Source organism: Pedobacter sp. D749 (genome assembly GCF_019317285.1).
Taxonomy (GTDB): domain Bacteria; phylum Bacteroidota; class Bacteroidia; order Sphingobacteriales; family Sphingobacteriaceae; genus Pedobacter.
Genome location: NZ_CP079218.1, coordinates 2,595,209 through 2,652,879 on the forward strand (window position 1 = coordinate 2,595,209; position 57,671 = coordinate 2,652,879).

Genomic DNA, 57,671 nt, shown 5'->3' on the forward strand with positions numbered 1-57,671 from the left:
AATTTTCGGAAACTTATCTCCCCAATCAAACTATCCGATATTCAGAATCGCAGAACAATGCCATTAATCCACAAAAATTAAGGGCACAATTTAACCTGAACGGAAATGCAGAAAAATACTATCTGAACAATAATTTTGTACTCGATTATGCGCCTTTTAAAACATCTTCGGCTTTTGTAATCAATAATGTAGCGGCCAATCAGGTATTGCGGCAGGAAACACTCGATATTTCAAACGAGTTCAATTACCGTAAAAAGTTAAAGTCAGAAGATGTAATTAACCTGTACTCCTATTTAAACCGTACTACACAACCTGAAAACTTAAACATAAACCCCGGACTTAATGCTGATATTTTAAACAATGGGAACAGTTATCTTGGTTTAAGCCAGTATATCAAAATACCAACCTGGTACACTAATAACTATGCTTCTTTTGCTTTTGTAAACAATCATTTCGTTCAAACGTATAAGGCAGGTTTTAATGTGCAGCAACAAAAGCTCAATTCGGAACTTTACCGCACACAAAATAATCAGCAGACCGAACTTGTATCTGGCAATACCGTAAATGACCTTGATTGGCTAAAAACCAAGATATATACCGATGCCACATACGAATTTACCAACGATAAATTAAAGGCTGGATTGAGCTTGCCTTTAAGTTATAACCTGATTAAATACAGTGATGACATCAATCAGTTGGACAAGAGTCTGAATAAATTGTTTCTAAACCCTTCTCTGAATATAAAGTACCAAACCAGCGTTGAAAATTATGTGACAGCAAATTATAATTTCCGGAACGATTTAGGAGGAATAGATGATGTTTACCGGGGCACAGTATTAAAAAACTACCGCTCTCTTTTTGCCAATAATACCCCCATTTCGGAATCGAAAACCCATAATGTTGGTGCAGGGTTTAATTTCAGAAAAGCCATGCAGATGTTATTTATAAATTTGACCGCCAATTACAATGATGCCGAACTGAACACCATTTCTTCATACAGTTTAAGTAATAACATCCAGCAAAGGGTGGTATTGCCATTAAGCAATCATATCCGTACCCTATTTTTTAATGCAAACGCCAGCAAATACCTTTTTGCGCTGAAAAGCACAGTAAGTGGAGGTATTAGTTTTTCGCACAGCCAATATGATCAGTTGCAGAACAACGAACTTTTTGCATTTAATGCACAAACTATTTCTTACAAACTAGGAATAGAAGCAAAACTCACCAACTTTATTAATTGGTCTTACCTGGCAAATTTTTCGGTTACCGATAATAAAGCTAAAGTGGCCGACGCCATCAAAACGAATTTTCAGCAGCTCAGGCAGCAGTCTACCCTGGCTATTACCACTTTTAGAAATGTATATATAAACTTATCGGCCGAACATTTATTTACACATCAATCTACACAACCCAATTTAAAATATCTTTTTGCGGATATGAATCTCAAATACAAATATCTGAAAATGAAAACAGATTTTGAATTTGGCATCACCAACCTGGCGAATATCAAAAGTTTTGATGCGGTTTACCTTTCAGCCAATTCTCTTACCACCGGAACCTATTATATTCCGGGAAGAGTGGCGATGTTGAAAGCGACTTTTAGTTTTTAAGAACACAGGTCGTCATCTCGACTGGAACGCAGTGGAATGGAGAAATCTTTTAAAGATTCTTTAAACCAAGCCCAAAGATTTCTCCACTGCGGTCGAAATGACGATCTTACTAAATTCAAATCGGCTAATCATCATCTCCTGGAACGAAGAGATCTACAGTAGATTTCTCTACGCTACCTTCGACGACAGTTGTGCGAAATTAGGGTTTTGTAGTAATCTGGATAGCCTGATTATTTCTATCAATTTTCATATCAGAAACTTTATTGAGGTTCAGCTTATCAAGTTCTTCTTTTGTGATCTTATTTCCATTCAGGAAATAAGAGGTGGTTTCTGCAACCATTATTCCATTAGCATTTTGATGTTGACTTCCATCCTTTGCATTAGAGTTAGTGGTGGTTGATTTTATGAAATACATAAATCCAACTCCCTTTTTCCTGGGCATAGGCAGTTCTTCCAGATCTCCACCATTTTTAGTTAAAACTTTTACATCGATATTTTTATGATCCGATTTTACCGTATCTGTAAAGCTAAAGTGCTGTACAAAAGTTTTGCCTTTAAAATCACCGTCCGTTTTAAAGCTCATGATCTTCACTTTCTTGCCTAAGCCCTTTAACATATCCTCAACCGATCTCCGCGAAGAATCTACCCCATTGGTAATGCTTTTGATAATGAAAGTCATTTTATTAACCGTAGCAGGTTCTTTGAGCGTATTAATCAGGATTTTCTTTTTTGCTTTTGGTTTTAAAACTGTTTTTGATTTTGGCTGTAACTCAGTCACCTTTTTAGGCAAAACATCATTCACCATGTTGGTTAAAGGTGCTAAACTTTTCTTTACATCCTTTTTATCGATAGTAAAAGCGAGTGTGACGCAGAGCAATACCGGCAGTACAAATAAATACCGTGTTAAATTCACTTTCGATGAACGTTTGGCATTCATCATTTTAATCCGTTTCTTAAGATCAGACAGGTTAAAATTATTCACAATAGCTACTGATGGTTGTAAAGCACCTACATCCAACAAACTATATTGATAGGCTTTTTTATCGATTCCTTTTTTTAAGATCTTGGCATCCGTAATAAACTCAATATTTTCCCTTACCGCTTTTTTCATTAACCAAACGCCTGGATTAAACCAATAAAAAACCACGCAGATTTCAGCCAGAATAATATCTAAAGTATGCCATTCTTCTACATGTACGCGTTCATGCTCGAGGATATTGCTTAAATCTTGTTTTTTATGCAAACGCGGATTGATATAGATAGTCTGCCAAAAGCTAAATGGGCTTACTTCATCATTTAAAATCCGCACTTTATAATCGTTTAACTGATCTGGCGAAGATTTTTTATGCATCCTGTAAAGTGAAACAAACTGTATCAGTAACCTCATGCCCATTAATACAACACCAGCATAAAAGAATATGGTTAATGCTTGCCAAAATATCGAAACGGCATCCTGTTGTACCAATTGACTAACTTGTTGATTGAATTGAGGCACAAAGGCAGGTATAGCTTTCTGATCAGCAAAAAATTCGGTGAGGTTAATAAACGGGTAAGCCGAAGAAAAAATGATCCCAAACAGCAGAAATACCCTGTTGATGGAATAGAAAGTTAACTTTCGCAATACCACGTAGTAACTGGCCGAAAATAAGAGCAGTACCAGGTTAATTTTTAATAAAATGAGAAAGAAATGTGGCATGGCCTTTTACTTTTCAGGGTTCTCGATTAAATTTATAATCTCTTTAAGTTCTTCGGCACTGATCTTCTTATCCTTAGCGAAAAAGGCAACCAATTCTTTATAGGAACTTTGAAAGTAATTATTAACAAAACCGCTCATAAAGCGCTTTTTGTATTCTACTTCTTTAACCTTTGCACTGTAGCGGTTGGCATTGGCAAAACGCTCACTTACCAGAAAGCCTTTACGTTCCAGATTTTTAACCGTTGAGGCCAGTGTAGTGTATGGTGGTTTCGGCTCGGGCAGCACATCCATAAAATCTTTGATAAAACCTTTTCCAATCTGCCAAACAGCCAGCATCGCTTCTTCTTCCTGTAATGTTAACTTTTCCATTATTACGAATATATCGTAAATATACGAAAACATCCCAAAAGAAAAAAACTTTAATAAAAGGCTAACATTTAGCACTTTATTAAAGTCTTTTATTGTTTACTAGTTTATTGGCTATTAGATCATTAGTCAATAATTAACTGGTAATTGTTCAAATCGGTTAATCGACTCTAAATGCCCGGCTCCAAACTCCACCTAAGTAACTTTCAACACCATTAACATTGCCAGTCAATAGAAAGGTCGTCCTCTCGATCCGATAGCTATCGAATGGAACGTAGTGAAATAGAGAGATTTATCTGGATAGATTTAGCTTCGCTGAGCACTCTGTGGTTCTCGACTGCGCTGCGCTCCGCTCGAAATGACGACCTTATGTATTGTAATTTCCTTCCTCGACTTCCGACTCCGTTCCAAACTACAACACCCTTCGACTCCGCTCAGGGTGACAAATCGAGGGGAACCGATTGATTGACTCCAAACGCGAAACTCTTCACTCCAAACTCACTTATTTTCCGCTTCTTCTCTCTGCCTGATTTAAGGTTTCAATGATCACTTTTCTCATTTCTACCGCGGCATCCAGTAATTTAGGATTACCGTCGAAATCACCGTAGATTACAACATGTTTAGATTTTTCTTTGTATTTGAAAAGCAGGTCGTAGCGTGGTACGGCCATTGATTTTGCACTTTTTTTTCCAATGGTATCCGGAAAATTCCAAAGTCCGATTTCGTTGGCTTTACCATGCATATATAGGATATCATCGCTTTTTAAAAAAACTTTCTTGCGAACGATAGAATCTGCACTGGTAACATACTGGTACTCGCCAGTTGCAGAATTGTAACTATTTTCTAAGCTATCTTTTACACCCCATTTGTATTCCATTGATACAAAATCATTTTTTCTAAAGGGGGCATTCTGAATGATTGGTTTGTAATAGATGTAACAATAAATGATCATCGGCACGATGATGGTAATGGCTAAAAATATTTTTTTTCCTCTGCTTGACACTTTTTGTATTATTTATTGAATGAATGAATTTTGAATGATTGAATTAAAGAGCGTTAATAAGACTCAGGACTGAAGACTTTATACTTCGGACTCCTTAAGCTCCCCTTCCCACTTACTTACCACAGCGGTTGCAATACTATTACCCACCACATTGGTTGCCGAACGGCCCATATCCAGCAAAGGATCGATACCGATTAATAAGGCTAAACCTGCCTCGGGAATATTGAAACTGGCAATAGTACCGGCAATAACCACCAACGATGCTCTTGGCACACCAGCAATACCTTTACTGGTTAACATCAGGATTAACAACATCGAAATTTGCTGCTCAAAACCTAAATGAATACCATAAGCCTGCGCAATAAACAGCGAAGCAAAGGTCATGTACATCATCGATCCATCTAAATTGAACGAATAACCCAATGGAAGAACGAAACTTACAATTTTATCTTTACAGCCAAAACGCTCTAAAAGCATCATGGTTTTAGGATAAGCTGCTTCACTGCTTGCTGTACTGAAGGCCAGGAGTGCAGGCTCTTTCATATCGTTTACCAAACGGAAAATACGTTTCTTCAGTACTAAAAATCCTAAGAAAATTAAAACTGCCCAAAGTATGCCTAAACCCAGATAGAATTCGCCTATAAATATGGCATAGGTATTCAATACATTTAAGCCTTGTTTAGCCACTATAGCAGTCATAGCTCCGAAAACAGCCAATGGAGCAAAGTTCATTACATAACCGGTCATTTTTAAGATTACATGGGCAATAGCATCGAATGCTTTAATCACAACCTGTCCTAAATCGCCAATGGCAGCTGTGGCTACACCAAAGAATAGTGAAAATACAACAATCTGCAAAATTTCGTTGGTCGCCATTGATTCGGCAATACTTTTTGGAAAAACGTGTGCAATGAAATCTTTCACGCTCATTGCTGCTTTCTGGATACCCGTATTCACCAATTGATCTGGCAATGATAATTTCATATGTCTTCCCGGCTCAAATAAATTTACCAGAATCATACCCAATATCAGCGACATCAGCGACATGGCCAGGAACCAGCCTAATGTTTTGCCTCCAATTCTGCCTACAGCTTTAATATCACCTACTTTGGCTACGCCGACCACTAAGGTTGTAAACACCAATGGCGCAACAATCATCTTAATCAGCCGAAGAAAAATATCGCTCAGCAGGGTAAAATATTCTAGTTTTTTCTCCCTGATGTCTTCGTTCTCTTTTTTGATTTTGGCATTTGCTTTTCGCTCAGCCTTAAGCTGTGTATAACCTAGGCTGGTTGTATCAGTAGTTTTAGCAATACTAACCTCTATACTTTTAACTTTCGCATCGGCATTAAGGATCTTCTGGTTGTAAACATCAATTGAATTGACGTTTAGGATATAGCCGAGTATAATTCCAGCTATCAGTGCTAAGAAAATGAAAAGCGTGAGTTTGTTTTTCTTCATGAATATAAAAAGTTTGTGCCAACTTAATTTGGTAAAACTACGATATTTACGGCGTGTAACAAATTTTGATAATGGGTGACATTAAAAAACATATTAATGTTGTTGAGTTAAGCCACCCGACAAAGCGGAAAAAATTTAACTATGGATAGAAAGGATGCAGACAGATATGAAAATCTGTGTTTAGCTGTACACATCTATTGTTAAAACTTTTAACTCAATGACATTAAAAATATGCTATTTTTGATTTCTGCTGTAACAAAAAACGCACATCAACATCTAAAACGCAACTATAAACCCCTAAATGGAACAAAAAGACAAGTTATTTAAAGAGATCTTTGATTCGAATTCCAAAAAAATATTCCATTTATGTTATGGTTATAGTGGTGACACTGACGCCGCAAACGATCTTTTACAAGAGACTTTTTTAAAGGTCTGGCAAAACCTGGATAAATTCAGGAATAAATCTTTAATATCTACATGGATTTACAGAATTGCCGTAAATACCTGTCTAACCTATTTGAGATCTGAAAAAAGACAGGCAAAAGATGAATTAACAGATAATATCATTGAAAATAAGATAGAAGAATTTTCAGAGAAAAATGAACAGGTTGCCCTGCTTTACAAGTGTATATCGAAGCTTGAAGAGAATGACCGTTTGATTATTACGATGGTACTCGATGAGTTGCCATACCACGAAATTGCAGATATATCAGGGATAAGCGAAGGCAATTTAAGGGTAAAAATTCACCGAATTAAACAAAAATTAACAGAACTATATAACCAGTATGCAAGCGTTTGATCAAATACAGGAGTTGTGGCAAAAGCACGAGGTAGAAGTTAAAGTTTCTGCTGATGAGATGCTGCAACAAGCGAAGAAAGAAGTAAATGGATTAAAGCTGAAATCTGCTTTAAATATTTTTGGAATGCTGGCATCCTTTATTGCCATTGCCGCATTATGGGTATTTTTTCACTTCGAATCGTGGACTACACACGTAGGAATCAGCATTACCATTATTGCTATTGGTGTTTATACCTTAATTTTGTACCGCGATTACAGGTTAATTTCAAAAACAGACTTCACAGCTCACCCCAACGAATACTTAAACAACTTAAAAACCTATCAGTTAAACCGTTATAAACTTTATAACACTTTATATTGGTTTTATATGATTGCACTTTCATTGGGTCTCATATTTTACTTTGTAGAAATTCTTGCGCACTTTACAGTCGTTCAAAAAGTTTTAGCTGTTGGCTTAACTGCACTATGGATATTATTTTGCTCAACTATTTTAAGGAAAGCGGTAATCAACAGGGAAAAAGAACGAATAGCTTTATTGATCGAGAAATTTGAGCGCATTAGCGGACAGATTTCTACCCCCGAATAATTTTAGGCACGGTTTTTTCATTGTAAAAAACAACACATGAAAACATTATGATTTACCCCCCTTTTGGCAATAGAATGCGGTAAATCATGATTGGTTCAACACCGTTGGAACTAAAATTATACAAGTGAAAAAAATATTGATTGCATTTTTATTTTTGCTGGCATTACCCTGCACCTTTGCTTTTAAGCAGGATTTTTCTCAACCGGTACAACTGGATTGGGAAACTCACTTTAAAGGCAAAGCTGATATGCGTTCACCGTTTTTCGCTTTAACAGCCATGACATGGAAATACAGTTATGAGAGCACTGTTTACCGTAACCGTGTTGCCATTAAACTTCAAAATGATGTAAGTATAGATAAAAACAGATCGTGGGTAAAATGGGATAAGATTAAAGATCCCGAAATCAGGGCCAGTCTTTTACACCACGAACAAGGGCACGCTAATATTCAATATGTTTTACTTTTAGAAGCCGAAAGGGTATTGAAAAACAGAAACTATTCTGTAAACAACTATAAGGCTCAAATATCTGAACTCGCCAATCAGATCAGCAATTATTTTGATACCATGCAACGCAACTATGATGAAGAAACCGAGCATGGTAGCAACCATAAAATGCAGGCCCGATGGGATGACATTATCCAGGAGAAGATTGAAGAATCAAGGACTGCTATGGCTGAGCTACAAAAATAGTTTCGGAATAAAGACAAGAAGGCCTATAGCTACCGCAAGAAACGCAGCCACCAAAACCGCTGCAGCAGCCAAATCTTTTACCACTTTAATTTTTGGATGGTAATCTGGAGAAACCACATCTGCCAGTTTTTCGATAGCAGAGTTTAAAATTTCGGCTACAAAAACTGCTGAAATAACGGATAGAATGGCAATCCACTCCAGGATGGAGATTTTTAAGTAGAAAGATAAACCAATGGCAATTATTGCTGCAAACAGATGAACCCTGCCATTATAATCATTAACAAAAAAAAGCTTCAAGCCATTAAAGGCATATTTAAAGCTCTTAATACGATCTATAATTGAAAATTTTGGGTTGTTCATTTTTAATATATGGTTAATAGCATGAAAGATCCTTCGACTACACTACAATTGACAGACTCCAATAGAATAGTCGTCATCTCGACCGCAGCAAAGCGAAGTGGAGAGATCTTTGTAACAAGTTAATGAAATCAAATTTAAAAGATTTCTCCATTACGCTACCGATGAAAAATCTGTGAGCTTCATCCGATAGCTATCGGATCTAAAGGACGATTAACAGGTTAGAATTTGCCACCGCCATACGCATCACGCCAAGCGCCTTCCGCCTTCTACCCTACTTCACCTCACTGGTAGAAAAACTATTTCCGCTTAATTTATACTGATAGGTTTTGGTAACCGTTTTTGTGCTATCTGTACTATCCTTTACCGGGAAAGATCGAAACAGGTCTCCGTTTTTAATAAAAAAATTATCGTTGCCAGTATAACCTTTCTTTTGATTATTACTTAAAGAAGGGAAACCAATTTTCTTAAAATCGCCACCTGCGTATTCAAAAACATTGAGATCAGAAACATTTTTTTTGCTCAGCAACTGAATGTATAATTCAGGGTTTCCATCATTATCCAAGTCCATATTCCAGGCATCTGTGATGATTCCCTTGCGTTCTACCGCAGCAGATCTGTAATTATTGCGGATTGAATCGGACATTAAAATCTGGTATCCACCTATCGAATCCACCCCTTTTCCCCAACTTACAATTTCGAAATTTAATCCGGGTTTCACTTCTATATCTTTATAAAAACGGAAAGGATTTTTCTGCACTTTTACAGTTTCAGTTTTAATTTCTTTTGGTTTTTCTTCTGTACATGCAAAACAAAACAGCATCCCTGTTATAAATAAGAGATGCTGCCATGTAAATTTCTGTAGTTTCATTCTATTCGGGTTCATTTTGGTTGCCCCAAATTAAGTATTTTAGCCTATCAAAGCAATACCTTTTTATTTCTTTGCTTCGGTTTTAGCTTCTGGTGCTCCGTTATTTAAAACCGTTTCGGTAACTACACTTCTTCTACCACTTGGGGCAATTACGATGGTTTTTAATACCCTTTTCTCACCTTGCGGAACGGTAATTTTAATTGGTGATGTATACAAAAATGCATTTTCGGATGGGCGGGATAAATCAATCGAATAATAAATTTTAGCTCCTGCAACAGGTGCTTTTAAATCGATGGTAAAATCGCCACCTGTTAAAGTTTTATCACTTTGTCCGATTGGCGTAGGTACCCAAAAATTAATCCCCATTTTATCTAAACGCGCCAAATGTACCGGTAAACGCTGCTCAGAGAAGTTCTTTAAATCTTTACGTTCAACCGGCGACCAGGCAATCTCCGATAAAGCTAATATCCTGGGGAAAGCATGATTTTCTGCTTTCTCAGGGGTTTTAATATACTCTGTCCACATATTGGCCTGTACACCTTTGATATACTTTCGCTCATCAGCAGTTAAAACTTTCGGAATCGGATCGTAAGCATATATTTTTTGATAAGGTGCAAAGCCACCGATGGTAACCGGCTCATCAGGAGAATTAGATTGTTTATGATCAATATATAATCCCATCGATCCTGGGGTCATAATTACATCGTGTTTTTGCTGTGCAGCTGCAATTCCGCCGTCTTCTCCCCTCCAGCTCATTACTGTTGCATTTGGCGCCAAACCACCTTCTAAAATCTCATCCCAACCAATAATCGAGCGTCCTTTTCCGTTTACATGTTTTTCTATCGTCTGGATAAAATAGCTTTGTAATTCATGCTCATCTTTCAAACCTTTTTCTTTCATTAAAGCCTGGCAAAACGGCGATTCTTTCCAATAGGTTTTAGGTGCTTCATCACCTCCGATATGGATATATTTAGAAGGGAAAATGGCAATTACCTCATCCAGAATATTGTTCAGGAAAGTAAAAGTGTTTTCCGAGGGTACAAAAATGTCATCAAAAACACCCCAGGTTTGCTGTACCTGCTTTCCTTTTCTGCTGCCGGCCCACGGTGTTTTATCGCTGATAAAAGTATCCCGGTCAGGAAAACAGCTTAATTCAGGATAAGCAGCAATTGCAGCAGAAGCATGACCTGGCAATTCAATTTCCGGAATTACCGTAATGTATTTCTCTGCAGCATATCTTACAATTTCTTTAGCTTCTTCCTGGGTATAATAACCTTTAACAGGTGTTAGGTAATTGCCATTACCCGGGTAATTACCTATTATAGTACCGTTACGGGAAGAACCGATCTCGGTAAGTTTAGGGTATTTTTTTATTTCCAGTCTCCAGCCCTGATCATCAGTTAAATGCCAGTGGAAAGTATTGATTTTATAGTAAGCCAATTGATCGATGTACTTTTTGATAAAAGAAATCGGGAAGAAATGACGGCTTACATCCAACATCGTTCCACGGTAGGCAAAACGTGGGTAATCGTTAATATTAACGGCGGGGATGGTAATTTTATCAGCAACTTTATCTGGTATCATTTGCATAGCCGATTGTACGGCATAAAACAGACCTGCACCTTTTCCTGTTAAAACAATTTGTTTCGGTGTAACTTTAATGGTATAACCTTCAGCAGGTAATTGATCTGCTCCAACAGATGTTAAAATGACAGCCTTTTGGTTAGGTTGAGGAATTTTAGTTTCCCTTAAGGCAAAACCTGCCTTGGTAACGATAAAAGCATTTAATAAATCAGCCATCTTTGCGCCGTCGATGCTTTGATTGACTAAAACTGTGGTTTTATCTAATACGAAGTTTCCGTTGGCCCTGGTAATGGCCACCGGTGCAGGGATGATACCCATATTAGGATCACCTTGCGCAAATGCACCCGTACTGATTAATACTCCAATAAAAATCGATAATGCTTTGTTCATTTTTTGTGTAGGTTTTATAACTTAAACTAATATTTGACCCAAGATAGAGATTATGGAGATATTACAAATCCCACATTCTTGTTACAATAGAAATCAAACGTTTGACTGCACCGCATAATGCAGATAAATCTTAAGATTAAGAGATCGTCATCTCGAGCGGAGTGTAACGCAGTCGAGAAATCTACATTTCATAGCTTCTACAGCAGATTTCTCCATTTCACTACGTTTTAGTCGAAAGGATGATTACTTTTTGGAAATCAGGCGCAGAAGCGCTTAGGTTAGAACAGCCCCGCTCCCGCTTCTGCCAATTTGAAGGAAATTGGCATCCCGCTTCGATCGGGTTTAGGTGGCCAGACCGGTAAACTATTTGGGGTTGAAGTGTGCAGAAAAACATGAACACTATACCATTAGACCCCTAATAGTAGCAGAAACTGCGTATTTAAACCTGATTGCAATGAAAAGCACGCAAGCGAGGTACGAGTGCGGACTTGAAATGTAAAGCAGGACTAACAATAAAAAGAACTACTGCAATTGCTTTCCAAAAAATAGAGATTTTATAAAATAAGATTTGCTTTAATAGATCGGCGTGATTGAGAGGGCTACTCAATATAAAAAAGAGAAACCATTACTGATTTCTCTTTTTCTAAATAATAAAATTATTCTTAAGCTTCTACTGGATGTTCTTTAGCGGCCAGGTACCTCTCGGCATCAAGCGCAGCCATACAACCAGAACCTGCAGCTGTTACGGCCTGACGGTAGTACATATCCTGCACATCTCCACAGGCAAACACGCCTTCTATGTTGGTTAAAGTAGAACCTGGTTTAGTAGTTAAATAACCGGTTTCATCCATATCTAACTGGCCTTTAAAAATATCGGTGTTCGGTTTATGACCAATAGCCACGAAGAAACCTTCTACGGCGATATCAGATTCGACATCTGTTTTGTTATTTAAAACTTTAACTGCAGTTACATTTTTGCCGTTACCCAGAATCTCTTGCGTTTCAGTATTGTAATGAACCACAATATTTGGTGTTGCCAATACGCGGCTAACCATCGCTTTAGAAGCTCTGAATTCATCCCTACGCACCAGTAAATGCACAGTTTTACAAAGTTTTGCTAAATAAGTTGCTTCTTCAGCTGCCGTATCTCCGGCACCTACAATGGCAACATCCTGACCTTTAAAAAAGAAACCATCGCATACTGCACAGGCCGAAACACCAAAACCATTGTATTGTTGCTCACTTGGCAAACCTAACCATTTAGCAGTAGCCCCGGTAGCAATAATTACTGTATCAGCTGTTATGGTTTTAATTTCGTCAACCACTACTTTATGTGGTGTTGAAGAGAAATCTACCGAACTTACATAACCGAAACGGATATCGGTGCCAAAACGCTCTGCCTGCTTGCGGAAATCTTCCATCATTTCTGGCCCCATAATTCCTTGCGGGTAGCCTGGAAAATTTTCTACATCAGTAGTTTGCGTAAGCTGTCCGCCAGCTTGCATTCCGGTATACATTATTGGCTTTAAATCAGCTCTGGCAGCATAAATTGCAGCAGTATAACCTGCAGGACCCGAACCTATAATTAAACACTGAACGTGCTCGTTTTCTTGTGACATTATATAGTGTGTTTGAAATTCATTAATCGTAGCGCAAATTTAATGCTTTAAATAATTGTTAGCAAATGCGCTTTGTCAACATAGTTTACTTATTAACAGTTGAGGGTGGGGCGCATGGCGAAAAGCGCGAAGCTGATAGCGTTCGACACACGGCGTTAAGCTTAGGTGTATTCAGGTGGCTTAGGTGGTAAAAAAATCTTCGTGTGTCAGATATTTCTACCTGACACCCATTAATAAATCTGTCAAATGGTAACACCTGACAGCACTTATGAACCTAAGTTTGTATTACTCCTACATTAAACTTCTTCGTAATCGGAGATTGGTTAGCTGCCTCTATCCCCATCGAAATTACCTTCCTGGTTTCTAAAGGATCGATTATTCCATCAACCCAAAGCCGTGATGCCGCATAATAAGGAGTGGTTTGGCTGTCGTATTTATCGGTAATTTCTTTTAACAATTCGGCTTCTTTCTCTGGTGTAATTACCTCCCCTTTTGCTTTCAAAGAGGCTTGTTGAATCTGCAACAATGTTTTTGCCGCCTGTGAGCCACCCATTACGGCAATTTTTGCTGTTGGCCAGGCATAAATCAAACGTGGATCGTAAGCTTTACCGCACATTGCATAATTACCGGCACCATAAGAATTGCCCAGTACGATTGTGAATTTTGGCACCACAGAATTGGCAACCGCATTAACCATTTTAGCACCGTCTTTAATAATGCCACCATGCTCTGATCGGCTGCCTACCATAAAACCGGTCACATCCTGTAAAAAAACCAATGGAATTTTCTTCTGGTTACAATTCATAATAAAGCGGGTAGCTTTATCGGCACTGTCAGAATAAATTACGCCGCCAAATTGCATTTCACCCTTTTTCGACTTCACTACTTTACGCTGATTGGCTACGATCCCCACTGCCCATCCATCAATACGGCCTAAACCACAAACAATACTTTGTCCATAGCCTTTTTTATATTCTTCAAATTCGGATCCATCAACCAAACGGTTAATGATATCCATTATTTCGTAAGGTTTATCCCGGTTTTCAGGAAGGATACCATACAGTTCTTCTTCTTTCTCTTTGGGTTTTGCAGGCTTGATACGATCGAAACCTGCATGCTGAGGTGCGCCCAACATGCTCATGATGTTTCTAATGCTATCCAAGCAGGCCTGATCGTTAGGATGTTTATAATCGGTAACACCGGAGATTTCGCAATGTGTGGTGGCACCACCTAAAGTTTCGTTATCCACTTCTTCGCCGATGGCCGATTTTACCAGGTAAGAACCGGCTAAAAATACAGATCCGGTTTTATCCACAATCATTGCTTCATCGCTCATAATTGGCAAGTAGGCCCCTCCAGCAACACAAGCCCCCATAATGGCAGAAATCTGCACAATCCCTTCTGAAGACATCAAAGCATTATTACGAAACATCCGTCCAAAGTGTTCTTTATCGGGAAAAATTTCATCTTGCATGGGCAGATATACCCCTGCACTATCAACCAGGTAAATTACTGGTAAACGATTTTCCATGGCAATTTCCTGCGCGCGGAGGTTCTTTTTCGCAGTCATCGGGAACCAGGCCCCAGCTTTTACCGTGGCATCATTGGCAACAATCATACATTGCCTGCCACTTACATAACCTATACCACATACTACTCCTGCAGATGGACATCCACCCTGCTCGGCATACATGCCATCAGCGGTAAAGGCTCCGACTTCTAAAAAGTCAGAATCTTTATCAATTAAATAAGCAATCCGTTCACGGGCCAGCAGCTTACCTTTTTCTTTTTGTTTTGCAGCATTCTTTTCGCCACCTCCCAGGTATATTTTTTTGAGTCTGGTTTTCAGTTCGTAAACCAACTGTTTATTTACATCCTCGTTTTTATTGAATTCGATATTCATGGAGGCAATTTAAATTTAATTTTAGAAAAACAATATTGACCAAATCGGTTTCTGGTCTAAGGGAAGGTTTAACTGCAAAGTGCATTAAGTTTTTAATACCAAGAGTTGCTTAATCGCAAAGTATGCAAAGGATAGCCGCAAATAGCGCATTTTTTTTATACCACAAAGTTCACAGAGAAAAGACACAGAGGACACAGCGTTGAGATTAGATGAAAAATTTCCGTGTTTTTCGTGCGTCCCTGGCTTTTTTTACCGCAAAGTACGCAAAGGATAGCCACAAAGAGCCCTAAGTGTTTTTAACCACAGAGATCACAAGTAAAATGCACAGAGGACATGGGGTCTGGATTATGTGAAAAATCTTCGTGCCTTCCGGGCATTCATGGCATTTTTAACCGCAAAGGGTTCAAAGTCTTCATAATAGAGAATGTAAATAAAAATCACAGAAGACAAGAAAATTATTATGCCCTCGGTGTTTCTCTGTGAAAAACTCAGTGATCTCTGTGGTTAATTACTGCGGCAAATTTTGATAAACAACTCCGTCAATCTTTATTTTTTGATATTTCTCAGCCCAACCTTTGCCTTTAATATATTTTACTTCAGACGGATGCCCTTTTAAATTAGGATGGTAAATAGGATCGAATGAAAAGGTCATTTCCTGATCTGATTTTTGAACTACAGTTACTTCATTATCATTCTCATCCTTTTCGCCAGTGGTAAAAAACTTATCGCCTATTTTGGCATTAAAATCAGCACGGATATAGGTTTTAGTCGGGTTATCGGGGTAACTTTCTACCAATCTATTGCGTTCGTCGATCCGAAGATATACCGTACTGCTAGCATCGCCACCTACAAGGGAATAAAATTGGTAAAAAAGCTTCTTATTAATCCGAACAGTATCCTTAATTTCTGTATAGGATTGAGCATTCATATACCATAAATTGCCTATCTGCATAGGCAAAAATGAACCGGCTGCCGAATTTTGATCTTTACTCGTTTGGCATGACAGGATAAACAGACTGAATAAAATAAAAATTAAGGGGTTTCGGTTTTTGATCATGAGCGAATGTATTTTCTTATTTACGTTAAAGATAAACAATTCACTACATTGTAAGTCATTAATTCACAAAATGATACAAGAAAACTACCTCTCCGCTAAAGGCAGGCTTTTTCTGATCTTCAATTTCCATTTCAATGGCCATGTTTACCTTGGTTACGCCACGCAGATTGATAATAGAAGCAAGTTTAGCTTTTAACCTAACCTTACTGTTAACCGTTACGGCTTGCGCGAACCTTAAACTTTCTATCCCATAGTTGATCTCCATTTTTAGGTTCTGGATATCAACAATTTCTTTCCATAAATAAGGAATTAAAGATAAGGTTAAATAACCGTGTGCAATAGTTGCTTTAAACGGTCCTTCATTTTGTGCCCGCTCTTCATCAACATGGATCCATTGATGGTCTAATGTAGCGTCGGCAAATTTGTTGATCTGTTCTTGTGTAATGGTATGCCATGAAGAAATGCCTAATTCCTTGCCAAGGTATTGTTCAAATTCTGCGTGGGAGGTAATGATTTGCATTTTGGTTATATTTAAGCGCCGAGCGTTATGCGGCTGGCGGGTTGATAATTGATTTTAGAGTTGATTCTTGTTTTTTAGTTCCGTTTTAAATGAAGTTTTGATATAGACTTTTTTGGCTGATAGTCCAAGGTCTTATTGCTCAAAGTCTACAACCGGCCTATTAACTATTGACAATAAACTATTGACTATCAGCCATGAACCATTAAACTATTAACGATGATCCATGAGCAACTGGCTATCCTGCAGTTAACTCAAGTTCCTCTCCCTAAACCACACTTCATCAGGAATGGCAGAAAAATCATCCATCTTATTGATTAAAATTTCAGGATCTGCTTCATTAAAAACCAGGTCGCGGTTGGCAGGTTTTAAAAATTTGCTCTGCACCATCATTTCCATTTGGGCAAACAGCGGATCGTAAAAACCATTTACATTTAAAATGCCAATAGGTTTGTGATGCAGGCCTAACTGCAACCAGGTAAGCACTTCAAAAAATTCTTCAAGTGTACCAAAACCACCGGGTAAGATCACAAATCCATCACTTAAATCGGCCATTTTCTGTTTTCTCTGGTGCATATTTTCAGTCACGATCATTTCAGTTATTCCCTTATGTCCAACTTCCTTATCCATTAAAAACTGAGGGATGATACCAGTAACCGAACCGCCAAGCTCCAGTACATCGTTGGCTAGAACCCCCATCACCCCAACACTACCGCCACCGTAAACCAACTTAATCTGCTGTTTTACTAAAGTTTCTGCCAACTGTTTTATCGCATTGCGTAACTGTATATCTCCATTAAAGTTTGAGCCACAGTACACACAAACCGATTTAAGCTTATTCATTTTTTTAAAATTTACCGAAGTTAAGATTTTATAAGCTTTCTATAAATTTTAATTCTGCACAAAGCTGTTACAGGACTTATTTTAATTAAACCTCGCAGGTTTTGAAAACCTACGAGGTTTGATCGTACAATTCTTTTCCAAGAACCACCGACTTTGTTAAATAAACGTGATTGAAGAGAAAGCCCGCAGCGCAGCGAGGACTTGAAACGGAAAGCAGGACTGCAGCTCCCGATTTAGTACCGACCCCCTCATTTTCTAACTAATATTGACCACCTAAGCCACCTGAGAACAATAAGTATTTTTTAGCACAAAAAAGGAGCGGCATTACACCACTCCTTCTAACCAAATATAAAAGAGAAAAGATTAATTTTAAATATTAGAAAGCGTAACGGATAGTCGCGCCATAAGTCCTTGGGTCGCCCAGTACCCCCGCATACAAACCGGAGTTACCTGCAGCAGCCTGTAATTGCTCGTAATAGTTTTTATTTGCGATATTTCTGCTCCAAACAAATAAAGAAAACTTATCTGATTTGAAACCTAACCTTGCATTAAATAAAGCATAACCTTTAACATTTAGTACGCTTGATGGCGTAGGATTTGAAGAGTATTCTGAACGGTAACTGGCATCACCAGCAATAAAATACCTACCTTCTCTGGTAGCTAGCTTACCTGCAGTACTTAATTCTGTACCGCCAGAAATATTCCATTTTGATACACCTGGTAATCTTCCTCCGGAAGCATCTTTAAATGCCACTTGTGTAGCAACACCATTTACCAATTCGGTATGCCCGGTTTCTTCTAAAGGAAGAGGTGCATTTGTAAATTTTACATATTTGCCATCCAGATAGGCCAAGGCAGCATTTAAGGTTAAAAACCTTTCCAACTGGTAAGTTCCGTCTATTTCCAATCCTTTTACCCTTACTTTTTCAGCATTTGCCAGATAGCCTCTATTTACACCCAGTTGTGGAGATTGAACATTGGTCTGGTAATCTTTAATGTCAGTATTAAATAAACTAAGATTCACGATAGCACCTTTAAACGGCTTTGTTTTAGCACCTAACTCATAATGTTGAACATACTCCGGTTTAACAACAGCTACAGATAAATCGGCTGCACCGGTTGAAGTAGTTGGCAAACCACCTACGTTAACACCCACGGGTTTATAGGCAGTAGAGAAAGTTCCATAAACATTTAAGTTATGCGTTGGACGATACGATACGGTAAAGTTACCTGATAAATTGTTGTTGTCTACCTTGGTTTTAAACTGCTGATTGGCATATACCGCTGCTTTAAGCGCCAATAATGCTGCATCAGTAGTCTGCAAACCACCATAGGTAACCCTATCGTAATCAACATCTTTTTTATCATACGTATACCTTAAACCTGGCAATACGTGCAGTTTTTTGAAAACTTCCCAATCAACCTGTGCAAAAACAGCCGCACTTAACGATTTAATGGTTGAATTGGTTTTAATTCCAAAGCCATCTAACAAACTAGGGGTTGAATATAAAGCCTGACTGCCGGTATTACTCGTCTGTACAAATCTCCACTGATCTTTACCTACTTCTTCTGTTTGTGCCAAACCTTTTAAGTTCTGACCCAGGAAATAAACACCGACTACCCCACTTAATTTTTCGGTAATATTACCGGCATATCTTATTTCCTGTGAGTATTGATCGTGACGTGAGGTACCTTGCGATTTGGTTAGCGCTGCTAATTCTGAGAAATCCCTATCATTTGTAGGATCCCAGTTCCAGAATCGCCAGGCAGTGGTTGAAGTAAGCGTTCCATTGCCGATTTTATAATCTACGTTTAAAGAGATACCACCTATCGACTGGTTATGTCTCCAAGGCGTATTGGTATTGATCTCTCTGGCAAAAGGATCGATTTTAGGTTGTTGATAGCCTAAATCAGATACAATTCTGGCATACTGGCGGTAAGCACTTCTTTCAGTTGTAGTTACACCTGCAATTACCAAAGGATAACCTGCCGGATGCTGAATGCTTACATCTCCACTTAGTAATACCTGTAATTTCTCCGAAGGAGTATAATATAGCTGCCCTTTAAAGCCCAGATTATTCTGTCCGCTGTATCTTCGTTCTTCTCTGGTGTTCCAGATGGTACCATCGCGCTGTGTTCCGGAAATTGAAATTTTTGCAGCAAGATCTTTTGCAAGTGCGCCGGAAACTGATGTTTTAGCCTGAATAAAATTATAATTCCCTGCGCTCAATTCTATTTTTGCACTTGGTGTTAAAGTTGGTTTACTTGTAGTGATGTTAAACGCACCTGCTGTTGTATTTTTACCAAATAAGGTACCTTGTGGGCCACGTAAAATTTCGATCTGCTCAATATCAAGAAAATCAGTAGAGGTAGCAGCCGGACGTGCATGGTAAACACCATCTACATAAAACCCTACTCCAGGATCGATACCATCATTGGTTAAACCAAAGGTAGACCCTAAACCCCTGATATTTAAAGTGGTATTTCTGGCATTAGAAGCATATAACTGTACAGAAGGCACTAATTCTTTCAAACGGTTAACATTAAAAGCACCAGCATTTTCTGCAGCACGGCCACCAATAACAGTAATTGGAATCGGTACATCCTGTAAAACCTCCGAGCGTCTTCTGGATGTTACCACGATTTCATCTAATAGCGCATTCTCTACCAAAACCAGTTCTATTGGAGTCTCCTGAAGTTTTAATATCTGAAAATCCTGTGGTTTATAGCCTACTGAACTTACCTGAAGGTAAAATGGTGTTTCTTGTTTTACATTAATGCTGAAAGCGCCATTTTCATCGGCCACTACAGCCTGGTTTGTTCCCCTCACCTTTATGGTTGCATTAGGGATGGTAGTGCCATTGCTTGTTTTAATTACACCGGTTACTGCACTTTGGGCAAAAGCGAAACCTGCCGAAAGTAAAAATGAAAAGAGGAAAAGTAAACTTTTGTTCATGATTATGTTGATAGTTTGTTTAAATGCTGTTGATTAATGACCCGTTGGAATTATGCGATTACTGTTTTAGAATGGCTACAACAACAATAAGAGTGCGTTTTTTGAATTGTTTTCATAATTACCATATAAATCCTATAGATTTAGTAGTCAAATATATTAAAAAATATTATTTTCCAAATTTTATTTTGTGTTTTTTATAAATAGCCGCAAACCTCGTAGGTTTTAAAAACCTGCGAGGTTTAAATAAAAAAACGGGTCTATCGTAAACCGATGACCCGTTTTTCTATTTATTAGGAAAGATTGAGTAAATATTACCTTCAACCTTCTCCCCTCTTACCTTCTGCCTTAACCCTATCTGGTATAATTAGGTGCTTCTTTGGTAATGGTAATATCGTGTGGATGACTTTCGCGCATACCTGCAGCAGTAATCTGTACAAACTGCGCTTCTTGTAAAGCTTCAATATTTGCGGCTCCACAGTAACCCATACTTGCACGTAAACCACCAATGTATTGGTACATTACTTCAGCCAAAGTACCTTTAAAAGGCACGCGACCAACGATACCTTCAGGAACTAACTTTTTAATATCGTCTTCAACATCCTGGAAATAACGGTCTTTAGAACCTTGTTCCATTGCTTCAATTGAACCCATTCCACGGTATGATTTAAATTTACGTCCTTCGTAAATAATGGTTTCACCCGGCGATTCTTCTACTCCTGCAAATAACGAACCCGCCATTACGGTACTTGCTCCAGATGCAATTGCCTTAGCAATATCACCAGTATGTTTAATACCACCATCAGCAATTACTGGTACACCTGTACCTTTTAATGCTTTAGCACATTCGTAAACGGCATATAACTGAGGAACACCAACTCCGGCAATAATTCTGGTGGTACAAATAGATCCCGGACCTATACCTACTTTAACAGCATCAGCACCAGCATCGGCCAGGAATTTTGCAGCAGCACCAGTAGCAATATTACCAACAATCACCTGTAATTCAGGGTATTTAGTTTTTACTTCTTTTAATTTATCAACTACTCCTTTAGAGTGACCGTGAGCAGTATCGATAGTAATTACATCAACTCCGGCCGCAACTAAAGCATCAACCCTTTCGATGGTATCGGCAGTTACGCCAACGGCAGCACCTACACGTAAACGGCCACGTTCATCTTTACAGGCAACAGGATAATTTTTTACTTTCGAAATATCTTTAAAGGTGATTAAACCACTTAGGTAACCATCTTTGCTTACTACGGGAAGTTTCTCGATTTTGTGGTTCTGAAGAATTTCTTCTGCCTGTACTAAAGTAGTACCTTCTGGTGCAATGATTAGATTATCTTTTGTCATTACCTCAGAAATCGGCCGCTTCATATCTTTTTGGAAACGTAAATCTCTGTTTGTAATAATTCCAACAAGTTTATTATCGCTGCTTACAACCGGAATGCCACCAATTTTATGCTCTTTCATGATCTTGAAAGCATCGGCTACAACAGCTGTTTCCAATAAGGTAACGGGATCCTGGATCATACCACTTTCTGAACGCTTAACTTTACGTACTTCTGCAGCTTGTCTTTCTATGGTCATGTTTTTATGTAACATCCCGATACCACCATTTTGTGCTATTGCAATGGCAAGCTCAGCCTCTGTTACGGTATCCATTGCGGCAGAAATCAATGGAACATTAAGTTTGATTTTTTTTGTTAAAAAAGTGGATGTATTTACTTCACGGGGCAGAATTTCGGAATATGCGGGTACTAATAGTACGTCGTCGTACGTTAAACTTGTGGCAATAAATTTAGTGGAATCGAGTTGCATAGCAAATAAATTAGGATTTATTATTTGCCAGGCAAAGATACGAAAATAATGCGAAAACAAAAGCGTCGAGTTAAAATTACTCAAATATTGAGCTTGCCTGACAATTCTTGTCCTGCATTTAATTGAGCATTATTTTCTTTGTTGCTCTTGCCTATACCTATAAAAATCAAACCTGCTAGACGAAAATTATTTCAAAATAATTCGGAGAATGTTTTTATACTTGCAGAAGCCAAAGAACTAATTTATAATGCAGAAAAATGCTCTCAGATTTCTGACTTTAATGCTTTGCATTGGAGTTAGCACCGCCTATGCCCAAACTATTCAACCTGTAAAAAGAGAATTTAAGTTTGGAAAAATTGCACCAACAGAATTCGAAGTAAAAGCCTCGGGACAAGACTCTTCGGCTTCGGCGATTAAACTGTTTGATGTTGGCAACTGCTATTTTGAAATAGGCCCGTCTTCAGGAGGCTTTGTTTATGTTTTTGAAAGACACATCCGTTACAAGATTTTAAACAAAAACGGTTATGATCTTGCCAATTTTAAAGTAGAACTTTATAAAAACAGCAATTCGGCAAAAGAAGATCTTAACTACATGGATGCTGCAACCTATAATATGGTTGATGGTAAAATGGTAACCAGCAAACTTAACAAAGATGCCAAGTTTACCGAAGAGTTTAACAAAAACTATGTGATCAAAAAGTTTGCGCTTCCTAACGTGAAAGAAGGTTCGATCATTGAATTTAAATATAAGATCAAATCAGATTTTATTTTTACGTTACGCGGCTGGCGGTTTCAATCAAGTGTTCCTACACTTTGGTCAGAATATAATGTGAGAATACCAGAGTACCTGACTTATAAAACCAATATGACTGGTTACTATCAGGTTGATCATCCGCTTCATCAAAATGTAAGTGCATCTTATGTAACTGGCGTAAATTCAAATGCGGTATACGATAAATATTGTGCGGAGAATATGCCAGCTTTAAAAGATGAGCCATATGTGACCACCATGGATGACTATAATCCAAAGATTGAATTTGAATTAAGGGCAACTAGTTTTCCCGGGGATGTATATCATGATTATAATGGCTCCTGGCCTAAAATCATTAACGAGCTGGCCCAGGATGAAAACTTTGGGGGATATATTAACCGTAACGGCTATGCAAAATCGGTGCTTCCTGGTATTTTGAAAGGAGAAAAAGATACATTGGCTGCCGTTAAACTTATTTTCAACTATGTTAAAAACAGTTTAAAATGGAACAAACAATATTCTAAATATTCAAACGAAACCAATCCTAAAAATCTTTTTGAAAAGAAAACAGGATCATCAGGCGATATCAATCTGGCTTTATTGGGTTTACTAAAAGAGGCTAAAATTGAAGCCTATCCGGTGCTGATCAGTACAAGGGAAAATGGCACGCACCCCGGTTACCCACTAATCTCCGCATTTAACAATGTAATTGCTGTTACTCAGATCGGCAATACCGTTTATTATCTTGATGCAACAGATCGAGATTTACCTGCCGGAATGTTGGATTATGAAAACCTGAGCCACCAGGGTTTTTATATGGATTTAAAAAATAACGATGGTAAATGGCTTTCTACCGAGCCAAATATACCTAGCGAAAAGGTTTTTGTATACAATATGGTGCTGGATAAAGAGCATAAACTGTCTGGAACAATCAACCAGTATTCTAAAGGTTATGCAGCATTAAACCTGCGCAATAAATATAGGACAACCAATAACGAAACCGAGTTTATAAAAGGTTTCAAAAAGGATAAAACGGGTCTTGAAGTTTCTGCTTATAAAATTGACAATCTTGATAACGTCGACGAATTACTGAGCGAAAGTATGGACGCAGTAATTGAAGATAATGTGGAGGAAGCCGGCAACCTGGTGTACTTCACCCCACTCCTTTTTGAAAGAACAAAAGAAAATTTATTTAAACTGGAGCAGCGTAAATTTCCGGTTGATTTTGCCTATCCATTTAAAGAAAGCTACCGCATTACGGTAAACTTCCCTGATGATTATGAAATAGATAAACTTCCTAAAGGAGGTATTTACAAACTTCCGGAAGAGAACGGAACCTTTACCATTAATTATATAGCAGAAGGCAAAACCTTGATGGTAAAAAGCAGCATCAACGTAAATAAATCATTTTATACGCCAGAAGAATATTTCGATCTAAAAGAATTATTCAAAACCGTGGTAGAAAAACAGGCCGAACAGATTGTATTTAAAAAGAAAGGATAATGAAATATTATTTAAGTTTCGCGCTTGCGCTTTTGGGTATTAATACTGTATTTGCACAGACAGATTATGATGTAGCAAAAATTCCCGAAAACCTGAAAAAAGATGCAATTGTAGTAATCAGGAATGAAGAATCTTTTTTTGATGTTAAAGGGCTTGGGGCTGCAAAAATGGATTATAAAATTGCAATTACCATTTTGAACAAAGCAGGCGATCAATATGGAGAAATGACAGAGTTTTATGATAAATTCAGCAGCATATATAACATCAAAGCGACACTTTACGATGCTGCAGGCAAAAGAATAAAAGACTATAAAAGTTCGGACATTAAAGATCAAAGCCTGATTTCCGATTTTTCGATCTTTGAAGACAACAGGCTTAAGCTCTTAAAATTTGTAAGTGTAACTTATCCATACACTATAGAATACAGTTATAGTCAGGACTATAACGGATTGTTATCTTTTCCTTCGTGGCATGATTTGAAAGGCTTTGGTGTATCTGTAGAAAAATCAGCTTACACCATTCAAAAGGCAAAGAACTACAAAATGAGATACATTACGAGTTCGAATTTAAAGACCGACTCGGTAATTAATGGAGAAAAAATACAGTATAAATGGAAAAGTGCCAATGTTAGTGCTTTTGCTGAAGAGCCTTTAAGTACAGGGATTGATAACATTTCTGCCTGGGTTAAGGCAGCTCCAAATCAGTTCGAATACGATGGCTCTACAGGAAATTTCGACAACTGGAAAAATTTTGGTTCGTGGCTTTTTGCTTTAAATCAAGGCGGAAATAAGCTTCCTGAAGCAACCAAATTAATGGTGCAGAACTTAATTAAAGACGCCAAAACACCAAAAGAAAAGATTCGGATTTTGTATAACCATTTGCAACAAAATACCCGTTATGTAAGTGTTCAACTAGGTATAGGGGGCTTTAGGCCTATTTTGGCTGAAAAAGTGGCACAGGTGAATTACGGCGATTGTAAAGCACTTTCTAATTACATGAAAGCCCTGCTTAACGAAGCAGGAATTGCCTCAAATTTAATTGTTATTGGAAATGATATGCCTAGTTTAAATCCGAATTATTCGAGCATGGGGCAGGCCAACCACATGATTTTATGTGTACCACTCGAAAAGGATACTACTTTTTTAGAGTGTACCAGTCAATATAAACCCATGGGTTTTATTGGTTACAGCAATTCTGACCGGAATGTATTAATGGTGACAGAAGACGGAGGAAAAATAGTGCATACTCCGGTTTATAATGCGAAGGAAAACTACCAGATCAGAAAAACCAAAATTATACTCGCCGAAGATGGTACAGCAGATTCGGAAATCAGATCTACCTATGGCAATGCACAATTTGAAGAAAATTTTTCGATGACTTTAATGGAACCTGTTGAACTTAGGAAAAGAATTATTGAAGAGAGTTCTATTCCTGTTGCAGCGCTAACCAGCTATAAGTATTTGCAGGCAGATAAAACGGTACCTGTGCTTACAGAAGAGATTAACTTTAAAACCAATCCGATACTAACTAAAGGCGGAGATAAATTATTTTTGGTCGTAAACCAGATTAACCGTCGCGAAAGCGTTCCGCTTAAGGTAGAGGGGAGAAAAACATACTTTGCCGTTCCTTTTAGCTATAACGATGATGATGAAATCAACTATATTCTTCCAAAAGGCTACAATGTAGAGTTTATCCCAAAAGATATTGCTATTAACTCTGAATTTGGCTCTTACACAGCGAAATTTAGTGTTAAGGATAACATGATTGTTTATAGCCGTACACAAACAATGAACAACAAAAAGTACCCGCCAGAAAAATATGGGGAGTATGTAGATTTTTATAAAAAGATCTATCAGGCCGATAAACAAAAAGCTGTTTTAGCTAAAACCTTATAAATTATGATTACTGAAAACCAATATTTTGATGGCAACGTTAAATCGTTAGGCTATGAAACTGCTGAAGGAAAATCGACCATTGGCATTATCAATCCGGGAGAATATACCTTTGGTACTGCTCAAAAAGAAATTATGCATGTTATCGAGGGTGAATTAGAAGCCTTACTCCCTGAAGCTGCTGAATGGCAGAGCATTAAAGCAGGCAGTAAATTCGAAGTTGATGAAAATTCATCGTTTAAAGTTAAAACGACTGTACAAACGGCATATTTATGCCAGTATAGGTAGTTTTAAAAAGAAGTCAAGTTTTAAAAACTTGACTTCTTTAATTATGCTATTCGCAATTATTTCTTCCCAATCACTACTTCAGTAAAATGATCTGTAATCAGGTATTTATTCGCCAACGCAAGTAATTCTTCAGCAGTAATGGTTTTAACTTTCTCTATATATCTGGTATAGTAATCGTAATCCAATCCTGCGAAATAAATATTCTTGAATTTATCGGCATGTGAGAAAACATTCTCCAAACTGCCCAACATAGAACCCAGCATGTAGTTCCGAACCAGGTCCAGTTCCTCATCCCCTACCAGTTCAGTTTTCAATATCTCGATTTCTTTATAAATCTCAGTTAATGCAGCCGCACACACATCAGCACCTACTTCGGTAGCGATAAAAAGATAACCTGCCTGCTGCAGCGAAGAAACCCCTGAACCAATACCATAAGTATAACCTTTATCTTCACGGATATTGTTCATTAGGCGCGAACCAAAATAGCCCCCTAAAACGGTATTTAGAATCTGAAGTCCGGAGAAATCTTCATGTTTACGGTTAATGGCCAACTGACCAATCCTGATAGCAGACTGCAAAGCTTCTGGTTTTTCGGTATAAATAGTCTGTTTTGCAGTTGCAGCGAAATCAAAACTGTTTTTTATGGCATTACTCTTTTCCCAATCTTTACCAAAGGCATCGTTCAGCAAATTAAAACTTGCCTCATCAAACTTTCCGGAAACGATAATGGTGCAGTTGTTAGGTGAATAAGCCGCTTTAAAATAATCAATCAGGTCTTCACGTTTTAAAGCATCATAATGTTCAGCCTGTATATTTACACCATAAGCGGTATTACCAAATAAAGCGTGCGCAAACTCCTTTCTAGCAAGAATATCGTTTTTTTTGAGGTTTACCTGCAGTTTTTGTTTCTGGTTTTGGATGTAAATATCAAGCTCCTGCTGTGGAAACTGACTTTCTGATAGAACATCTTTTACAATGGGTAATACCGAATGTAAATGTTTATTTAAAGTATATAACGTAACTGAAGATTGATCCTGAACATATTCTGTTTGGAAAAATGCACCATAAAAATCAATTTGTTCGGCTATCTCTTTTGCAGATAATTTATTTGTTCCATTATTGATTAATGCGCTCACTGCAATGGCCTGCAATGGTTTTTCGGATTTCCAGTTAACATTATCGAAAATAAATTCAATACGTACCAGATCCTGTTCGCCAGAATAAATAGTGAAAACGGGTATACCATTCTCTAATACTTTTTTCTCCGGATGGATAAATTTTATTGTCGATACCTGCTTAAAATCAGGCGCCTGTTGTCTGTTAAGCATTTTCTTCTGTTAAGTAATATAAAGTAGATGATGATTTATGGTTAAAAGTTTCGTTAGATATCCTTTTGATATCTTTTGCCTCTACTTTTAAAAATTCTTCGGTTTCCCGGTTCAATATAGCAGCATCGCCTAATAGTTCGTAGTACGCCAGGTTCATCGCTTTATCAAGCAGGCTCATCTCAGAAAACACGAGTACTGATTCTACCTTGTTCTTTACCTTAGTTAATTCACTTTCAGAAACCAGTTCGGTCTTTAATTTTTCCAGTTCAGCCCAGATTGCCTTTTCGGCAGTTTCAATTGTTACACCCTCAACCAGTTTACCCTCAACAATAAACAAACCCGGATCCAAACTACTTGAAATATAGGCATTGATATCGCTAAAAAGTTTCTGCTCTTTCAACAAGCTATTATACAAGCGCGAAGATTGTCCACGTGATAAAATATCAGATAATAAATCAAAGGCGTAATAATCCTGATTTAATCGCCCCGGCATTTTAAAAGCCATATAAATCGCATTTAAAGGTACGTTAGCCCTCACCGTTTCTTGCCTGGCTTCTGTTTGCGGTTCTTCCTGAACTAAATCACGGTTGTACTTCTCTCCCGCCGGGATCGGTTCAAACCATTTTTCAGCCAGTTTTTTCACATCTTCGGTTTTCACATTTCCACCCACAACCAAAATTGCATTTTGTGGTGTATAATGTTTTTTGAAAAATGCTTTTACATCATCCATTGTTGCATTTTCAATATGCGAAAGTTCTTTGCCAATAGTTGCCCAGCGGTAAGAATGCTTTTTATAAGCCAGCGGACGCAATTTTAACCAAACATCACCATAAGGCTGGTTAAGGTAACGTTGCTTAAACTCCTCGCTTACTACATTCCTTTGCGTATCTAAACTTTTTTCAGAAAAAGCCAGGCTCAGCATCCGGTCGCTTTCCAGCCAAAATGCCGTTTCTATGTTTTCTGCAGGCAGCGTAATGTAATAATTGGTAATATCATTGCTCGTAAAAGCGTTATTCTCACCACCTACGCGCTGCAAAGGCTCATCATAATTCGGAATATTTACCGATCCGCCGAACATTAAATGTTCAAATAAATGCGCAAAACCGGTTTTTTCTGGGTCCTCGTCACGCGCGCCAACATCATATAAAATATTTAAAACTGCCATTGGCGTTGTCGCATCTTCATGCACCAAAACTTTTAAACCATTGGCAAGTGTAAAACGATTAAAATCTACCATATTAATTTTTAGTGTGGGTAAAGATAATTTAATAATTCATTTAGCAGAAAGTGATTAATAATTATGACGACTGCTCCAGATATTTTTAAAATTCTTTTAACTGGAGTAGTATAAAATATGTTTTGCCACTTAACCTATTCTATTTTTATTATTTTAGCACCAGATAATCATTAATCATGGGCGAGGAAACAGCAAAAAATTCTTTTGGAATTTTAAATAGTTTAAAAAAACTAATATTCGAAGATAGTACAGAAACGACTGATAACTTGCAAGATAGGCCACTCCCCCCTATAAAAGCGGCTGAACCTGTAACTAACCAGGCACAGACTAATCTAAAGCAAAATGTTACTGTAATAGGTGTTACAGATGTTAAGCAAATGAAGGTAAAAGTTTTAGGTATACTGGAAAGAATGAACGAGCCTGGACTTGATTTTTTTGAAGTTTGGAATGCAGCAGCAGAAATGGGCAGTATTGATGCTACAACTATAAAAGCTGCTTTTACATCATTAAAATATGTAGAAAAAGACTTAAACAAGCAAAAACTATTAGCTACAGGGCGTAATTATGCTACCGAATTAAAGAAAGTTATAGATCAGGAAAGCAGCCAGAAACAACAACAAAAACAAACCATAGAAAATAATTTGGTTGATGAAAAGGATAGCCTAGTAAGCGAAATTAAATCTATTGAACAAAACATTGCCGATCTTAAAACAAAACTACAAGCAAAAGAACAGGATTTAAAAAGTATTAACGCCAAGTACGACCCACAATTAAAAGATATTGATCAAAAAATTGCCTTAGGTAATGCAGCGGTTAATGAGGTTATTACCGATATTGAAAAGGCATTAAGCATAATTGAAACAAACATAAATTAAACAATTAAAAATTAACGACAAGTAATGGAAAACAAAAATCAGTATGTAAATATTCCGGCTGAGATTAAGAGCCAGCTGCCGATATTTCAGGTTTTGGGCGATCATCTTCCCAGTCAGGTGCAAACTCCTGAAGGTAAAAAGGTAATTTCTAGTATCTTTTTTTGGGCGCTCATTTTAGGAGGTGCATTTGCATTTTTTAAATTTCTGCCAATTATGCTGGTTTATGCAGCCAAAAGTATTCTATTGGTTATCTTCAGTATTATACTCATTGTTTTGCTTTTATTGGCTCCGAAAATTATCTCCTTATTAAACCGTTTAGGTACAATTTTAATTTTTAAAGGTGAAAAAGCAATCATCAGAGGTAATCCTATTGAAACGCTTCAACTGTTATCAAAAGATGCAAAAGACACTTTAAAAAGAGTAAAAGATAAAATTACGAATGTTGATGGTGTTCGCATTGATATGATTCAAAGTGGCGAAACGGCACAAAAAACTGCTGAAGAAAAATATACCTATGCTAAACGTTTCACGCTGGAAGCAGCAAATTTAGATGAAAAAGCAAATCAGGAAAAGACAAACAATAACATTGAAAAAGCGAACGATTTAAACAGAGATGCTAAAGAAACCCGAACAAAAGCATTTTTGTTAGGTAAAGAAGGCGAAGCAGAAGAACAAAATGCCCGCAGCTATGTACAATATGCCAATCAGTTTGCTAAAGTTTTAGAGGTTTTGAAAGATAATGAAAGTGCAGCCCGCATTTATGTAAGTACTTTGGATAGCAGTATTTCTATTATTTCGAAAAAACTGGAAGCTACTCAAAAAATGAAAAATGCTACTGAAGGACTTGCAGAAGTATTTAACATTAAAGATGGTTGGGCTTTCCAGGAGGCTATGAATGCTGCTACTGGTGCCATAAGCCAAAACATAGCGTCTATTCGTTCAAACCTTGATTTCTTAGATCAAAATAATAACATTACCGTTGGTGGTGCGCCATCACAAAGTGAATTAGAAGAATTTATCAAAAAAGTAGACGATCGTAACCTTAAAATGCTTAATGTAAGCAGAATGTCTGACGCTTCTTATGAGCTTAAACCTGAAGAAAAAGTAGATAAAGGATTTACATTATTAGATTAATCAACATTTAAATTAAACAATATCACAATGGAAGAAAAATCAATCTGGGCAAGATTACGCTGGCCTATAAAGGCAATTATTATTGCAATACCAATTATTGGCTTAGGTTACTGGGCTTTTGAATCAGGCAAAATTGATGCTATATCAAATCCCGGCAAAAGTAAAAAAGACAGTACCGAGCAGTCGTCCTCATCCCCTGCTGTTACCAAAAATGATGATAAAAGAACTTTTAACTACACCCCGGAAAAACCTGTAAATGGCGAATATAAAGGTGTTGTTGAGGTGGGTGCATCAGGCTTTAACTCTTTCGTAGTTAATATTGATAAAGAAAAACGCTGGGAAATCATCTCTAAAGATTTCGGTAAATCTTTTGTTTACGAAGGTTTGGCTAATACCGCTGATATTAGAACTGGCCTAAAAGATTACATAGGTGCAATGTTTGATAAAGGTGTTAAGTCTAAAAATATTCACTTTGTAATTAGTTCAGGTGCTCAAAAAGAGCCTAAAACAACTACTATCGTTTCAGAACTAAAGAAAATGGGCTTTGTTGTTAACCTGGTTACAGCAGAGCAAGAAGGAAAACTGGCTTTGAAATGCGTTTTACCTCCCTCTTATTATGACAATTCTTTTGTGGTGGATATTGGTTCTGGCAATACAAAAATTTCCTGGATGGATGGCGATATTAAATCTGCTGAAGCTCCGGGGGCTAAATATTACGAGAAAAATTTAAAAGACGATGCCGTTTATAATGATGTAAAATCTATTACTTTAAAAATTCCATCCGGAAAACGCGAAGTTTGCTTCATCATTGGTGGTGTGCCTTTTGAGCTCGCAAAACAAACCCGCACAGGTGAAGAAAGATTTACCGTTTTAAATGATCCTGATAAATATAATACCGACAAAATTAAGATTAAAAGCGGTGTCAACATTTACAAAGCCATTAAAGATGCAACCAACTGTGATACTTTTGTATTTGATTGGGACGCTAACTTTACTATTGGCTTTTTATTAGCTTTAAAATAAACTTAAAATTTAAGTTAAAGAGTGGCTGTTTAATTGCAGTCGCTCTTTTTTTATGTCAAAAATTTACTTTTATGCCATAATAACTAAGCATTGATCTATAAACAATTTAGTATTTTTGCAATATGAATACAGCCGATCTACTGCAACGGGCATTACATTTCGATTTTTTGAGCCTTGAAGAAGGAGTACATTTATACCATCATGCCGATACAGCATCGTTAATGTTTGTGGCGAATGAATTGAGAAAGATTCAGGTACCCAGTGGAAAAGTAACCTGGCAGATCGACCGTAATGTAAATACCACCAACGTTTGTATAGCCAACTGTAAATTCTGTAATTTCTTCCGCAGGCCTGGCCACGATGAAAGTTACATTACTGATATTGAAACTTATAAGGTAAAGATTGAAGAGACTTTCCGTTTAGGTGGCGATCAGTTATTATTACAGGGTGGCCACCACCCTGATTTGGGTTTAGCATTTTATGCTGACCTATTCAAAAAACTAAAAGAATTATATCCTGATTTAAAGCTGCACGCTTTAGGTCCACCGGAAATTGCACACGTTGCAAAGTTGGAAGGAATGACGCATACTGAAGTATTAAAAGCGTTAAAAGAAGCTGGTATGGATTCTCTTCCTGGAGCTGGTGCAGAAATTTTGAACGATCGCGTAAGGCGTTTAATCTCGAAAGGTAAATGCGGTGGACAGGAATGGCTTGATGTAATGCGTGCATGCCATCAATTAGATATTACCACATCAGCAACCATGATGTTTGGCCACGTTGAAACCATTGAGGAGCGTTTTGAGCATTTGGTATGGATCCGTCAGGTACAGAGTGAAAAACCAGCCGATGCAAACGGATTTCTGGCCTTTATTCCCTGGCCTTTCCAGGATGATGGCACTTTACTAAAAAGATTACGCGGAATCAGCAACAATGTAACAGCTGATGAATATATCCGTATGATTGCCTTGAGCCGCATCATGTTGCCAAATATCAAAAATATTCAGGCCAGCTGGTTAACCGTTGGAAAATCTACTGCACAGCTTTGTCTACATGCTGGTGCTAACGATTTTGGATCAATCATGATTGAAGAAAACGTAGTATCAGCTGCTGGTGCACCACACCGGTTTACGGCGAATGGTATCCAACAATCCATTAAAGCTGCAGGTTTCGAACCTCAGTTACGTGGACAAAAATACAATTACAGGGATCTACCGGAGCATTTAGAAGAGCAGGTGATCACGTACTAGGTGATGGAAAATGGATGATGTGGGATGGACGAGGTTTCTAGCAATCAATCCTGAAAATCATACAATCCTAGAAATCCTGATCAAAAAAGGGAAGTAAAACCAAGTTCTACCTCCCTACCTTAAACCAAACATTACCTAATTAATAATGTGAATATGTTTGTTTATACACTATAATTTTTTACCGTCCCTTAAGAATAAGTTGGCAATAGTTACTACACTCGCTTTATCTAAAGGCTCGTCAAAACTTTCTACCGCTGCTGCTTTGGTTATACCTGCATTGCCACCTATTCCCACAATGTTTGCACCAGCTTGTACGGTTAAATCTTCACCAGCATATACTGCATCGACAGCAGCTACCCCTGAATCATTTGCCTGCCCCGAAGCACCAAGACTAACCCATGGTTTATATACAGCTGTACCAGCTGCTGTCCGCATTTGACGGATGTGCGAAGCATGACGTGCCTCAACCGAGTGAATCTGTAAAGCTGTTTGCAATACAGGACTACCTAGTAAGGCTCCTGCCTGACCTTTGTAAGCTCTAACTCCTGTATCTTCAAAACCTTGTGCTACAGCCAAAAAAGTATTATAATCAGAATATACCGAAGCAAATGCTCCACCTGCCCTAAAATCGGTATCTGCGTATGCAATAGGTGCACGGGCAGAACTTCCCAAAGCACCTACTAATAAATCAACGTGTGCCTTTTCGTGGTCACGAATGGTAGTAATTGCTGCTTGGCTGGCTGCATTAGGAAAATTAAAGGTAACATCGGTTACTGCCGATCCTGCAGTTTTACCTACAATACAGTGATTATAAAAATGGTATTCCAAATACTCTAACGACAAAGCAAAGTTTAATACATCAACAACTGCAGCAGGTAATGCTGTTTGTCCATACGCTTTTTGAAACATTGAACCCAGGGCCAGCGGCATAGCAGCTAAAGAGATTTTTTTGCCCATATTGAAAAAGCTTTTCATTGCGGCCCTTCTCGGATTTAAACGCTCATAGATTTCGCCGTCAACTTTTTCAATTTCTTCTAATATATTTACGATATTCATGATTTTCTGATTTTAAAAATTAAAGATTGATTACATTAATTTTGGTTTTAACATATTTTCCAGCAATGGCTAATACCTTATCGGGCGTTAAAGCTGCATCTAATCCAGCCGAATTATTGGCACCCAATGAAGCAAGGCTATTGAGATCAGCAAATGTTCCATTTGAGACTAAATCACGTACATAAGCTGCGTGGCGGGCTTCAACTGAAACAATCTTACCGGCTAACAGCAAATATGTTGCATTTTTGAGTCTTGGTCCGGCACCATTATAAGCTGATACCCCCAAATCTTCAAATGCCATTGCAGTTGCGAGTACGCTTGCTTCGCTGGTAAAATCAATTGATGAGAAATCTACCTGTAAACTTCCGATTGCAGATGTGGTTAGGGCTGCTTTGAAAAATTCTCTATGTGCAATTTCGTGAAACTGAATATCCTGAAAATATGCCTTTTTTGCTGCAGCATTTGACCCCGTGAATTGGGTGTTACTATTGGCAACCTGAATATAGAATGCAGCTTCCAGTTGCTCTAAAGCATAAGCATAATTTAATACCCCAATATCATCTTTAAAATCCAATGTAGCGCCCCCATTCATAGTTGGGTTTTCATAACCGCGATCTTTTTTACAACCAGCTGCTACCAAAGCAATTCCTGCAGCACCTGCACCTGCATACTGAAGAAAAGACCTTCTGCCTACAGTTTTGTCAAATAAACTTTCTTCCCGAAGTTCACTTTTTGTTTCTAGTTCATTGTTTTTCATAGTCCTCTATGTTTTAGTGGTTTTGAATTCGTTTGATGATACATACGTGACAATCAGAACACTGGTTTTTTTGATTTGTATTTTTTTTTGTAAGACCATTTTAATACATTCACCAACCTATAGCTATGACCCTATTAAAAGCCATTATTGTTGACGATGAGGAATTTGCACGCTCATCGCTATTTTTTTTACTGCAACAGAACTGCCCGCAGGTAGAAATTACCGGTATTGCAAGATCTGTAGCGGAGGCAAAAGATATTTTAGCACATCATCCCATTGATCTGATTTTCCTGGATATTGCCATGCCTGGGGGAAATGGCTTTGAACTTATCCCGGATGCACAAAAACACAATGCAGCCGTTATATTTACCACTGCTTACGATCAATATGCACTAAAGGCGATCAAAGCAAATGCACTCGATTATTTGTTAAAGCCAATTGATATTGATGAACTTAAAATAGCTGTAGACAAGGTTTTTCAACATATCAAGCTTTTTAAAAGCCAGAACGAAAACGACGAAAGAATCAATAATCTGGCTTCCAGTTTAAGCTCACGATCAGAAATCAGGAAACTTACACTTCCTTATGGACAGGGTTTTAAAATGATTGATATTGACGATATTATCTACATTGAAGCAGATAGCAATTATTCTATTGTACACTTAAGTAATCATGATAAAATAACGGTTTCGAAAGTTTTACGGGAATTTGAGGAGCTTTTACCCGGCGACCAGTTTGTACGGATCCATAAGTCGAGCATCATCAACCTTAACCATTTAAAAGAGTATAATTCTAAAAACGGACTTCAGGTTTTTTTGAAAAATGGAGAAAGTATTAATATTTCCAGAAGAAGAGCAAGCGATTTTTTTGAAAAAATAAAATTATTTACAAAAGCAAACAGTGATCATTAAACCAGGCAAAAAAATGGCTTTATTTGCTGAAAAAGCAATCCTGAAATTAAACTTCAGCCGCTCTTTTATTGCTTTTTTATTTGGGATTATTTTATTTAGCATCCCGAAAACGCTACTTGCACAAACCACCTATCTCCCACATTACACCTCCAAAAATGGTTTAGCCAGCAACAACTGTTATTACATTTTACAGGATAAAAAAGGTTTTATCTGGATTGCAACAGATAATGGATTGAGTCGTTTTGATGGCACAAATTTTCAGAATTTCACGATCGAAGACGGACTCCCTGATACGCAGATCTTGCAGATGAAAGAAGACAAAGAAGGCCGCTTGTGGTTTTTTGCCTTAAACGGTCAGCTCAGCTACTTAAAGGAAGGAAAGTTTTACAACCAGGATAATGACGAACTGCTCAAAAAGCTGAACTTTAATACGGTAATCGTTTCCTTTTTAGTAGATAAATCCGGGCGGATCTGGCTTGGAACAAATGCCAACCTGATTGTTTGCTGGGATGGAAAAACCATCAAAAAATACATCTCTCCCAATCAAAATGATAAGTTTATCAATGCCTTTATTCATGAGGATGAGCAAGGTAACATATTTGCATACAGCGACCTAAGTGTGCAGGAATTTAATGGAAAAACTTTTTCCATGATCAGGTCAAAAGTGCAGCCCCTCTCCTACATGACTGCTGCAAATAGCAGCCACAGATCTTTATTTTACCTGGATGGCGGAGGATTAAAACAATATACACACGGAAACATTAACGACCTCATTTCTATCCCTCAGAACCTGATCAAGAACATGTCGGGATATTTTTATTATGATGTTACAAACAAAGAAGTCTGGTTGTCGAATGCTAACGGAGCCTTCGCGCTTGATAAAAGCGGAAAAACAGTCCAATACCTTCAGGATATTTCGGTTAACCAAGTAATTAAGGATAATAATCAGAACATGTGGTTTGCCACCAATCAGGGAATTTACATGCTTCCGAATACGAATAACCGGTTATCGATTATTGATGCAGAATCAGGTCTGAGTAGCAACGTAATCAAAAGCATTACTAAAGATGGAAAAAATCGCCTTTGGCTAGGTACTGATGACGCTGTAATTGACGTATTAACCATCAACAATTATCAGGTAGATGAGATCGGTTTAGACGATTTTAAGAAATACAAAACCATTAAACAGATTACTTTCGACCCAAAAGACCAATCCATATATTTTGCATCCGATTATGGAATGGGTGTTTTCAAAAATATCTATAAAAGCAGTAATGAAGTAAGTTATTTAAAAGAATCGAATAACTCGATGTTCGTAATTAAACACTTTAGCGTAGGTAAAAATAACAATCATCTTGCCCTGGCCCTATCATCAGGTGTTGTTTTCTTATCGGACAGAAGAACAAAATTCGAATTTAATGCCGCAAAATACCGGGAAAAAGAAGATTTCTTTAAAGATCGTTCCTACCATGTTTTTTACGATCGGGAAGGCAGTTTGTGGTTTTCTAATATTAACGGGTTATCTCAATTTTCTAAAGGTAAACTGATTAAACACTACGAAAATCATCCATTGCTGACCAAAAGAATAAACGATATACAACAGCTGGCAGATGGAACACTAATTTTGGCAACGGATGGCTATGGTTTAATCTTTTACAAAAATAACCAGATTACAAGGCAGATCACTCAAAAAGACGGATTGACCAATAATGTCTGCACTAAAATATTCGTAAAAAACAGCGAAATATGGGTGTTAACAAATAAAGGGGTTAACAAAATTGCAGATTATCCCGATCAACCCAGCGTAGCCAATTTTGATTACGGTAAGGATCTTTTGAGTGACGATATCAATAGCTTGTTCATTGATGACAGCACCGCCTATTTTGCAACAAACAAAGGCCTGATCTTATTTAAATATAATAATAAAAACATCGTTAAGAATCTTCCCAAGGTGTACGTTACTTCTATTATTAAAGATAACGAGCGTTTGCCGGTTGATCAGGACAATTTTACTTTCGAAACTGGTAACAATACCATTCTGTTTACCTTTAGCGCAGTTGATTTTACCACCAGCGATATTACCTATCGTTACCGTTTAAATGAAAATTCGGCCTGGTTGGAAACCCGTACCAGGCGATTGGATTTTTCTTCACTGCAACCAGGCGATTATGTATTCGAAGTAAGTGCAAAAAGTCAAAACGGTAATTGGGGCGCCCCGGCAAAAATTGCATTTACAATTAAAAAGCATTTTTGGCAAAGCCTGTGGTTTTTATCTATTTTAATATTACTTGTGGCTTATATCTTTTACAAGGTAGCAGTTTACATTACCCGCAAGCAGAAAGATAAAGAGCAAGCGCAATTGTTATTAAAAAACAAAGTACTCATGCTAGAACAACAGGCTTTGCAGGCGATGATGAATCCACACTTTGTATTTAATGTAATGAACTCCATTCAGCATTACATTAATACGCAGAATACAGCGTCTGCGAATAAAGTCTTAACGGGATTTGCCAGACTGATTAGAAAAAACCTGGAAATCTGTACAAAGAGTTATATATCACTTGAAGAGGAACTTGAATACCTAAACCTCTATCTCAAACTGGAGAAAAACCGGTTTGGTGATAAATTAACCTATATTTTTAATATTGATGAAGATATCGACAAAGAAGAAACCTTTATCCCATCTATGCTGTTGCAACCTTATATAGAAAATGCAATATGGCATGGCATTATGCCAAAAGAAACGGGCGGCGAAATTCTGATCAACATTAAACTTCAGGATGAATTCTACCTCAACATCGAAATTATTGATGATGGGATTGGAATTGATAACTCTTTAAAGGACAAAAAAGACACCCATATCAGCAAAGGTATGCAGTTAACTAAAGAAAGATTGCACCTTTTAGGTCAGATTGGAGCAAAACCTATACACTTAAACGTGAGGCAGAATACCACAAATGGTACAACGGTATCCATTTCTATACCGTTAAAATAGAAAATTTACCGTTTACTCAATTATTAATACCACTCACTAAATAGAATCTTGATCGAACCCTCTTTAGCCTTAAACTTGTGTTAGAAATAAACGATAGTGTTTATCAAAGACGTTCTTATAGAATTGATATAGATATTTAATAACCTAACCTAAAACTATATCTTAATTCAGGTTTCATTTGTGTGTTGAAAGCGGTCTTGTTTTTAAAAGCGAGACCGCTTTTTTTATGCCCAAAAATTCTATTTTTGTTCTATGCCCAATCACAACATTACCAGGCACATTGAAGCCCTTGTATTTTCTTCCAGCCAAAGCATAGATACACAAGAAATTATACTTGCCCTAAACGCTGTTTTCAATGAAGAATTTACAGAAGCACAAGTATTCGAAAGCGTAGAACAGATTAAGGAAAAATATAGCCATGATGATTTTGCCATCGAACTGGTCTTCTTAAACAATGGTTACCAGTTTCTCACCAAAAAAGATTATCATGAAACCGTTAACCAACTTCAGTTACATCGCTCAAAAAAAAAACTAAGTCAGGCGGCTATGGAAACGTTAGCCATTATAGCTTACCGCCAGCCCATTACCAAATTAGAAATTGAACAGATTAGGGGTGTAAACTCGGATTATTCAGTGCAACGGCTGCTGGAAAAAGAGTTGATCAGTATTGATGGAAAAGCAGAGAGTCCCGGCAGGCCGATCCTTTACAGCACCAGTACATCATTTATGGATTATTTTGGCTTAAATAACCTAAACCAACTTCCACAGTTAAAAGACATTGTTAAGGAGGAAAATACAGTGGGAGAAAATGTGGAATAAATAAAATTATTTTATTTATTCACAGCTTGTTATTAAAAAATTTTTTTTTGTATTTTTAAACTATAAAAGCAATTTTTATTTTTGTGTTATGAAAGCGCCAAACAAACTCCCAACTAAGCCGACTACTAAAAAACAGGTAGACGAAGATGATGATCTTGAAGATGACGATATTCAAACAACAAAAAAGAAGCCTCAAGATGATGAAGATGATGATTTTGATATCCCGTTAGATGATCTTGATAATTTCGATAATTTCGACGATGACGACGACGATTATTAATATTTAAAAAAACATATATTTGAAAAAGCATCCGCCCGCTTGGTAGGATGCTTTTTAATTTTAAAATCTGCCCATGCAAGTTATATCGGTAAGCAATACATCATTAAAAAAAGACTTTCTAAACACACCAAAAATCCTATATAAAAACGATAAAAACTGGATCTGTCCATTGGATAGTGAAGTTGAAAATGTTTTTAATCCAGAAAAAAACACTTTTTTTGCACATGGAAAATGTACACGCTGGGTTTTAAAAGACGATACAGGAAAACTAATCGGTCGTGTTTCAGCTTTTATCAATGAGAAAAAAGCCTACCACTATGATCAACCTACAGGTGGCATGGGCTTTTTTGAATGTATTGATGATGAAAAAGCTGCCTTTCTTTTATTCGATACAGCAAAAAACTGGTTAGCCGAAAATGGTATGAAAGCGATGGACGGTCCGATTAATTTTGGCGAAAACGATACCTTCTGGGGCTTATTGGTTGAAGGCTTCACCCCTCCTTCTTTCGGCATGAACTACAACTTTCCCTACTATCAGAAGTTTTTCGATAACTATGGTTTTGTTACCGAATATGAGCAATTAACCAATCACATTAACCTTACTATTCCTTTTCCGGAACGTTTTACAAAAATTGCGAACTGGGTAAGAAATAAACCGGGTTATACTTTCGAATATTTCAGCAAAGCCAATTCCAGCAAGTACATTAATGATTTAATGGAAATTTACAATGATGGCTGGCAGGATTTTGAAAATTTTGTTCCTATTAAAAGAGAAACCCTGGAAGAGAGCTTTAAAAGCATGGAACCCATTATGGATGAGCACCTCATCCAGTTTGCATATTTTAATGGCGAACCAGCATCTTTTGTAGTGTTGATTCCTGATGCAAATCAAATGATCAAAGGTTTTGATGGTAAATTGGGTTTAATTGAAAAATTAAAGTTTGCTTACCGCCGCTGGGTGGGCGTTACCCGCATGAGGGCAATCGTGATGGGCACTAAACCTAAATTCCAAAAACATGGCCTGGAATCAGTTCTTTTTATCCGTTTAGGTGAATATGTACTGCCTAAAAACCAGTACAAAGAACTCGAGTTAAGCTGGGTTGGCGATTTTAATGAACAGATGATTGCTATCCATAAAGCCACAGGTGCTACTTTTGGTAAAAAGCACTTAACCATGCGAAAGATATTTTAACCTTAATAGGTTCATCACCCGCCAAGATTCGTGTCTCCACGAACCTTTTTTTTTATTTTGGTCCCGGATTCACGAAAACACAGAGAAATCTAACGTTAAACTTCATCGTCCTCGTTTGCAACGAGGATGAATGAGAATGGCGATTGTATCGCACTAGGGCTATTCATTTCGCATTACAAATGCGGATTTCGCTAACCCTCGTTACAAACGAGGACTATCTTTCAAGGAATAACCTACGCGTTTTTATACTTCGGAAGATTAATCAACAGTACACTTCCTAAAATAATTACCAGTCCGATCACCTGCGTAAGGCCAATTACCTCATTGGTAAATGTTAAACTTAACAATACCGCCACTACAGGATTTACATAAGCATAGGTACTCACCTGTGTAGCCGGACGTACTTTAAGCAACCATACATAAGCACTGAATGCTGCAATGGATCCGAATAGAATCAGGTAAATAATAGATAGCCAGGCATCTAATGATATATTTTCCCAGTCTAACAATTTGAATTCTGACTTCAAAATGCCACCTGGAATAAAAGCTAAACTGGCCATTAACATTTGCCAACCTGTGTTAACAGAAACCGAACTGCCTGTAGTAGGATGGTATTTCGAATAAAGTGATCCACCAGCCCATGCTATTGGTCCAAAAACAAGTAATACCATACCTATAATCTGCAGATTACTTTGTGGTTTATCAAGCGCTTGTACAATCTGATCGCCAAATAAGAGCAAAACGCCTAAAAAGCCAATTACTAAACCCAAAACAATATACTTATTGCTCAGATTTTCTTTCCAATGCGATTTATCTAAAATAACAAACCATATTGCTGCTGAGGCCACCATAATAGCCACTAAACCACTGGGAATAAACTGTTCTACCCAAATTACGATTCCGTTACCCAAGCCCAACATTAAAATACCGCTCACTGTAGCAATCTTAATGGTTTTTAGGTTAAAAATATCTTCTCCCTTAATCTTACACCAGGTTAACATCAACACTCCCGCAACAGAAAAACGGAATGCCCCTAAAATAAATGGCGGAAAACCAGCCAATGCCCTTTGAATAAAAAAGTATGTTGAACCCCAAACAATGTATACGATAGCAAAAGCCAGGTAAACCATTACCGGAGATGCCGTTTTATTTATATTTGTCATACTCTTATTGTTCAGGAATTACCATTTTTTTTCTCTTTTACGGTTTCCAACACAATCGTGGTTTATTTAAAAAAATATTTTATATTCCAAGCTTATCATAGAGATCGATAACCTTTTTACGAAGTTTATTAATTTCTTCTTCCTTTTCGATCAGTTCTTTTTTAAGCGCAGCCAATTCTGTAGAAGGGTCTGCCCCTGCCAATTGGCCATCGATCAATTGTACAACGGGAACTTTAAAGGTTTTAGAAATCTGGAGTAAACGGGAAATATTGAGATCTGTTTGGCCCGTTTCTATTTTGCAGAAAGCCGGAGTCGAGATATTTAATTTTTTAGCAGCATCAGCCTGACTTAACCCTAAAGCCAGTCTACTTTGCTTGATTCGTTCTCCAATACTTTTCATTTGATTAGATGTGAGATTTGAGATACTAGACAAAAAAGGGATTTGAGATACTAGATATTAAATTTGAGAGGATTTAAGCTTTAAAATCTTACCTCTCAAATCTCATGTCTCAAATCTCACTTCTCTAAAGAAGCCGCCAGTTCGGGCAGATCGAAACCTGCATAATTACCAGAGCTCATCATCAATAGGTTGGTATCTTTGTAATTCAAACTCAATAAATAAGCTTTTAACTTAGCTGCATCATTAAAAAACTTCAGTTTTGGATTAGCAAAAGCCTGCTGCACATCATCTTCAGAAAAAGATTCCATGCGTTTTTGTTCGAAAGATTTAATATCAATAAATACTATTGCTTCGTCGGCTTTATCCATTGCCCCGGTGTATTCTTTCAAAAAGTCTTTATTCAAACTGCTAAAAGTATGCAATTCAATACAAGCTACTAATTTACGGTTGATAAATTGCGCTTTAACAGCATCAATAGTGGCTTTTAATTTTGAGGGCGAATGCGCAAAATCTTTGTAAACACTGGTCGATTCATCTGCTAAAATCACTTCTAAGCGCTTAGCAGCGCCAGTAAACGAAGAAATAGCAGCATCAAACTCAGCTTCACTGATTTCCAATTGTTTGCAAACTAATTTAGCTGCATTCAGGTTCATCAGATTGTGATCGCCAAAAATCTTTAAAGCGGTTTCTTCCGGAAGCAAATAAGTAATTCCATTTTTGATTTCATGCTTAGGAATAGCATAACCGATTTTAGTAACATTAGCTTTTGATTGCGTTACAATTTCATTTAAATCTGCATCCGCTTTACAATAAATTAAAGTTCCGTTAGCTTCGATGGTATCAATAAATTTATCAAACTGCAAAGTATAATCGGCATAAGTTGGAAACACATTGATGTGATCCCATGCAATACCGCTGATTACCGCAACATTTGCCTTGTAAAGATGAAATTTAGGTCTTCTATCAATCGGTGATGATAAATACTCATCCCCTTCAATAATCATTACCGGAGCTTCTTCGGTAACTTTTACCATGGTTTCGAAACCAGTCAGTTGTGCACCAACCAAATAATCGAAATCACGTTTGTAATAATTTAGCACGTGCAGAATCATACTGGTAATGGTTGTTTTACCATGACTGCCACCAATGACTACACGAAGCTTATTTTTACTCTGCTCGTAAATGTACTCAGGGTAAGAATAAATTTTAACACCCAGTTCCTGCGCTTTCAATAATTCAGGATTATCGATCCGTGCATGCATGCCTAAAATTACCGCATCCAAACCGCTTGAAATACGATTTTCATTCCAGCCCATTTCAGCCGGCAATAAACCATATTTATCCAAACGCGATTTTGCAGGCTCAAAAATCACATCATCCGATCCCGAAATCTGATATCCTTTTTTATGTAAGGCAATGGCCAGATTGTGCATCGCACTCCCACCGATCGCTATAAAATGTATGTGCATATAAATTAATTATTGAATGATAGCAGGATTGAATGACTGAATGATAATTCATCGAAAACTTAAGCATTCGATCATTCACTCATTCAAAATTCAATCATTATTTTTTCTCAAACTGTGCCGCTACCCAATCACCATTCTGTTTATGATCAACGTATTTAATCCCGTATTTAGCACATTCAGCAGTAATCATTCCCAAATCAGGATCTAAATAAAACCCACTGAAGAAAATTTTGCCTCCGGCTTTCAATACTTCTGCATAACGATGAATCTGATCAAGCAGGATATTCCGATTAATATTGGCAAAAATGACATCGTATTCATCTTTAGGAATCACTTCTTTACTTCCGCAAAGTGCCTTTAAATGACCTACCTGGTTAAGCGCAGCATTTTCTATCGTGCTTTCGTAGCAGATATCGTCATAATCAATAGCCATTAAACTTTTAGCACCTAGTTTTGCTGCCAGAATAGCCAGGATTCCTGTTCCACAACCCATATCCAGGATATTTTTATCCTTTAGGTCGGCAGCTAGAATGTATTGCATCACCATCGTTGTAGTTTGGTGGTGACCTGTGCCAAAAGCCATTTTTGGATCGATCACAATCTCGTAAGGATATGATGGCTGAGGCTCATGAAAGGTTGCCCTTACATAACATACATCGTCAATAATCAGCGGACTGAAGTTTTTCTCCCATTCGGCATTCCAGTTTTCATCGGCAACATCTTCTAAGGTATAATCTGTTGCAAATTCTTCGCTATAATTGGCCAGGAGTTCTTTTAATTCCAGCTCGTTAAAATTATCCTTGATTACGAAAGCCGTAAAACCATCCTCACTATCTTCGAAAGTATCGAAGCCCAAATCGGCAAGATCGCTGATAAGCAGATCCTGTTGATAATCTTCGATACTCTTGAATGTAAATATTGCTTTGATATATTGCATTTAGCTGTTTAATGCTTTAATAATGTCTGTAAAATCGCGTGATTTTAATGATGCGCCACCAATCAGGCCACCATCGATATCGTTCTGAGAAAATAAGCTTGCCGCATTGCCTGGGTTACAGCTACCTCCGTACAAGATGGTTGTATCGTCAGCCACATTAAAACCATAGTTCGCTTGAATTTCGCTACGGATAAACGCATGGATATCCTGCGCCTGTTCTGGAGAAGCGGTTAAACCTGTACCAATAGCCCAAACCGGCTCGTAAGCAATAACCAGTTTTTTGAAATCTTCTTCAGTTAAACTAAAAATGCCTTCTACCAACTGTTTCTTTAACACTTCATAATAACTGCCGTTATTACGCTCGTCTAGCGTTTCGCCGATACAGAAAATTGGTGTTAAACCATTTGCCAGGGCAACTTTAGTTTTTTCAGCTAATAATGCATCGCTTTCAGCGAAATATTGTCTGCGTTCTGAGTGACCTAAAATCACATATTCTGCACCAACAGATTTCACCATTTTAGCAGAAGTTTCGCCTGTATATGCGCCACTTTCTTTATCGCTAATATTTTGAGCGCCAATTTTAACATCATTACCACCCAATTTTGCCAAGCTGTTTAAATGAATAAACGGTGAGCAAATAATAGCCAGCTGATCGCCTTTGCGTTCATCTTTAACCATATTTACAATTTCGCTGAACAACGAAACACCTTCGTTATAATCTAAGTTCATTTTCCAGTTACCGGCAACAATCTTTTTTCTCATTTTGTATTATTTAATGGTTGGTTGATCTTTTTCAGATCAGGTTTTATATTAAAATCGTCTATACGATTCGGTTAATTCAAATACTTTCTCAAGAATGTTCTTTTCAGTTTCATCAAAAGCGATGTTCTTTCTTGCAAATACCTTTTCGGTGGTGCCGAACATTTTATCCAATCTATAGGCTTCAAATCCACTGGCACCTCCCCAACTAAAATCTGGAACATGATTTGGAGGGAAACCCGCACCAAAAACATTAGTACCAACACCTATCACACTACCAGTATTGAACATGGTATTAATGCCGGATTTAGCATGATCGGCCATGATTAAACCGCAAAACTGCAAGCTGGTATTACGCATTTTCCGACCTTCGTAATCATAAAGTTTTACTTCTGCATAGTTATTTTTTAAATTAGAGTTATTGGTATCGGCACCGATATTACACCACTCACCCATTACCGAATTGCCCAGATATCCTTCATGGCCTTTGGCCGAATTACCCCAAATTACCGAATTGTTAATTTCGCCTCCTGCACGGCTATTTGGGCCAATTGTTGTACCCGAATATATTTTTGCACCCATTTTCACGGATGAATTATCACAAAGTGCAAAAGAGCCTCTAATCAAGCTACCTTCCCAAACTTCAGCATTTTTACCAATATAAATTGGGCCATATGTAGTATTAAAAACGCTGCATTCGGCTTTTGCGCCTTCTTCGAGAAAAATATCATCACCAAGTAATTGATTGGTACTACTGATGTTTGCCGAGGTACGCCCATCGGTTAACAATTTAAAATCTTTTCTGATCTCCGCTGGGTTATTCCCAAAAATATGCTCTGGATAAACAATCCGTATAAAATCTCCGGCATATTCAATCTGCTTTAGCGACTTAACGGCTTCAAGATCGCGTTGACCGGCAATATAAGCTACAACAATATCTCTTTTATAAAGTGCTTCACCTGCTTTAAGAGCTGAAATAGCATTAAGTAAAGCTTCATCAGGACAAATGGAACCATTTATAAATAAATCAGCATTAGGCTTTGGCGCAAATTTTATAGAAAGGTAATCCTGGGTATAAAAGCCAAAATCGGCATTTAAATATTTGGCCCATTTTTCGGCAATAGTTAAAATACCAATGCGTAAATCGGCTACAGGCCTGGTAAACGTAAGTGGACGCAAGGACATCCAGGAAGCATCATCAAATAGATTGATTGTCATAAGCAGCAAAAATAAAAAAAGTCCCGATGCTTTTGGCAAAGGGACTTCAAAAAATGCTTTTTGTTGCTAAAATTATTTCTTAGCGTAACGGTTTTTGAATTTATCGATACGTCCTGCTGTATCAACCAATTTCATTTTACCAGTATAGAAAGGGTGTGAAGTATGAGAAATCTCTAATTTATAAAGAGGATACTCGTTACCATCTTCCCATTTAATTGTTTCTTTAGTATCTACGCAAGATTTTGTTAAGAAAGCATATTCGTTAGACATGTCTTTAAAAACAACTGGTCTGTAGCTTGTTGGGTGCAAATCTTTTTTCATCGTGTTTTTTATTTTCTTTTAATTTTGATGAAGCTATCTCGCTAATGCTTCGATGGTTTCATTTGAATATTATTTTAGTTATTTATGTGAAAGCATCAAGAACATTCTTGCAATTTGCTGGCAACAACGCTTATGACATTTCCTATAGTCTTTCTACCTCTATTTTAGAGGATGCAAATATCCTAATTTTATTTTTGATTTACAAGCCTAAATAAAGAATTTTAAATTATATGTTTTTTTCTATCTACGAAGAAGCTAAAACATACCGATAGCCCGGTTAGGCAAAAATAAACTTTCTAAGCAGAATATTGTTTTTCAGATATTTAAAAAATATATGTAAATTTGATTTATGAGAAAACATGGCGAATTAGATGGCATCATCCATGCTGATAGCAGCGGAAAGCTCTATATTAAAAGTCCTGATTTTTTTGCACAGCCAAGGGTGATCGAAATGGTGGGTGCATTAATGCAATCGAGTATTTTTAAAAAGATAGAAAAGGATAAAAACAAGAAATAGCCTTAAAGATGCCTTTTAACCTACTTTTATTCCCTCTTGTAGGCGGCTATTATATATTAATCAGATTCAGGTACCTGCGGTATGTGCAGTACCGGTTGGAAAGCCAACGTATATTATTAAACTCTGCTTTTGCGGGTATCTTATTACTCGGCGCATGTTTTGTATTAAGGGCGATTTTTATTGCCATCTGGCCCGAAACGGTTGAACACCTTAGCAAATTACTCCCCATCCATGCACCCTATTTCGGCACTACCAGCTTATCGTTATTGGTCGCGGTAGCCGCCACAGAAATCGCAAATCTTTTTATCAACCGCCTGAAAGCCATTAAAAGGGCCATCGCTACTTCTGGAAATGAATTTGAATTGTTATTGAGTTCGTCTTTTTTTGATGCCCACCTTTTACAGTTTACCATGGATAGCGGTAAATTTTATATTGGCTGGGTGAAAGAACTGCCAAAACCATTTACCACAAGTTACATCCGAATTACCCCTGCTTTTAGCGGTTACCGCAAGGCTGATGATAAGGAACTTGTTTTTACCACCCAGTATTTAACGGTTTATGCCAGTTATATTGAAGATGGCTCTGTAGCAAATACGGATGAGTTAAAAACTGACCTCGTACTAAAAGCCGACAAGATCAATTCCATTTCTTTTTTTGATATGGATATGTATAACCGCTTTAATCCGACACAAGAAGAAACACCTTAATCCTTTTTAGGACTATATTTTTTCCAGGTTTCTATTTTGGCCTTCTGACGGGCGATATAGGCATCAGTAATTACCTCGGCTGAACTTGAACCTTCCACCGTCTCCAGTAATTCTTTTAATTTATACTGATCTACGTCTGCTTTATATAAAATCTGAATCAGTTTTGGAAAGTCGTTATCGATTAAATAAGCAAAAGCATCAACCATTGCGCTACGCAATTGATTTTCGGAAAGATGATCTGGTATATCGAAATCTTTGCTGATGATGCTAATTAATGACATGGAACAGGATTTTTAGGATTATAGGATTTTAAGATCAATTATTAACATTAGACTTAGGCAATTTGCACTAAGCGAAGAACCACAGGCCAAAGTTAATAAAACCTGATAATAGCGGCAGCTCCCGATTTAAGCACTATTTTTTGTCTTTTATTTATGCTGTGCTTGCTTGTTTCACAGGTTTCACGGGACTATAGCGGTTAGCAGGACAGCAGATGCTATGAAATACGGAACCATTCGTTTTCTAAAAAAATAGGCTCGCCAACTGCTTTAAGATCCCCGCATGCGCAAGGATGACTGTTCTCAAAAATTACCCATCACCCATTTTACCTCCCCCATCTTCCATGCCTAAATCCATTTAATTTCCTGGCAAATTTCGATCAACACCCCATTGGTATCTTTAGGATGCACAAAACACACCATTTTATTATCAGCTCCTTTTTTGGGCGACTCGCTGAGCAATACAAAACCTTCCTGATGCAAACGTTCCATTTCGGCAAGGATATCATCAACCAGAAAAGCGATATGGTGAATCCCCTCTCCTTTTTTCTCGATAAACTTAGCAATTGCACTATCCGGAGCCGTAGCCTGAAGTAATTCTATCTTGTTTTCACCTGTTTTAAAAAAAGCAGTATTTACTGATTCTGACGCAACCTGCTCAGTTTTATAACAATCGGTATTGAGCAGTTTCTGATAAACCGCTATAGAACTGTTAAGGTCTTTTACCGCGATGCCGATGTGTTCTATCTTATTCATAGATTATAAGGTTATGTGAATGTAAAAATGCGGCTTTTATCTATAAGCTCATAGCTATTATTTATAATTGTTAAATAAGTTTTTTCGTATCTTTGTGATATAATTAACAGAATAGAGATGAAACAGCCGATATATTTAGATAATAATGCTACAACACCGTTAGATCCACGTGTGCTGGAAGCAATGCTACCTTACTTTACTGAGAAATTTGGAAATGCCGCAAGTCGTAATCACGCTTTTGGCTGGGTGGCTGAAGAAGGTGTAGATTACGCCCGTGAGCAGGTAGCCAAACTAATCGGCTGTACTGAAAAAGAAATTATTTTTACATCAGGTGCAACTGAGGCCGATAACCTGGCCATTAAGGGTGTATTTGAAATGTACAAAGAAAAAGGTAACCACATTATTACTGCGGTTACTGAACATAAAGCAGTTTTAGATACCTGCAAACACTTAGAAAAAAATGGCGCACGCGTTACCTATTTAGGTGTTAAAGAAGACGGTTTAATTGATTTAGCTGAATTGGAAGCTGCCATGACTCCTGAAACCATTTTAGTTTCGATTATGTATGGCAACAACGAAATCGGCGTAATCCAACCGGTTAAAGAAATTGCAGCTATTGCGCATAAACACGGTGCTTTATTTATGACTGATGCTACGCAGGCAGTTGGTAAAATTCCAGTTGATGTAAATACTGATGGTATTGATTTAATGGCTTTCTCTGCACACAAAATGTACGGTCCGAAAGGTGTTGGTGTACTTTACGTTCGTCGTAAAAACCCAAGAGTTAAAGTTACTGCACAAATGGATGGTGGTGGCCACGAGCGTGGAATGCGTTCTGGTACCTTAAACGTTCCTGGTATTGTTGGTTTAGGAAAAGCCTGCGAACTTTGCCGTTTAGAAATGGAAAGCGAATCAATCCGTTTATCAGCTTTACGTGATAAGTTAGAGACTACTTTAAACAAAATGGAAGAGAGTTATGTTAATGGTAATACACAACACCGTTTACCACATGTAGCCAATATCTCGTTCAAATATGTGGAGGGTGAAGGTTTAATGATGGCGATGAGCGATTTAGCGGTATCTTCAGGATCGGCTTGTACTTCAGCATCTTTAGAGCCTTCTTATGTATTGAAAAGCTTAGGTTTATCTGATGATTTGGCTCACTCTTCTATCCGTTACGGTTTAGGAAGGTTTACAACTGAAGCAGAGATCGATCAGGCGATTGAAGTGACTCAAAAAGCGGTTAATCACTTAAGAGAACTTTCTCCACTTTGGGAAATGTTTAAAGAAGGAATCGACTTGAGTAAAATTGAGTGGGCGGAACACTAAGAAAGGTAGAGGGCTGGAAGGCTTAAGGTAGAAGGTTAATAGCCAAACGCCTTACGCAAAACGCCAAACTAAAAATTAATTAAAATTGCTCCACAAGGAGATTAAAAAATAAAATCATGGCATATTCAGAAAAAGTAATTGACCATTACAATAACCCACGTAACGTAGGTACTTTAAATAAAGACAGCAAATTTGTAGGCACAGGATTAGTTGGTGCACCTGAGTGCGGTGACGTAATGCGTTTACAAATTGAAGTTGGAGAAGATAACGTAATCACTGATGCTAAATTTAAAACATTTGGCTGTGGTTCGGCAATTGCTTCTTCTTCTTTAGCGACAGAATGGTTAAAAGGAAAAACAATTGATGAGGCTTTATCTATCGATAACATGGATATTGTTGAAGAATTGGCTTTACCTCCGGTAAAAATTCACTGCTCGGTTTTAGCAGAAGATGCAATTAAATCGGCTATTAACGATTACCGAGTTAAAAATGGCCTGGAAGCCATTGTGTTAGAAAAATCGCACCATTAACAAGTATCAAGTATCAAGATTGAAGTATTACAGTCTTGATACTTGATACTAAATACTCGATACTATGATAACGATAACAGATAAAGCAAAAGATAAAATAGACCATTTAATGCAGGACTCGGAAATGGGTTCTGATTACTTTTTACGCGTTTCAGTAAAAGGTGGTGGCTGTTCAGGCTTATCATACAATCTGGATTTTGATAACGAAGAACAAAAAGGCGATCAGTTTTTTGAAGATAAAGGAATCAAAATTGCTTTGGACATGAAATCCTTTCTTTATTTGGCTGGAACAGAATTAGACTTTACTGATGGTTTAAACGGAAAAGGTTTCAACTTTATAAACCCAAATGCCAGCCGTAGCTGTGGCTGTGGCGAAAGTTTTTCTGTATAAATTTAATAGCAAAAAGAAAGCGGCTTGGGAGATTTTCCGAGCCGCTTTTTTTGTTATTTGAGTTGGGATGGTTTACTGCTAATGGTATTTCTTTCTGTAATTGCGGTGGTTTTGCTATTAAAATCTGTAGGTTCAGAAGTATAATCGCCATCAAAGGCAACCCTGCCTTGTCCCTCTCTAATGGTATAAGGTCCGCTGTGAGAATCGTCGATGTTTATGATGCCACCAATTCCGTTTTTAATGTTACTTCCATCTTTTTCTCCAGACATTAAAAAAGCATAAAAATTATAACCACCGTTTCTGTACGCTTTTACCTTTCCGTAAACTGTAAATTTATTTCCACTTCCACTAATGGCGGTTACGACACTGGTATCTGCTGCACCAATAAAATTTTTGCCCAGCATTTTAATACTGAAATCGCTGGTACTTTGCTCATAAAATTTAACTACGCCATCCATAAGTAAATAACCAGGAGTATAGGGATCGTTGGGTATATTACTGCTTTTTATAGTGAAAGGCTTGAATAAGTAAGAGCCATCGACATTTGGAGGCGTAGTGCCCTTATTTATAGTAAAACCCAGTTTGGTTAAGCTATCCACATACTGTTGCGGAATAATATCTTCAATTTTCTTAGTCAGGATTTCTTCATCGCTCGGATTAATATCTTTGCTTTTAGAGCAAGCCGCAAATTGTAGCACTACACCTACTATTAAAGCAAATGCACATCCTTTGGCTACCATAGTTAAATTGGTTTTTGTTGTTTTCATCATGCAAATTTTAATTCTAAGTTTTAAAATGCCCAATTGCAACTGTAGTGCCAATATCAAATAATTTGCCTCAAACAGATTAAAATAACGATAAACCACTATATAGATCTACCTAAAACCAGGTATTTCCATTAATTTTTAAACAAAACTGCTGTCCTCTTTTTTTACGGTCTTTTTGTGGTCGCTTAAATTTTATATTTTTTATTTAATTTTAGAATAGGTTTATCATACTGTTGCTATTATTAAAGCTAAAAGTATTATAATTGTTAAAATAACGAACATTCAGATTACGAGCATGCCATTAATAACCGAATTTTCAACAGTTCCTACTTTGTTGCGGAATGTTGTAAAAAACATCCATAAACCTCACGAAACCTTCTTAATCCACAAACAAGGCGCAGAGTGGGCTGAAATTTCTTATGAAGATACCTTAAAAAGAGCTGATGCTGTTTCTGCATTCTTCCTGGAAAAGGGGATAAAAAAAGGCGACCGTTTAGGCTTAATGATTGAGAATTCTCCTGAATATGTATATTATGATCAGGGCATCCAGCAAATTGGTGTAATTAACGTATCTATTTATCCTACACTTTCTGAGCAGGAAGTAGCCTATATTCTTAACGACTCTGGCATAAAAGCTATTCTTGTTGGGAATAATTTTCTTTACCGTAAGGTTTTAAAAGTTGCGGCTAATTGTAAAGAATTAAAATATATTATACCAGCTTTTAAAGATTTCGAAAAGGTTACTATCCCTGCAGATGTTAATGTAGAAGTAATTGCTTTTTCAGATATTCTTGCACTAAAACACCAGGTTACGGCTGCCGAAAAAGCAGAAATAGAACAATGTAGAAGTCTGGTTTTACCTGAAGATGTTTCCTCTTTAATTTATACTTCTGGAACAACAGGAACTCCGAAAGGCGTAATGCTTACCCATTACAACTTTGTTAAGAATGTGGAGGTTTGTTTACAACAAATCCCGGTGATTGATCAAACAGAAACTTTCCTTTCCTTTCTACCACTATCACATGTATTCGAACGTACAGCAACTTACCATGTTTGCTGCGCACAAGGCTGTAAAATTGCTTTCGCACAAAGCTTAGAGTTGTTGGCCAAGAATATGGGAGAAGTTCGCCCTACCGTGATGAGTTGCGTTCCGCGTTTATTGGAGCGGATACATGATAAAGCGATAAAAGGAGGAACTGCAGGTGGAGGAACAAAAGCAAAAATATTTATCTGGGCCTTAGAAACCGGCAATAAATACCGTGTTGCAAAAGAAGCGGGCAAAAACCCTGGATTAATTTTATCGGCAAAAAAAGGAATCGCCGAAAAATTGGTCTTCAGTAAAATCAAGGAAAAAACAGGTGGAAGATTAAAATTCATGATTTCAGGCGGAGCCGCCCTACCTAAAAATGTCGGTGAGTTTTTTGGCGATCTGGGCATTAAAATATTAGAGGGTTTTGGTTTAACTGAAACTTCGCCCGTAATGTCGGTTACCGAATACCACAGGCAGGTTTATGGTACCGTTGGGCGTGTGATTCCGGGCATTGAAGTAGGCATACAAGATGTAGAAAGCAAAGCAATGTTGAGCATCCAAACACACAACACTTTTGAGGAAGATTTTGAATGTGCCGAAGGCGAAGTAATTGTTCGCGGTCACTGCGTAATGAAAGGTTATTTTAATAAACCTGCAGAAACTGCTGAAGCTATAGATAAAGAAATGTGGTTCCACACGGGTGATATTGGTCGTTTTTATAAAGGCAACCTGCAGATTACCGACCGTTTAAAAAACATGATCGTAAATGCTTATGGCAAGAATGTTTACCCAACTCCGGTAGAAAATATTTACCTAAAAAGCCCTAAAATTGATCAGCTTTTCTTAATCGGAGATAAACGTGAATTTATTACAGCAATCATTATTCCGAACAGGGAAACCTTAGAAGAAACTTTTAAGCTTAAACCATCATTTTTTGAGGAGACTGATCCATTTATCCGCGATCAGGAAATTATAGATTGGATGGAACAGGATATCAAAAAAATCTCTAGCGAGCTGGCCAAATTTGAACGCATAAAAAACTTCAAGATCAAGCGAAATCCTTTCAATATAGATGAAGGAGAAATTACCCCAACCATGAAAGTGAAGCGTCGCATTGTAGAAAAGAAATATGCAGAAGCGATTAACGAAATGTATGAGGAAGGTATAGAAGCCGAATCATAATTAAAAAGGGCCATTATCACAAATTGTAATCATAGCCCTTCATTTTGTAAAGTTTTATATCAGTTACAGATCCATCCCGTTTGCATCGGTTGTTAATATTTCGCTCATATAATCAAAGAAAGGACGCATATTTTTAAATTCCTGATTACAATATGCTAAGTAATCTTTACTTAACACTTCCTGATCAGCAAATCGATGAATTAATAAAAATTGTTTATAACGCAGCAAATCGATATCCTGATGATCTCCATCAAAACCTTTTGGAGCAGTCTTTAATTGTTCACCTTTTAAAGTTTCAAATGAAGCAATAAAAGTTTTGTCACTTAATATTTCCCTCAGGGGCCCGGCATCAAAAGTTATATTTTCCCTTATCAATTTCAAATCTTGTGCTGAAGGCCCGAAAAAGCCACCAGCCACAAAACTATTACCTGGTTCGATATGAAAATAGTAGCCACCTCTTCTTTGTTTACCTGCCCGTTTAAAACTTCCACTCCAATGTATTTTATAAGGCGTTTTATCATTTGAGAAACGGGTATCCCGATATATCCGGTATAAACTTTTCTTTCCCGATGGTGTTTCAATTACATCGTGGGTATTCATAAGATCTAATAAATCCTGCGCAAAAGATTCTACGTATGCTAGTTCTTTCTGGTAGTCTGCTTTATGGTCATTAAACCACTCACGTTCATTGTTATTTTTTAATAACCTTAAAAATTCGAAACTGGAAGGTGGTATTTGTTTTATATCGGGCATCGTTTTTAAAATAGGCTAAATCATTCCAAACAAAGATACCATCTGTAAAAGACTAAATTCATATCGTTCAAAAAATTTACCTGATGAAACCCTATTAAATTTATAAAGAGATTTATTTATTAGTTTTACCTATCATTTGCCATAAACGATGAAACAAGATTTATTTTTTGAGCAGGTTTGGGATTTAACCAGAGAAATACCCAAAGGCAGGGTAACTTCTTACGGTGCAATTGCAAAAGCCATTGGCACACCTAATCTATCAAGAATGGTTGCCAGAGCCATTGGTGCTTGCGGGCAAGCACAGCTCCCTGTGCCTTATTATAGGGTAATTAGCAGCAACGGTTTGCTTAGTGGCGATCCATCATCCACAGCAAAAAGACAGGAGCTCCTCGAATACGAAGGCGTAGAAATTAAAAACCTGAAAGTTCAAAATCTTAAAAAGGTATTCTGGGATCCTTTAATTGATCTGGAATAAAACATCATAGTACAAAGCTTCTTACCTTTCATTCTTTATCTTATTGGATTTTAACATTCTCAAATAAGGTTTTATATCTAATAAAGCATTTAGTAATTACAATAGCTTTCTTATCTTTGCAACCATCTGTTTTAAATGGATAGCTAATTGGTACTGAAAATTGATTTTTTTCAATATAAATTCAAAATTTAATCAGCTAATTATTCCCTTTTCATTAAAGCACCAAAATTTAACAATAACAAAAAAATGCAAAATTATTATTTTGCAAAAAATACCTGAAATGAGTATAGGATTATCAGAACAAGAAGTATTACGACGTGAGTCGCTAAAACAATTACGTGCACTGGGCATTGAGCCTTATCCTGCCGAAGCATATGAAGTAAATGCATATGCTGCAGATATATTAGCTAATTATGAAGCAGATAAGACAGCGTACAAGACGGTAGTATTAGCAGGTAGAATTATGAGCCGCAATATTATGGGTGCTGCCTCTTTTACAGAGTTACAGGATTCTACCGGTAGAATCCAGATCTACTTAAAGCGTGATGAACTTTGTCCGGGCGATGATAAAACGCTATACAACACCGTATTTAAAAAACTTTTAGATATCGGCGATTTCATTGGGGTTAAAGGATACGTATTTACTACACAAACAGGCGAAATTTCTGTACACGTTACTGAGTTTAAGGTACTTTCTAAGTCACTACGTCCGCTACCAATTGTTAAACGTGATGATGAAGGAAACGTATATGATGGATTTACTAATCCGGAACTGCGTTACCGCATGCGTTATGTAGATTTAACGGTAAACCCTGATTTTAAACAGATCTTCATTAAACGCAGCAAGGTGATTAACACCATGCGCAATTATTTTGATAACCAGGGTTGGATGGAAGTGGAAACTCCTATACTACAGCCTATTCACGGCGGCGCTGCTGCACGTCCGTTTGCCACACACCACAATACTTTAGATATGCCACTTTATTTGCGTATTGCAAATGAGTTGTATCTGAAAAGATTAATTGTTGCAGGTTTTGATGGTGTATATGAATTCGGTAAAATGTTCCGCAACGAAGGAATGGACCGCACACATAATCCAGAGTATACTTCGATGGAAATTTATGTAGCCTATAAAGATTATATCTGGATGATGGCTATGGTTGAAGAATGTTTGGAAAAAGTAGCCATTGCAACCAATGGTTCGGCAGTAGTTAAAGTTGGTGAAAACGATATCAATTTCGAAGGACCATACGAAAAACTGACCATGTACG

53 protein-coding genes (2 of these 53 running past the window's edge) are annotated in these 57,671 nt (G+C 37.4%); 24 read left to right on the top strand and 29 right to left on the bottom strand.

The features are described 5' to 3' along the window. Positions 1–1,610, top strand: the 3' portion of a protein-coding gene (locus KYH19_RS10400; protein WP_219078645.1) for a TonB-dependent receptor. 1,033 nt of this gene lie to the left of the window's left edge; only the last 1,610 of its 2,643 coding nucleotides appear in the window; its start codon lies off the left edge, out of view; its stop codon occupies positions 1,608–1,610. Between the two features lie 199 nt (positions 1,611–1,809). Here KYH19_RS10400 and KYH19_RS10405 read toward each other — a convergent pair whose 3' ends face one another. The 4 genes from KYH19_RS10405 to KYH19_RS10420 all read right to left on the bottom strand — a co-directional run bounded on the left by KYH19_RS10405 (position 1,810) and on the right by KYH19_RS10420 (position 6,136). Continuing rightward, complete coding sequence (locus tag KYH19_RS10405; protein ID WP_219078646.1) at positions 1,810–3,306, bottom strand: M56 family metallopeptidase; 1,497 nt, start codon at positions 3,304–3,306, stop codon at positions 1,810–1,812. A gap of 6 nt (positions 3,307–3,312) precedes the next feature. Next, positions 3,313–3,675: a BlaI/MecI/CopY family transcriptional regulator gene (locus KYH19_RS10410; RefSeq protein ID WP_121284986.1), complete on the bottom strand. Its 363-nt coding sequence runs from the start codon at positions 3,673–3,675 to the stop codon at positions 3,313–3,315. A gap of 499 nt (positions 3,676–4,174) precedes the next feature. Further along, positions 4,175–4,675, bottom strand: coding sequence for a hypothetical protein (locus KYH19_RS10415; protein WP_132396992.1), 501 nt, complete (start codon positions 4,673–4,675; stop codon positions 4,175–4,177). Between the two features lie 78 nt (positions 4,676–4,753). Then, positions 4,754–6,136 carry a dicarboxylate/amino acid:cation symporter gene (locus KYH19_RS10420; RefSeq protein ID WP_219078647.1) on the bottom strand — a complete coding sequence of 461 codons (1,383 nt, stop codon included), beginning with the start codon at positions 6,134–6,136 and terminating at the stop codon, positions 4,754–4,756. Positions 6,137–6,437: 301 nt separating this feature from the next. Here KYH19_RS10420 and KYH19_RS10425 point away from each other — a divergent pair, with 301 nt between their 5' ends. The 3 genes from KYH19_RS10425 (at position 6,438) to KYH19_RS10435 (ending at position 8,212) form a co-directional block, all read left to right on the top strand. Next, complete coding sequence (locus KYH19_RS10425) at positions 6,438–6,935, top strand: RNA polymerase sigma factor (protein WP_219078648.1); 498 nt, start codon at positions 6,438–6,440, stop codon at positions 6,933–6,935. After that, positions 6,922–7,521 carry a hypothetical protein gene (locus KYH19_RS10430; RefSeq protein WP_219078649.1) on the top strand — a complete coding sequence of 200 codons (600 nt, stop codon included), beginning with the start codon at positions 6,922–6,924 and terminating at the stop codon, positions 7,519–7,521. The genes KYH19_RS10425 and KYH19_RS10430 overlap by 14 nt, the downstream gene beginning before the upstream one ends. Before the next feature lie 124 nt (positions 7,522–7,645). Next, positions 7,646–8,212 (top strand): DUF922 domain-containing protein, encoded by a 567-nt coding sequence (locus KYH19_RS10435; protein ID WP_219078650.1) that lies wholly within the window; start codon positions 7,646–7,648, stop codon positions 8,210–8,212. Here the strand turns inward: KYH19_RS10435 and KYH19_RS10440 are convergent. The 10 genes from KYH19_RS10440 to guaB form a co-directional block, all read right to left on the bottom strand. Beyond that, on the bottom strand, positions 8,201–8,572 hold the full coding sequence (locus tag KYH19_RS10440) for a diacylglycerol kinase family protein (RefSeq protein WP_219078651.1): 372 nt from the start codon (positions 8,570–8,572) through the stop codon (positions 8,201–8,203). The two genes, KYH19_RS10435 and KYH19_RS10440, sit on opposite strands and share 12 nt — an antisense overlap. A 271-nt stretch (positions 8,573–8,843) precedes the next feature. Then, entirely contained in the window at positions 8,844–9,440 is a 597-nt protein-coding gene (locus KYH19_RS10445) for a hypothetical protein (protein ID WP_219078652.1), read from the bottom strand. Between the two features lie 63 nt (positions 9,441–9,503). Continuing rightward, positions 9,504–11,414 carry a beta-N-acetylhexosaminidase gene (locus KYH19_RS10450; RefSeq protein ID WP_219078653.1) on the bottom strand — a complete coding sequence of 637 codons (1,911 nt, stop codon included), beginning with the start codon at positions 11,412–11,414 and terminating at the stop codon, positions 9,504–9,506. 662 nt (positions 11,415–12,076) lie between these two features. Then, positions 12,077–13,033 carry a thioredoxin-disulfide reductase gene (trxB, locus tag KYH19_RS10455; protein WP_219078654.1) on the bottom strand — a complete coding sequence of 319 codons (957 nt, stop codon included), beginning with the start codon at positions 13,031–13,033 and terminating at the stop codon, positions 12,077–12,079. A 274-nt stretch (positions 13,034–13,307) separates the two neighbouring features. Beyond that, the gene (locus KYH19_RS10460; RefSeq protein ID WP_219078655.1) at positions 13,308–14,936 is read right to left on the bottom strand and encodes an acyl-CoA carboxylase subunit beta; all 1,629 of its coding nucleotides are present in this window, start codon (positions 14,934–14,936) and stop codon (positions 13,308–13,310) included. A 508-nt stretch (positions 14,937–15,444) separates the two neighbouring features. Continuing rightward, positions 15,445–15,993, bottom strand: a complete 549-nt coding sequence (locus KYH19_RS10465; RefSeq protein ID WP_219078656.1) for a hypothetical protein — start codon at positions 15,991–15,993, stop codon at positions 15,445–15,447. A gap of 58 nt (positions 15,994–16,051) precedes the next feature. Next, complete coding sequence (locus KYH19_RS10470) at positions 16,052–16,513, bottom strand: MaoC family dehydratase (protein ID WP_121284754.1); 462 nt, start codon at positions 16,511–16,513, stop codon at positions 16,052–16,054. A gap of 246 nt (positions 16,514–16,759) precedes the next feature. Next, positions 16,760–17,353 (bottom strand): TIGR00730 family Rossman fold protein, encoded by a 594-nt coding sequence (locus KYH19_RS10475; RefSeq protein ID WP_219078657.1) that lies wholly within the window; start codon positions 17,351–17,353, stop codon positions 16,760–16,762. Between the two features lie 376 nt (positions 17,354–17,729). Beyond that, positions 17,730–20,309 carry a TonB-dependent receptor gene (locus KYH19_RS10480; protein ID WP_219078658.1) on the bottom strand — a complete coding sequence of 860 codons (2,580 nt, stop codon included), beginning with the start codon at positions 20,307–20,309 and terminating at the stop codon, positions 17,730–17,732. Positions 20,310–20,660: 351 nt separating this feature from the next. Then, positions 20,661–22,130 carry an IMP dehydrogenase gene (gene guaB / locus KYH19_RS10485; RefSeq protein WP_219078659.1) on the bottom strand — a complete coding sequence of 490 codons (1,470 nt, stop codon included), beginning with the start codon at positions 22,128–22,130 and terminating at the stop codon, positions 20,661–20,663. A 247-nt stretch (positions 22,131–22,377) separates the two neighbouring features. Between guaB and KYH19_RS10490 the strand changes: the two genes are divergently transcribed. The 3 genes from KYH19_RS10490 to KYH19_RS10500 are packed head-to-tail and all read left to right on the top strand — an operon-like array spanning position 22,378 to position 26,564. Beyond that, positions 22,378–24,384 carry a DUF3857 domain-containing protein gene (locus KYH19_RS10490; protein ID WP_219078660.1) on the top strand — a complete coding sequence of 669 codons (2,007 nt, stop codon included), beginning with the start codon at positions 22,378–22,380 and terminating at the stop codon, positions 24,382–24,384. Then, positions 24,384–26,279: a DUF3857 domain-containing protein gene (locus KYH19_RS10495; RefSeq protein WP_219078661.1), complete on the top strand. Its 1,896-nt coding sequence runs from the start codon at positions 24,384–24,386 to the stop codon at positions 26,277–26,279. The genes KYH19_RS10490 and KYH19_RS10495 overlap by 1 nt, the downstream gene beginning before the upstream one ends. Positions 26,280–26,282: 3 nt before the next feature. Further along, positions 26,283–26,564: a pyrimidine/purine nucleoside phosphorylase gene (locus KYH19_RS10500; protein ID WP_219078662.1), complete on the top strand. Its 282-nt coding sequence runs from the start codon at positions 26,283–26,285 to the stop codon at positions 26,562–26,564. A gap of 56 nt (positions 26,565–26,620) precedes the next feature. Here KYH19_RS10500 and KYH19_RS10505 read toward each other — a convergent pair whose 3' ends face one another. Together KYH19_RS10505 and KYH19_RS10510 are read right to left on the bottom strand one after the other, a co-directional pair. After that, entirely contained in the window at positions 26,621–27,892 is a 1,272-nt protein-coding gene (locus tag KYH19_RS10505) for a pitrilysin family protein (protein WP_219078663.1), read from the bottom strand. Next, complete coding sequence (locus KYH19_RS10510) at positions 27,885–29,129, bottom strand: pitrilysin family protein (protein WP_219078664.1); 1,245 nt, start codon at positions 29,127–29,129, stop codon at positions 27,885–27,887. Before KYH19_RS10510 ends, KYH19_RS10505 begins: the two co-directional genes overlap by 8 nt. A gap of 176 nt (positions 29,130–29,305) precedes the next feature. Between KYH19_RS10510 and KYH19_RS10515 the strand changes: the two genes are divergently transcribed. The 4 genes from KYH19_RS10515 to KYH19_RS10530 all read left to right on the top strand — a co-directional run bounded on the left by KYH19_RS10515 (position 29,306) and on the right by KYH19_RS10530 (position 33,408). After that, positions 29,306–30,004, top strand: a complete 699-nt coding sequence (locus KYH19_RS10515) for a hypothetical protein (protein WP_219078665.1) — start codon at positions 29,306–29,308, stop codon at positions 30,002–30,004. Between the two features lie 24 nt (positions 30,005–30,028). After that, entirely contained in the window at positions 30,029–31,138 is a 1,110-nt protein-coding gene (locus KYH19_RS10520) for a hypothetical protein (protein ID WP_219078666.1), read from the top strand. 27 nt (positions 31,139–31,165) lie between these two features. Continuing rightward, the gene (locus tag KYH19_RS10525) at positions 31,166–32,161 is read left to right on the top strand and encodes a hypothetical protein (protein ID WP_219078667.1); all 996 of its coding nucleotides are present in this window, start codon (positions 31,166–31,168) and stop codon (positions 32,159–32,161) included. A gap of 122 nt (positions 32,162–32,283) precedes the next feature. Next, positions 32,284–33,408 (top strand): CofH family radical SAM protein, encoded by a 1,125-nt coding sequence (locus KYH19_RS10530; RefSeq protein ID WP_219078668.1) that lies wholly within the window; start codon positions 32,284–32,286, stop codon positions 33,406–33,408. Between the two features lie 168 nt (positions 33,409–33,576). Here KYH19_RS10530 and KYH19_RS10535 read toward each other — a convergent pair whose 3' ends face one another. Both KYH19_RS10535 and KYH19_RS10540 read right to left on the bottom strand, forming a co-directional pair. Then, complete coding sequence (locus KYH19_RS10535; RefSeq protein WP_132396947.1) at positions 33,577–34,464, bottom strand: ferritin-like domain-containing protein; 888 nt, start codon at positions 34,462–34,464, stop codon at positions 33,577–33,579. 19 nt (positions 34,465–34,483) lie between these two features. After that, a complete protein-coding gene (locus tag KYH19_RS10540) occupies positions 34,484–35,221 on the bottom strand; it encodes a ferritin-like domain-containing protein (protein WP_132396945.1) in 738 nt (245 codons plus the stop codon). A gap of 125 nt (positions 35,222–35,346) precedes the next feature. On the opposite strand from KYH19_RS10540, the gene KYH19_RS10545 reads away from it, so the two are divergent. The 5 genes from KYH19_RS10545 (at position 35,347) to KYH19_RS10565 (ending at position 41,418) form a co-directional block, all read left to right on the top strand. After that, the gene (locus KYH19_RS10545; protein ID WP_219078669.1) at positions 35,347–36,132 is read left to right on the top strand and encodes a LytTR family DNA-binding domain-containing protein; all 786 of its coding nucleotides are present in this window, start codon (positions 35,347–35,349) and stop codon (positions 36,130–36,132) included. 13 nt (positions 36,133–36,145) lie between these two features. Next, positions 36,146–39,127, top strand: coding sequence for a two-component regulator propeller domain-containing protein (locus KYH19_RS10550; RefSeq protein ID WP_219078670.1), 2,982 nt, complete (start codon positions 36,146–36,148; stop codon positions 39,125–39,127). A 252-nt stretch (positions 39,128–39,379) separates the two neighbouring features. After that, complete coding sequence (gene scpB, locus KYH19_RS10555; protein ID WP_219078671.1) at positions 39,380–39,946, top strand: SMC-Scp complex subunit ScpB; 567 nt, start codon at positions 39,380–39,382, stop codon at positions 39,944–39,946. A gap of 88 nt (positions 39,947–40,034) precedes the next feature. Continuing rightward, the gene (locus KYH19_RS10560) at positions 40,035–40,226 is read left to right on the top strand and encodes a hypothetical protein (RefSeq protein WP_121284739.1); all 192 of its coding nucleotides are present in this window, start codon (positions 40,035–40,037) and stop codon (positions 40,224–40,226) included. A gap of 73 nt (positions 40,227–40,299) precedes the next feature. Next, complete coding sequence (locus tag KYH19_RS10565; RefSeq protein WP_219078672.1) at positions 40,300–41,418, top strand: GNAT family N-acetyltransferase; 1,119 nt, start codon at positions 40,300–40,302, stop codon at positions 41,416–41,418. Positions 41,419–41,651: 233 nt separating this feature from the next. On the opposite strand, the gene KYH19_RS10570 is transcribed toward KYH19_RS10565, so the two are convergent. The 7 genes from KYH19_RS10570 to KYH19_RS10600 all read right to left on the bottom strand — a co-directional run bounded on the left by KYH19_RS10570 (position 41,652) and on the right by KYH19_RS10600 (position 47,685). After that, on the bottom strand, positions 41,652–42,581 hold the full coding sequence (locus tag KYH19_RS10570) for an EamA family transporter (RefSeq protein ID WP_219078673.1): 930 nt from the start codon (positions 42,579–42,581) through the stop codon (positions 41,652–41,654). A gap of 79 nt (positions 42,582–42,660) precedes the next feature. Further along, entirely contained in the window at positions 42,661–42,981 is a 321-nt protein-coding gene (locus KYH19_RS10575; protein ID WP_219078674.1) for a helix-turn-helix domain-containing protein, read from the bottom strand. A 116-nt stretch (positions 42,982–43,097) separates the two neighbouring features. Continuing rightward, positions 43,098–44,450, bottom strand: coding sequence for a UDP-N-acetylmuramate--L-alanine ligase (gene murC / locus KYH19_RS10580; protein ID WP_219078675.1), 1,353 nt, complete (start codon positions 44,448–44,450; stop codon positions 43,098–43,100). 97 nt (positions 44,451–44,547) lie between these two features. Then, positions 44,548–45,387, bottom strand: coding sequence for a 50S ribosomal protein L11 methyltransferase (prmA, locus tag KYH19_RS10585; RefSeq protein WP_219078676.1), 840 nt, complete (start codon positions 45,385–45,387; stop codon positions 44,548–44,550). Next, on the bottom strand, positions 45,388–46,149 hold the full coding sequence (tpiA, locus tag KYH19_RS10590; RefSeq protein ID WP_132396929.1) for a triose-phosphate isomerase: 762 nt from the start codon (positions 46,147–46,149) through the stop codon (positions 45,388–45,390). Positions 46,150–46,197: 48 nt separating this feature from the next. Beyond that, complete coding sequence (locus tag KYH19_RS10595; protein ID WP_219078677.1) at positions 46,198–47,364, bottom strand: putative sugar nucleotidyl transferase; 1,167 nt, start codon at positions 47,362–47,364, stop codon at positions 46,198–46,200. A 72-nt stretch (positions 47,365–47,436) separates the two neighbouring features. Next, positions 47,437–47,685, bottom strand: coding sequence for a type B 50S ribosomal protein L31 (locus KYH19_RS10600; RefSeq protein WP_025142617.1), 249 nt, complete (start codon positions 47,683–47,685; stop codon positions 47,437–47,439). A 349-nt stretch (positions 47,686–48,034) separates the two neighbouring features. Between KYH19_RS10600 and KYH19_RS10605 the strand changes: the two genes are divergently transcribed. Further along, complete coding sequence (locus KYH19_RS10605; RefSeq protein WP_165902591.1) at positions 48,035–48,202, top strand: hypothetical protein; 168 nt, start codon at positions 48,035–48,037, stop codon at positions 48,200–48,202. Between the two features lie 8 nt (positions 48,203–48,210). Then, positions 48,211–48,909, top strand: a complete 699-nt coding sequence (locus KYH19_RS10610; RefSeq protein WP_219078678.1) for a hypothetical protein — start codon at positions 48,211–48,213, stop codon at positions 48,907–48,909. Here KYH19_RS10610 and KYH19_RS10615 read toward each other — a convergent pair. Together KYH19_RS10615 and mce are read right to left on the bottom strand one after the other, a co-directional pair. Then, complete coding sequence (locus tag KYH19_RS10615; protein WP_219078679.1) at positions 48,906–49,190, bottom strand: hypothetical protein; 285 nt, start codon at positions 49,188–49,190, stop codon at positions 48,906–48,908. The two genes, KYH19_RS10610 and KYH19_RS10615, sit on opposite strands and share 4 nt — an antisense overlap. 345 nt (positions 49,191–49,535) lie before the next feature. Beyond that, positions 49,536–49,943, bottom strand: coding sequence for a methylmalonyl-CoA epimerase (mce, locus tag KYH19_RS10620; protein WP_219078680.1), 408 nt, complete (start codon positions 49,941–49,943; stop codon positions 49,536–49,538). Positions 49,944–50,060: 117 nt separating this feature from the next. On the opposite strand from mce, the gene KYH19_RS10625 reads away from it, so the two are divergent. The 3 genes from KYH19_RS10625 to KYH19_RS10635 all read left to right on the top strand — a co-directional run bounded on the left by KYH19_RS10625 (position 50,061) and on the right by KYH19_RS10635 (position 52,193). Then, positions 50,061–51,272, top strand: coding sequence for an IscS subfamily cysteine desulfurase (locus KYH19_RS10625; RefSeq protein ID WP_121284727.1), 1,212 nt, complete (start codon positions 50,061–50,063; stop codon positions 51,270–51,272). 116 nt (positions 51,273–51,388) lie between these two features. After that, a complete protein-coding gene (iscU, locus tag KYH19_RS10630) occupies positions 51,389–51,802 on the top strand; it encodes a Fe-S cluster assembly scaffold IscU (protein ID WP_025142622.1) in 414 nt (137 codons plus the stop codon). Positions 51,803–51,866: 64 nt separating this feature from the next. Continuing rightward, the gene (locus KYH19_RS10635; protein WP_121284726.1) at positions 51,867–52,193 is read left to right on the top strand and encodes an iron-sulfur cluster assembly accessory protein; all 327 of its coding nucleotides are present in this window, start codon (positions 51,867–51,869) and stop codon (positions 52,191–52,193) included. A 53-nt stretch (positions 52,194–52,246) separates the two neighbouring features. Here KYH19_RS10635 and KYH19_RS10640 read toward each other — a convergent pair whose 3' ends face one another. Continuing rightward, positions 52,247–52,960, bottom strand: a complete 714-nt coding sequence (locus tag KYH19_RS10640) for a hypothetical protein (protein WP_219078681.1) — start codon at positions 52,958–52,960, stop codon at positions 52,247–52,249. A gap of 295 nt (positions 52,961–53,255) precedes the next feature. On the opposite strand from KYH19_RS10640, the gene KYH19_RS10645 reads away from it, so the two are divergent. Beyond that, entirely contained in the window at positions 53,256–55,172 is a 1,917-nt protein-coding gene (locus KYH19_RS10645) for a long-chain fatty acid--CoA ligase (protein ID WP_219078682.1), read from the top strand. A 63-nt stretch (positions 55,173–55,235) separates the two neighbouring features. Here KYH19_RS10645 and KYH19_RS10650 read toward each other — a convergent pair whose 3' ends face one another. Continuing rightward, positions 55,236–55,925 carry a DUF2461 domain-containing protein gene (locus tag KYH19_RS10650; RefSeq protein WP_219078683.1) on the bottom strand — a complete coding sequence of 230 codons (690 nt, stop codon included), beginning with the start codon at positions 55,923–55,925 and terminating at the stop codon, positions 55,236–55,238. 148 nt (positions 55,926–56,073) lie between these two features. Here KYH19_RS10650 and KYH19_RS10655 point away from each other — a divergent pair, with 148 nt between their 5' ends. Together KYH19_RS10655 and lysS are read left to right on the top strand one after the other, a co-directional pair. After that, positions 56,074–56,400, top strand: a complete 327-nt coding sequence (locus KYH19_RS10655) for an MGMT family protein (protein ID WP_219078684.1) — start codon at positions 56,074–56,076, stop codon at positions 56,398–56,400. A 280-nt stretch (positions 56,401–56,680) separates the two neighbouring features. Continuing rightward, positions 56,681–57,671, top strand: the 5' portion of a protein-coding gene (gene lysS / locus KYH19_RS10660) for a lysine--tRNA ligase (protein WP_255562613.1). 719 nt of this gene lie beyond the right edge of the window; 991 of the gene's 1,710 nt are visible here — the first part of the coding sequence; the start codon lies at positions 56,681–56,683; its stop codon lies off the right edge, out of view.

Bases quoted from the DNA above. Each gene is read 5' to 3' on its own strand.
- KYH19_RS10505 (WP_219078663.1), bottom strand. From the start codon at position 27,892: ATGCTTAACAGACAACAGGCGCCTGATTTTAAGCAGGTATCGACAATA.
- iscU (WP_025142622.1), top strand. From the start codon at position 51,389: ATGGCATATTCAGAAAAAGTAATTGACCATTACAATAACCCACGTAAC.
- KYH19_RS10595 (WP_219078677.1), bottom strand. From the start codon at position 47,364: ATGACAATCAATCTATTTGATGATGCTTCCTGGATGTCCTTGCGTCCA.
- KYH19_RS10440 (WP_219078651.1), bottom strand. From the start codon at position 8,572: ATGAACAACCCAAAATTTTCAATTATAGATCGTATTAAGAGCTTTAAA.
- KYH19_RS10475 (WP_219078657.1), bottom strand. From the start codon at position 17,353: ATGAATAAGCTTAAATCGGTTTGTGTGTACTGTGGCTCAAACTTTAAT.
- KYH19_RS10540 (WP_132396945.1), bottom strand. From the start codon at position 35,221: ATGAAAAACAATGAACTAGAAACAAAAAGTGAACTTCGGGAAGAAAGT.
- KYH19_RS10430 (WP_219078649.1), top strand. From the start codon at position 6,922: ATGCAAGCGTTTGATCAAATACAGGAGTTGTGGCAAAAGCACGAGGTA.
- trxB (WP_219078654.1), bottom strand. From the start codon at position 13,033: ATGTCACAAGAAAACGAGCACGTTCAGTGTTTAATTATAGGTTCGGGT.
- KYH19_RS10640 (WP_219078681.1), bottom strand. From the start codon at position 52,960: ATGAAAACAACAAAAACCAATTTAACTATGGTAGCCAAAGGATGTGCA.
- KYH19_RS10525 (WP_219078667.1), top strand. From the start codon at position 31,166: ATGGAAGAAAAATCAATCTGGGCAAGATTACGCTGGCCTATAAAGGCA.
- KYH19_RS10500 (WP_219078662.1), top strand. From the start codon at position 26,283: ATGATTACTGAAAACCAATATTTTGATGGCAACGTTAAATCGTTAGGC.
- KYH19_RS10490 (WP_219078660.1), top strand. From the start codon at position 22,378: ATGCAGAAAAATGCTCTCAGATTTCTGACTTTAATGCTTTGCATTGGA.
- KYH19_RS10535 (WP_132396947.1), bottom strand. From the start codon at position 34,464: ATGAATATCGTAAATATATTAGAAGAAATTGAAAAAGTTGACGGCGAA.
- KYH19_RS10550 (WP_219078670.1), top strand. From the start codon at position 36,146: ATGGCTTTATTTGCTGAAAAAGCAATCCTGAAATTAAACTTCAGCCGC.
- KYH19_RS10560 (WP_121284739.1), top strand. From the start codon at position 40,035: ATGAAAGCGCCAAACAAACTCCCAACTAAGCCGACTACTAAAAAACAG.
- KYH19_RS10420 (WP_219078647.1), bottom strand. From the start codon at position 6,136: ATGAAGAAAAACAAACTCACGCTTTTCATTTTCTTAGCACTGATAGCT.
- murC (WP_219078675.1), bottom strand. From the start codon at position 44,450: ATGCACATACATTTTATAGCGATCGGTGGGAGTGCGATGCACAATCTG.
- KYH19_RS10645 (WP_219078682.1), top strand. From the start codon at position 53,256: ATGCCATTAATAACCGAATTTTCAACAGTTCCTACTTTGTTGCGGAAT.
- KYH19_RS10410 (WP_121284986.1), bottom strand. From the start codon at position 3,675: ATGGAAAAGTTAACATTACAGGAAGAAGAAGCGATGCTGGCTGTTTGG.
- tpiA (WP_132396929.1), bottom strand. From the start codon at position 46,149: ATGAGAAAAAAGATTGTTGCCGGTAACTGGAAAATGAACTTAGATTAT.
- KYH19_RS10625 (WP_121284727.1), top strand. From the start codon at position 50,061: ATGAAACAGCCGATATATTTAGATAATAATGCTACAACACCGTTAGAT.
- KYH19_RS10510 (WP_219078664.1), bottom strand. From the start codon at position 29,129: ATGGTAGATTTTAATCGTTTTACACTTGCCAATGGTTTAAAAGTTTTG.
- KYH19_RS10450 (WP_219078653.1), bottom strand. From the start codon at position 11,414: ATGAACAAAGCATTATCGATTTTTATTGGAGTATTAATCAGTACGGGT.
- KYH19_RS10565 (WP_219078672.1), top strand. From the start codon at position 40,300: ATGCAAGTTATATCGGTAAGCAATACATCATTAAAAAAAGACTTTCTA.
- KYH19_RS10495 (WP_219078661.1), top strand. From the start codon at position 24,384: ATGAAATATTATTTAAGTTTCGCGCTTGCGCTTTTGGGTATTAATACT.
- KYH19_RS10520 (WP_219078666.1), top strand. From the start codon at position 30,029: ATGGAAAACAAAAATCAGTATGTAAATATTCCGGCTGAGATTAAGAGC.
- KYH19_RS10615 (WP_219078679.1), bottom strand. From the start codon at position 49,190: ATGTCATTAATTAGCATCATCAGCAAAGATTTCGATATACCAGATCAT.
- guaB (WP_219078659.1), bottom strand. From the start codon at position 22,130: ATGCAACTCGATTCCACTAAATTTATTGCCACAAGTTTAACGTACGAC.
- KYH19_RS10605 (WP_165902591.1), top strand. From the start codon at position 48,035: ATGAGAAAACATGGCGAATTAGATGGCATCATCCATGCTGATAGCAGC.
- KYH19_RS10635 (WP_121284726.1), top strand. From the start codon at position 51,867: ATGATAACGATAACAGATAAAGCAAAAGATAAAATAGACCATTTAATG.
- KYH19_RS10470 (WP_121284754.1), bottom strand. From the start codon at position 16,513: ATGCAAATCATTACCTCCCACGCAGAATTTGAACAATACCTTGGCAAG.
- KYH19_RS10570 (WP_219078673.1), bottom strand. From the start codon at position 42,581: ATGACAAATATAAATAAAACGGCATCTCCGGTAATGGTTTACCTGGCT.
- KYH19_RS10575 (WP_219078674.1), bottom strand. From the start codon at position 42,981: ATGAAAAGTATTGGAGAACGAATCAAGCAAAGTAGACTGGCTTTAGGG.
- KYH19_RS10465 (WP_219078656.1), bottom strand. From the start codon at position 15,993: ATGATCAAAAACCGAAACCCCTTAATTTTTATTTTATTCAGTCTGTTT.
- KYH19_RS10460 (WP_219078655.1), bottom strand. From the start codon at position 14,936: ATGAATATCGAATTCAATAAAAACGAGGATGTAAATAAACAGTTGGTT.
- KYH19_RS10425 (WP_219078648.1), top strand. From the start codon at position 6,438: ATGGAACAAAAAGACAAGTTATTTAAAGAGATCTTTGATTCGAATTCC.
- scpB (WP_219078671.1), top strand. From the start codon at position 39,380: ATGCCCAATCACAACATTACCAGGCACATTGAAGCCCTTGTATTTTCT.
- prmA (WP_219078676.1), bottom strand. From the start codon at position 45,387: ATGCAATATATCAAAGCAATATTTACATTCAAGAGTATCGAAGATTAT.
- KYH19_RS10530 (WP_219078668.1), top strand. From the start codon at position 32,284: ATGAATACAGCCGATCTACTGCAACGGGCATTACATTTCGATTTTTTG.
- KYH19_RS10480 (WP_219078658.1), bottom strand. From the start codon at position 20,309: ATGAACAAAAGTTTACTTTTCCTCTTTTCATTTTTACTTTCGGCAGGT.
- KYH19_RS10610 (WP_219078678.1), top strand. From the start codon at position 48,211: ATGCCTTTTAACCTACTTTTATTCCCTCTTGTAGGCGGCTATTATATA.
- KYH19_RS10650 (WP_219078683.1), bottom strand. From the start codon at position 55,925: ATGCCCGATATAAAACAAATACCACCTTCCAGTTTCGAATTTTTAAGG.
- KYH19_RS10405 (WP_219078646.1), bottom strand. From the start codon at position 3,306: ATGCCACATTTCTTTCTCATTTTATTAAAAATTAACCTGGTACTGCTC.
- KYH19_RS10600 (WP_025142617.1), bottom strand. From the start codon at position 47,685: ATGAAAAAAGATTTGCACCCAACAAGCTACAGACCAGTTGTTTTTAAA.
- KYH19_RS10545 (WP_219078669.1), top strand. From the start codon at position 35,347: ATGACCCTATTAAAAGCCATTATTGTTGACGATGAGGAATTTGCACGC.
- KYH19_RS10655 (WP_219078684.1), top strand. From the start codon at position 56,074: ATGAAACAAGATTTATTTTTTGAGCAGGTTTGGGATTTAACCAGAGAA.
- KYH19_RS10515 (WP_219078665.1), top strand. From the start codon at position 29,306: ATGGGCGAGGAAACAGCAAAAAATTCTTTTGGAATTTTAAATAGTTTA.
- KYH19_RS10445 (WP_219078652.1), bottom strand. From the start codon at position 9,440: ATGAAACTACAGAAATTTACATGGCAGCATCTCTTATTTATAACAGGG.
- mce (WP_219078680.1), bottom strand. From the start codon at position 49,943: ATGAATAAGATAGAACACATCGGCATCGCGGTAAAAGACCTTAACAGT.